Origin of the sequence: Cellvibrio sp. UBA7671 (assembly GCA_002483145.1) — a bacterium.
Classification (GTDB): domain Bacteria; phylum Pseudomonadota; class Gammaproteobacteria; order Pseudomonadales; family Cellvibrionaceae; genus Cellvibrio; species Cellvibrio fibrivorans.
On sequence record DLHJ01000014.1, the window covers coordinates 346,029 to 403,699 of the forward strand.

General features: G+C 46.4%; 44 protein-coding genes (2 of these 44 cut by a window edge). 15 read left to right on the forward strand and 29 right to left on the reverse strand.

Going from position 1 to position 57,671, the window contains the following annotated elements:
* The 3 genes from glgX to B4E62_RS13250 all read left to right on the forward strand — a co-directional run.
* Positions 1–1,520: the 3' portion of a glycogen debranching protein GlgX gene (gene glgX, locus B4E62_RS13240; protein ID WP_331352377.1), read on the forward strand. Its footprint begins 700 nt before the window's first position; only the last 1,520 of its 2,220 coding nucleotides appear in the window; the start codon falls outside the window, past its left edge; its stop codon occupies positions 1,518–1,520.
* Between the two features lie 156 nt (positions 1,521–1,676).
* The gene (locus tag B4E62_RS13245) at positions 1,677–2,048 is read left to right on the forward strand and encodes a DUF883 family protein (protein WP_310070594.1); all 372 of its coding nucleotides are present in this window, start codon (positions 1,677–1,679) and stop codon (positions 2,046–2,048) included.
* 267 nt (positions 2,049–2,315) lie between these two features.
* Positions 2,316–2,738 (forward strand): PRC-barrel domain-containing protein, encoded by a 423-nt coding sequence (locus B4E62_RS13250; RefSeq protein ID WP_310070592.1) that lies wholly within the window; start codon positions 2,316–2,318, stop codon positions 2,736–2,738.
* 66 nt (positions 2,739–2,804) lie between these two features.
* Here B4E62_RS13250 and B4E62_RS13255 read toward each other — a convergent pair whose 3' ends face one another.
* Positions 2,805–3,311: a hypothetical protein gene (locus B4E62_RS13255; protein ID WP_331352378.1), complete on the reverse strand. Its 507-nt coding sequence runs from the start codon at positions 3,309–3,311 to the stop codon at positions 2,805–2,807.
* Positions 3,312–3,817: 506 nt separating this feature from the next.
* Between B4E62_RS13255 and B4E62_RS13260 the strand changes: the two genes are divergently transcribed.
* From B4E62_RS13260 to B4E62_RS13270, 3 genes are read left to right on the forward strand one after another with little or no spacing between them, the layout of a single operon-like run.
* Positions 3,818–7,564, forward strand: coding sequence for a PAS domain S-box protein (locus B4E62_RS13260; protein WP_331352678.1), 3,747 nt, complete (start codon positions 3,818–3,820; stop codon positions 7,562–7,564).
* Positions 7,561–8,403 carry a response regulator gene (locus B4E62_RS13265; protein WP_310070586.1) on the forward strand — a complete coding sequence of 281 codons (843 nt, stop codon included), beginning with the start codon at positions 7,561–7,563 and terminating at the stop codon, positions 8,401–8,403. Before B4E62_RS13260 ends, B4E62_RS13265 begins: the two co-directional genes overlap by 4 nt.
* A 56-nt stretch (positions 8,404–8,459) precedes the next feature.
* Positions 8,460–9,188, forward strand: a complete 729-nt coding sequence (locus B4E62_RS13270) for a Crp/Fnr family transcriptional regulator (protein ID WP_331352379.1) — start codon at positions 8,460–8,462, stop codon at positions 9,186–9,188.
* 81 nt (positions 9,189–9,269) lie between these two features.
* Here B4E62_RS13270 and B4E62_RS13275 read toward each other — a convergent pair whose 3' ends face one another.
* The 4 genes from B4E62_RS13275 to B4E62_RS13290 all read right to left on the reverse strand — a co-directional run bounded on the left by B4E62_RS13275 (position 9,270) and on the right by B4E62_RS13290 (position 12,296).
* Positions 9,270–9,887, reverse strand: a complete 618-nt coding sequence (locus B4E62_RS13275; protein WP_331352380.1) for a dUTP diphosphatase — start codon at positions 9,885–9,887, stop codon at positions 9,270–9,272.
* Between the two features lie 61 nt (positions 9,888–9,948).
* The gene (locus B4E62_RS13280; protein ID WP_331352381.1) at positions 9,949–10,740 is read right to left on the reverse strand and encodes a TatD family hydrolase; all 792 of its coding nucleotides are present in this window, start codon (positions 10,738–10,740) and stop codon (positions 9,949–9,951) included.
* A gap of 106 nt (positions 10,741–10,846) precedes the next feature.
* Complete coding sequence (locus tag B4E62_RS13285) at positions 10,847–11,200, reverse strand: PilZ domain-containing protein (protein ID WP_310070574.1); 354 nt, start codon at positions 11,198–11,200, stop codon at positions 10,847–10,849.
* A 70-nt stretch (positions 11,201–11,270) separates the two neighbouring features.
* Entirely contained in the window at positions 11,271–12,296 is a 1,026-nt protein-coding gene (locus B4E62_RS13290) for a DNA polymerase III subunit delta' (protein WP_331352382.1), read from the reverse strand.
* A gap of 95 nt (positions 12,297–12,391) precedes the next feature.
* Between B4E62_RS13290 and B4E62_RS13295 the strand changes: the two genes are divergently transcribed.
* The gene (locus B4E62_RS13295; protein WP_331352383.1) at positions 12,392–13,030 is read left to right on the forward strand and encodes a pseudouridine synthase; all 639 of its coding nucleotides are present in this window, start codon (positions 12,392–12,394) and stop codon (positions 13,028–13,030) included.
* On the opposite strand, the gene tmk is transcribed toward B4E62_RS13295, so the two are convergent.
* The gene (gene tmk, locus B4E62_RS13300) at positions 13,027–13,650 is read right to left on the reverse strand and encodes a dTMP kinase (protein ID WP_310070565.1); all 624 of its coding nucleotides are present in this window, start codon (positions 13,648–13,650) and stop codon (positions 13,027–13,029) included. The two genes, B4E62_RS13295 and tmk, sit on opposite strands and share 4 nt — an antisense overlap.
* A gap of 121 nt (positions 13,651–13,771) precedes the next feature.
* Here tmk and B4E62_RS13305 point away from each other — a divergent pair, with 121 nt between their 5' ends.
* Both B4E62_RS13305 and B4E62_RS13310 read left to right on the forward strand, forming a co-directional pair.
* Positions 13,772–14,266, forward strand: coding sequence for a peptidylprolyl isomerase (locus tag B4E62_RS13305; protein WP_331352384.1), 495 nt, complete (start codon positions 13,772–13,774; stop codon positions 14,264–14,266).
* A 1-nt stretch (position 14,267) separates the two neighbouring features.
* Positions 14,268–14,990, forward strand: coding sequence for a UDP-2,3-diacylglucosamine diphosphatase (locus B4E62_RS13310; RefSeq protein WP_331352385.1), 723 nt, complete (start codon positions 14,268–14,270; stop codon positions 14,988–14,990).
* A gap of 8 nt (positions 14,991–14,998) precedes the next feature.
* Here the strand turns inward: B4E62_RS13310 and B4E62_RS13315 are convergent, their stop codons facing one another.
* The 5 genes from B4E62_RS13315 to B4E62_RS13335 all read right to left on the reverse strand — a co-directional run bounded on the left by B4E62_RS13315 (position 14,999) and on the right by B4E62_RS13335 (position 20,945).
* On the reverse strand, positions 14,999–15,397 hold the full coding sequence (locus tag B4E62_RS13315; RefSeq protein WP_331352386.1) for a LiaF transmembrane domain-containing protein: 399 nt from the start codon (positions 15,395–15,397) through the stop codon (positions 14,999–15,001).
* A gap of 164 nt (positions 15,398–15,561) precedes the next feature.
* Positions 15,562–18,036, reverse strand: coding sequence for a glycoside hydrolase family 9 protein (locus tag B4E62_RS13320; protein ID WP_331352387.1), 2,475 nt, complete (start codon positions 18,034–18,036; stop codon positions 15,562–15,564).
* A gap of 698 nt (positions 18,037–18,734) precedes the next feature.
* Positions 18,735–19,340 (reverse strand): tRNA-(ms[2]io[6]A)-hydroxylase, encoded by a 606-nt coding sequence (locus B4E62_RS13325; RefSeq protein ID WP_331352388.1) that lies wholly within the window; start codon positions 19,338–19,340, stop codon positions 18,735–18,737.
* Between the two features lie 10 nt (positions 19,341–19,350).
* Complete coding sequence (locus tag B4E62_RS13330; RefSeq protein ID WP_331352389.1) at positions 19,351–19,833, reverse strand: DUF1289 domain-containing protein; 483 nt, start codon at positions 19,831–19,833, stop codon at positions 19,351–19,353.
* Between the two features lie 71 nt (positions 19,834–19,904).
* Positions 19,905–20,945, reverse strand: coding sequence for an SMP-30/gluconolactonase/LRE family protein (locus B4E62_RS13335; RefSeq protein WP_310070547.1), 1,041 nt, complete (start codon positions 20,943–20,945; stop codon positions 19,905–19,907).
* A 333-nt stretch (positions 20,946–21,278) separates the two neighbouring features.
* Between B4E62_RS13335 and acnB the strand changes: the two genes are divergently transcribed.
* A complete protein-coding gene (gene acnB / locus B4E62_RS13340) occupies positions 21,279–23,897 on the forward strand; it encodes a bifunctional aconitate hydratase 2/2-methylisocitrate dehydratase (protein ID WP_310070545.1) in 2,619 nt (872 codons plus the stop codon).
* Positions 23,898–23,987: 90 nt separating this feature from the next.
* Here acnB and B4E62_RS13345 read toward each other — a convergent pair whose 3' ends face one another.
* The 5 genes from B4E62_RS13345 to B4E62_RS13365 form a co-directional block, all read right to left on the reverse strand.
* Entirely contained in the window at positions 23,988–27,518 is a 3,531-nt protein-coding gene (locus tag B4E62_RS13345; protein WP_331352390.1) for a ThuA domain-containing protein, read from the reverse strand.
* A 189-nt stretch (positions 27,519–27,707) separates the two neighbouring features.
* Complete coding sequence (locus B4E62_RS13350) at positions 27,708–29,900, reverse strand: response regulator (protein WP_331352391.1); 2,193 nt, start codon at positions 29,898–29,900, stop codon at positions 27,708–27,710.
* A 48-nt stretch (positions 29,901–29,948) separates the two neighbouring features.
* On the reverse strand, positions 29,949–30,146 hold the full coding sequence (locus tag B4E62_RS13355) for a DUF2788 domain-containing protein (RefSeq protein WP_310070538.1): 198 nt from the start codon (positions 30,144–30,146) through the stop codon (positions 29,949–29,951).
* A 122-nt stretch (positions 30,147–30,268) separates the two neighbouring features.
* Complete coding sequence (locus tag B4E62_RS13360) at positions 30,269–31,228, reverse strand: FAD-binding protein (RefSeq protein ID WP_331352392.1); 960 nt, start codon at positions 31,226–31,228, stop codon at positions 30,269–30,271.
* Positions 31,225–31,974 (reverse strand): electron transfer flavoprotein subunit beta/FixA family protein, encoded by a 750-nt coding sequence (locus tag B4E62_RS13365; RefSeq protein WP_331352393.1) that lies wholly within the window; start codon positions 31,972–31,974, stop codon positions 31,225–31,227. The genes B4E62_RS13360 and B4E62_RS13365 overlap by 4 nt, the downstream gene beginning before the upstream one ends.
* Positions 31,975–32,084: 110 nt before the next feature.
* Here B4E62_RS13365 and B4E62_RS13370 point away from each other — a divergent pair, with 110 nt between their 5' ends.
* The 5 genes from B4E62_RS13370 (at position 32,085) to B4E62_RS13390 (ending at position 36,766) form a co-directional block, all read left to right on the forward strand.
* The gene (locus tag B4E62_RS13370; protein WP_310070531.1) at positions 32,085–32,822 is read left to right on the forward strand and encodes a hypothetical protein; all 738 of its coding nucleotides are present in this window, start codon (positions 32,085–32,087) and stop codon (positions 32,820–32,822) included.
* Between the two features lie 96 nt (positions 32,823–32,918).
* A complete protein-coding gene (locus tag B4E62_RS13375) occupies positions 32,919–33,548 on the forward strand; it encodes a DoxX family protein (RefSeq protein ID WP_331352394.1) in 630 nt (209 codons plus the stop codon).
* A 94-nt stretch (positions 33,549–33,642) separates the two neighbouring features.
* A complete protein-coding gene (locus B4E62_RS13380) occupies positions 33,643–34,269 on the forward strand; it encodes an RNA polymerase sigma factor (protein WP_331352395.1) in 627 nt (208 codons plus the stop codon).
* Positions 34,263–34,502, forward strand: coding sequence for a hypothetical protein (locus B4E62_RS13385; protein WP_331352396.1), 240 nt, complete (start codon positions 34,263–34,265; stop codon positions 34,500–34,502). Before B4E62_RS13380 ends, B4E62_RS13385 begins: the two co-directional genes overlap by 7 nt.
* A 185-nt stretch (positions 34,503–34,687) precedes the next feature.
* Positions 34,688–36,766 carry a 6-hydroxymethylpterin diphosphokinase MptE-like protein gene (locus B4E62_RS13390; RefSeq protein WP_331352397.1) on the forward strand — a complete coding sequence of 693 codons (2,079 nt, stop codon included), beginning with the start codon at positions 34,688–34,690 and terminating at the stop codon, positions 36,764–36,766.
* A 52-nt stretch (positions 36,767–36,818) separates the two neighbouring features.
* Here B4E62_RS13390 and B4E62_RS13395 read toward each other — a convergent pair whose 3' ends face one another.
* The 13 genes from B4E62_RS13395 to flgJ all read right to left on the reverse strand — a co-directional run.
* The gene (locus tag B4E62_RS13395) at positions 36,819–37,976 is read right to left on the reverse strand and encodes a polysaccharide pyruvyl transferase family protein (protein ID WP_310070520.1); all 1,158 of its coding nucleotides are present in this window, start codon (positions 37,974–37,976) and stop codon (positions 36,819–36,821) included.
* A 5-nt stretch (positions 37,977–37,981) separates the two neighbouring features.
* Positions 37,982–39,106: a UDP-N-acetylglucosamine 2-epimerase gene (neuC, locus tag B4E62_RS13400; protein WP_310070517.1), complete on the reverse strand. Its 1,125-nt coding sequence runs from the start codon at positions 39,104–39,106 to the stop codon at positions 37,982–37,984.
* A gap of 3 nt (positions 39,107–39,109) precedes the next feature.
* Positions 39,110–40,180 (reverse strand): N-acetylneuraminate synthase family protein, encoded by a 1,071-nt coding sequence (locus B4E62_RS13405; RefSeq protein ID WP_310070514.1) that lies wholly within the window; start codon positions 40,178–40,180, stop codon positions 39,110–39,112.
* The gene (locus tag B4E62_RS13410; protein WP_331352398.1) at positions 40,170–40,868 is read right to left on the reverse strand and encodes an acylneuraminate cytidylyltransferase family protein; all 699 of its coding nucleotides are present in this window, start codon (positions 40,866–40,868) and stop codon (positions 40,170–40,172) included. Before B4E62_RS13410 ends, B4E62_RS13405 begins: the two co-directional genes overlap by 11 nt.
* Positions 40,869–41,006: 138 nt before the next feature.
* Positions 41,007–43,076 carry a flagellar filament capping protein FliD gene (gene fliD / locus B4E62_RS13415; protein WP_331352399.1) on the reverse strand — a complete coding sequence of 690 codons (2,070 nt, stop codon included), beginning with the start codon at positions 43,074–43,076 and terminating at the stop codon, positions 41,007–41,009.
* A 174-nt stretch (positions 43,077–43,250) separates the two neighbouring features.
* The gene (locus B4E62_RS13420; RefSeq protein ID WP_331352400.1) at positions 43,251–45,908 is read right to left on the reverse strand and encodes a CHASE domain-containing protein; all 2,658 of its coding nucleotides are present in this window, start codon (positions 45,906–45,908) and stop codon (positions 43,251–43,253) included.
* A 119-nt stretch (positions 45,909–46,027) separates the two neighbouring features.
* Positions 46,028–48,148 (reverse strand): flagellin, encoded by a 2,121-nt coding sequence (locus tag B4E62_RS13425; RefSeq protein ID WP_331352401.1) that lies wholly within the window; start codon positions 48,146–48,148, stop codon positions 46,028–46,030.
* Between the two features lie 421 nt (positions 48,149–48,569).
* A complete protein-coding gene (locus B4E62_RS13430) occupies positions 48,570–48,959 on the reverse strand; it encodes a flagellar protein FlaG (RefSeq protein WP_331352402.1) in 390 nt (129 codons plus the stop codon).
* Between the two features lie 67 nt (positions 48,960–49,026).
* Positions 49,027–51,168, reverse strand: a complete 2,142-nt coding sequence (locus B4E62_RS13435) for a flagellin (RefSeq protein WP_310070498.1) — start codon at positions 51,166–51,168, stop codon at positions 49,027–49,029.
* Between the two features lie 215 nt (positions 51,169–51,383).
* Positions 51,384–51,710: a flagellar protein FliT gene (locus tag B4E62_RS13440; protein WP_310070495.1), complete on the reverse strand. Its 327-nt coding sequence runs from the start codon at positions 51,708–51,710 to the stop codon at positions 51,384–51,386.
* A 156-nt stretch (positions 51,711–51,866) separates the two neighbouring features.
* A complete protein-coding gene (gene flgL / locus B4E62_RS13445; RefSeq protein ID WP_310070492.1) occupies positions 51,867–53,753 on the reverse strand; it encodes a flagellar hook-associated protein FlgL in 1,887 nt (628 codons plus the stop codon).
* Between the two features lie 212 nt (positions 53,754–53,965).
* Positions 53,966–56,773 (reverse strand): flagellar hook-associated protein FlgK, encoded by a 2,808-nt coding sequence (gene flgK, locus B4E62_RS13450; protein ID WP_310070489.1) that lies wholly within the window; start codon positions 56,771–56,773, stop codon positions 53,966–53,968.
* Positions 56,774–56,777: 4 nt separating this feature from the next.
* A protein-coding gene (flgJ, locus tag B4E62_RS13455; protein ID WP_310070486.1) for a flagellar assembly peptidoglycan hydrolase FlgJ crosses the window boundary here: on the reverse strand, positions 56,778–57,671 show its 3' portion. It continues 291 nt past the right edge of the window; only the last 894 of its 1,185 coding nucleotides appear in the window; its start codon lies off the right edge, out of view; the stop codon is at positions 56,778–56,780.

The window sequence follows — 57,671 nt, forward strand, 5'->3', positions numbered from 1 at the left end:
AAAAAGGGCTCAAAAATTATTGGGGCTACAACAGCATTGCGTTTTTGGCGCCCCATTGCGAATACCTTGCCACGGGGGAATTGCGCGAGTTCAAAGAGATGGCAGCAGCACTTCACGATGCAGGTCTGGAGCTCATTCTCGATGTGGTTTACAACCATACCGCCGAAGGTAACGAGCGCGGCCCTACGCTGTCCATGCGCGGCATCGACAACCTCACCTACTATCGGCTAATGCCAGATAACAAACGCTATTACATCAATGATTCTGGTACGGGTAATACGCTGGATCTGTCCCACCCCTGCGTCTTACGGTTGGTCACAGATTCGCTGCGCTACTGGACAATTGATATGGGCGTGGATGGTTTCCGCTTTGATTTGGGCACCATTCTGGCGCGCGAAAAAAACGGCTTCAACGAACGCCACGCCTTCCATGTTGGCTGCCGCCAGGATCCAACGTTAAGTCAGCTAAAACTGATTGCCGAACCTTGGGATTGCGGCTTGGGCGGTTATCAGGTGGGTGCATTCCCACCGGGCTGGGTTGAGTGGAATGATCGCTTCCGCGATACGGTGCGCACCTTCTGGCGTGGAGATAAAGGCAAGCTTCCTGAATTGGCCAGCCGAATTACCGCTTCAGGCGACTTATTCAATAAAGGCGGCCGCAAACCTTATTCATCCGTCAACTTTATCACCGCGCACGATGGTTTCAGCCTGCGCGATTTAGTGAGCTACAACTCACCGCACAATGAGGCCAACGCCGATGAAAATGACCGGGGCAACACTAACAGTTTGTCATTCAATCACGGTGCAGAAGGCCCCACGGATGACCCCGACATTCGCGCAATTCGGCTGCGGCAAATACGCAACTACCTCGCCACATTATTGTTGTCGCAAGGTACGCCTATGCTTCGCGCCGGCGATGAAATTGGCCACACTCAACAAGGCAATGACAATACTTATTGCCAGGACAACGAATTGAACTGGTTGAATTGGGATCTCGATGAAGAAGCGCAAGAGCTGCTCGATTTCACGCGACGATTAATCCAGTTGCGTCACGATTACCCGATCCTGCGCCGCAATCGGTTTTTGGTCGGAAACTATAACGAGACTACAGGCGTTAAAGATGTAACCTGGATTACCCCCAACGGTGATGAAATGACCGAGGCTCACTGGGGAAATTTGGATGCATCCTGCCTGGGTGTAATCATCGACGGGCGTGCACAAGTGTCGGGAATTCAACGCCCGGGGCACGATGCCACATTATTATTAATATTAAATGCGCATGATTTTCCCGTTAATTTCACTCTGCCAGAAGTCGTGAAAGGAATAGGCTGGAATTGTTTGCTCGATACCAACTTAACCGCTGCGAGGTCAGCAGAAATTTTCGACTTTAGTTACACATTCGTAGTAACGCAACGATCGCTATTACTATTTGAACTTCACTCCGAAAACACCAGTGCAATAAATCCAGAAGAAATTTCAACGCTAATAGAGGCTTTACCCATACTCACATCAGAGAAATAGCGAAAATTAAAAAAGGTTTTATAGATAAGTTAGATGTCACACAGACCAAAAACCGGGCTCTATTTAAGATTAAATGGATGGTTGGCAATAGGTGAATAATCCAACCAATTGCCAATAAATATATTTCATTAACCCTTAACGTAGAAGGTAGTTGCCATGTCAATACTATCCCATACCGCCAAAAAAGAAGTAGGCATTAGTAAAGATAAAATTCACGAAGCATCGACAGATATCACCAACGAATTTAAAAGTTTTGTTAGTGATATTGAAAGCCTCGTCAAAGAAACTGCGTCGCTAACTGGCGACGATTTGGCGCAGGCCAAAATCAAAATTAATCAACGCATCAATGCAGCCAAACATCGCTTTAGTCATGCTGGCGACACGGTGCTAACACAAGCGCGGAAAACCGCCGTTCGCACCAATGAGTATGTCCATGAAAAACCTTGGGCTATTATTGGAACCAGCGCACTTGTGAGTTTTGTTTTAGGCATGTTACTTGGCCATCGCGATGAAAGCTCAGCCAAATAACCATTCGAGAGGGGCAATCTTGCCCCTCGTTTTCTTGCCGCTTCGCTATGCTTTTTGCACAACCTCCCTTCCCCTTAATTTTCCTGCAATCTATTTATATCGATAAATCCATCTTCATTGTTTTAATTTCTGATTTTATTTACCTCTGTTAACTCTCGTACAGACCATCAAAAGCTGCTTGGTTATAGTGCGCATAAGATGAAAGGAATTAACTGCGATCCTTTTATTTTAATGATTTTACCCCTGTTAATAATTAGGAGATCAAAAATGAACTACGAAACTCGCGACACTTATGGCATCTATAAAGCAGATCATCACAATGATGGCCCGGGACCACGACTCATGGGAGCAGACACGCTAATAGGTAATGATGTTTGCAATCTCCAAAATGAAGACATTGGTGATATCAAGGAAATTATGCTCGACGTTGCCACCGGCAATATCGAATATGCCGTATTGTCTTTTGGCTCATTTCTCGGTATGGGCGAAAAACTTTTTGCAGTGCCTTGGACTGCTCTTAAACTCGATACTGAAAACAAACGCTTTCTACTTGATGTAGATAAAGATCGACTGAAAAATGCACCGGGATTTGATAAAGACAGCTGGCCAGATTTGGCTGACAAAACCCTGGCAAATGACCTTCATTCCTATTATGGAACCAAGCCTTACACCAGTCGTCTGCGCAATTAATTGCGCGCAAGCATCTGCCCTCGCAATACCGAGGGCGTTGTTTTTGCGGACTAATCGCAGCTGAACTTACTTTGCTTCAGTGTAATCGCCTACTGCATCCTTGAAAATTTTCCCGGCAGTCTCTGTCTCTTCAATCGACAAAGTTTCAACTACCACCACCAGACTTCCACTAACTATTGCATCGTGAACCAATTCGGACAAAGGTTTTACTTTTTCCGCAGCACCCACACTTGCTCCCACCAATCCACCAATACTCGCTCCCCAACCCAACATAACCAACGGACCGATTAATGGGCTGGCAACAAATAACGTCACATTTGCAGCAACCATTGCCGCAGTCAATAAAGCACCCACTCCTGTTCCTACAGCCGTTCCGATAGCACCATCAACAACAATGTCTTTTAAAACCCCTTCGCTACTGTCAGTAGCCGTGTGAGTAGGAGGCATGGAATCTTTGTCAAAAAGGTGGATGCGCACCAATGGCAAACCAGCAACTACCAGTTCTGATACCACCTTTTCCGCTTGATCGCGGTGCGCAAAAAAACCGGACACATAGTGATGATAAGTTTCCATTATCTTTCCCCTTTGATGAGAACCAAAAATGGCGGTTAATACATCATGGTACTCACCCACAAATGGACCCTCTGTGCGTTTACGTACTTATTAATAAATTATTTTCCAGAGCTATTTATTAAAAATTTGTTTAACTAACAATGTAACAGCCGCTGAAATAATGTGACCTGGATTCAAAACCAGCGAATATCTTCATACGAACTTTCCCAAAAAGGTGGATATGTTAGCTATCCAACAGACCGACACACGCAATAATCGGATTATCCGGCGGTTACAGGCATATCATCACAGCCGGATGGCTCTTCCAGAGCAACGTATAGCAACAACTATTACCCCCCCCCTTCAGCACAATGAGTCTATGACCGTGTAGTAGAGTAGATTTTATGAAAGCAAAAGTTACCCGCAAGAATATATTTTTACTCAGTACGCCTACGATTATTGTGGTGATTATTGCAGCCACATTATTTTGGTTTTTTGACCGGATGAAAGCAGCGGACAGGCTTCGCATGCAAACAACACTCGCTATAAATAGCGCCCAAAAGATTTTATCGCTACTTGTAGACTCTGAAATCGGAACTCGTGGATACATTTTGACCTATGACACTAAATTTCTGCAGCCCTATTTTGATACACGGGATAATATAAAAAAGGAAATAATGCGCTTGCGGAGTGCATCAAGCAGCACTGAAAGCATGGAACAAGTTGATAAGCTAACACCTATTATTGACGAGCAACTCGAATTTCTTTCAACCACTATTGCAGACACAGGCCAAATAGAATCAGGCGACCTGCTTCTCAGGTTTACCAATGGTGAAGGCACAGAGCTAATGAATAATCTCCGTGCCGTACTAAAAGAATATCAAGAGATTCAGAATAAGCTGCTTCAGCAATACAGAAGCGACCACCGCAAATATATGGGATATCTATTTGGATTTATCGTACTCGTCAGTGTTTTTATGTTGTTATTTGCCCAGGCATTTGCCTATGGAATTTATCGCAATATTCACCAGCGCTTAATGGATCTGGTCCATCTCGAAACAAAACGCTCCCTCGACAAACAAGAGGCAATGAATCAGCAACTGAATCTTGCTTATATCACCGTGCAAGATAGCGAAAGAAAACTGGAGGTGACACTCAATTCAATCGCGGACGCAGTAATAGCTACCGATTGCAATGCATCGGTAACCTTGATGAACCACGTGGCTGAACAGCTAACGGCATCCACAATTGAAATGGCGGCTGGCAAATCAATTTGCGAATTTTTCCATCTCGTCAACAAAGAAACCCGTGAATCTGTACTAAATCCGGTATTGGAAACTCTGCTGCACGGCGTTGCCCAGGGTGCAAGCAATAACATACTCATTTTGCCCGATGGTACCGAATATAATATCTCCCATAGTTGTGCACCGATTCGCGACCGCGATGGCCAGGTTATCGGTGCCGTATTAGTATTTCGTAATATCACTGCAGAAAACGCCGCGCAACAAGCCCTCCTTGACAGTACTGAACGGATCAAAACAATATTGGATACGGTGAGTGATGGCATAGTGACCTTTAATGCACGCACCCAGGTAATAGAAAGCGTTAATACCGCAACCGAGAAAATGTTTGGCTATAAAGCTGCTGAATTGGTTGGCCAAAAAATTAGCATCATTGTCCCCGAGTTAGATGGGACACCAGGTGCACTGGATTATTACAAAACATCGCTGGAAGAGCGCAGTAAAGGCATAGTTCGCGAAGTTATAGGGCAGCAAAAGGATGGACAATTCCTACCCATGGAAATTGCTGTCAATGAAATGCGTTTGGGCGGCCAACGCTATCTAGCCTGCGTATTGCGCAACATCACTGCACGTAAGCATGCTGAAGCCTTAATGCTCGAATCCGAATACCGCTACCGCAGCTTGTTTGAAACGATTGATGAAGGCTTCTGTGTTGCAGAAATTATTTACAAAAATGATCAACCCGTAGATCAGTTTTTTCTCGAAATCAATCCTTCTTTTGAAAAACACAGCAGCTTTAAAAATGCACAGGGTCGATATGTCAGTGAATTTATCCCCGATTTAGGCGCTGATCTATTTGCTGTTTATGATCAGGTGCTACAAACGGGTGAGCCAATCCGTTTCGAATACCAGGTTCCATCGCTCCAGCGTTGGTTTGATATATATACCTGCCGCTTGGGTAAACAAGGTAGCAAGAAGGTCGCTATTTTATTTACCGATGTCACACAACGAAAATTATCAGAACAGGCGTTACGCGAAAGTGATGAACGCGTTCGCTTGGCCACTGAGGCAACTGGCGTAGGCATTTGGGAATTGAATCTTGTCGATAATCGTATGCGTTGGGATAAGCAAATGTTCCGCATCTACGGTGTACAACCGACTCCCGATGGTATTGTAACGCGCGACCTCTGGCCACAACACTTGTTGCCTAATGACAGGATTGAACAAGAAGGCTGGGACAATGCTATTCACCTGCAAAAAGGAAGCACCCGGGAGTTTCGCATCAAACAAAGCGGCACTAATGCTATTCGACATATCCGCTCTGTTGAAACCTTGCGCACCGATTCGCAAGGCAAAGTAGAATCCATTGTCGGCACTAACCTCGATATCACCGAAATCAAACGCACTGAAGAAACATTGCGCGAAAGCGAGCGTCATTTGCGCGCCGTGATCAATGCACTACCTGTTGCTATTTACGCAACCGATGCCGAAGGCAGGTTAACGCACTTTAACCAAACCGCCGTGGAATTTTCCGGCTGCGAACCCGAATTGGGTAATGACAAATGGTGCAAGGGTTTACGGTTATTCCACCCCGACGGCTCCGCCATGCCTTATGAAGAATGCCCAATGGCAATTGCACTTAGAGAGGGGCGAGCTCTATTCGGTGTAGAAGCAATGGCCGAACGGCCAGACAAATCACGCGTCAACTTTGTCGCCCACCCTACCCCTCTGCGCGATACTGCTGGCAAGATTATCGGCGGCATCAATATGCTGATTGATATAAGCGAACGAAAACGGCTGGATCAGGTGCTGCTGGAAAATAATCTTGAACTGAATAAAGCCAAAAATCTTGCGGAAAAAGCCAACCGGGCAAAATCCGATTTTCTTTCCAACATGAGCCATGAACTGCGCACACCATTGAATGCCATTTTAGGATTTGCACAATTAATTGATGCCAGTAATCCACCACCAACCCCGTCCCAAAAACGTAGCGTGCTACAAATACTGCAGGCGGGATGGTATCTACTGGATTTGATTAATGAAATTCTTGATCTTACGCTCATCGAGTCCGGTCGCCTTCCGCTATCCATGGAAATGGTTTCGCTTCCCGGCCTTATGCGGGAGTGCAAAGCCATGGTTGAACCGCAAGCACTTAACCGTAATATCGCGCTGAATTTCCCTGAATTTGATTCAGCATTTGTAGTAACCGCTGACAACACCCGATTAAAACAAGTGCTCATAAACCTCCTTTCCAATGCCATTAAATATAACCGCCCAAACGGCAAGGTAACCGTGACCTGCAAGGAATATCGACCGGGACGCGTGAAAATCAGTGTCGAAGATACCGGCGAGGGTTTATCACCCGAACAGCTTTCACAATTGTTTCAGCCGTTTAATCGCCTCGGGAAAGAAAATAGCAACGAGGAAGGTACAGGTATAGGGCTGGTGATGACCAAGCGCCTTATTAAACTGATGGGAGGAAAAATTTCCGTTGAAAGTAAAGTGGGGAAAGGCACCATCTTCAGTGTCGAACTGTTAATGGGAACAGAAAACCCTATGGTGATTGCTAACAGCGAAATCCCTCAAACGCCTAAGCTTCACCCCATAAAGAATGGCGCAACAAAATATACTCTCCTTTATGTAGAAGATAATCCAGCCAACTTAACCTTAGTGGAAGACATAATGGAATCGCGAACAGATTTTCTTCTGCTCACCGCACGCGATGGATTTGCAGGAGTCGAACAGGCGCGCTTGGCTCAGCCCGATTTAATATTAATGGATATTAATTTGCCTGGCATGAATGGTACGGAAGCGTTAAAAATTCTCTCTAAGGATCCTTTAACCAAGCATATTCCAGTGATTGCACTTAGCGCCAACGCAATTCCCCATGACATTGAAAAAGGCCTTGCGGCAGGCTTTTTTCGCTACCTCACCAAGCCTATTCGAATTAATGAATTTACGAGCACACTTGATGCAGCGCTTGAGCTAACAGAAAAAAGAACAACCCAATTGAAAAAAGAGGAAAGAGCATGAAGCTAACAGAGCAAGACATTCTTAATGCCAGCATTCTGATTGTTGATGACCAACAAGCTAATGTTGCCCTTCTGGAAACCTTATTGAGTGAAGCAGGTTATACCAATGTCAGCGCTACGATGAATCCACTAGAAGTAGGATCACTCTACCGAAAACACCATTACGATTTAATCTTGCTTGATCTGCAAATGCCTGAGATGGACGGATTCCAAGTAATGGAATGTCTTAAAGCCAATATGCAAAACGATTATTTACCCGTGATTGTATTAACTGCACAACCTGGCCACAAATTGCGGGCATTACAATGCGGAGCAAAAGACTTTATCAGTAAACCCATTGATGTAGTTGAAGTTAAAACACGCATTCACAATATGCTGGAAGTACGCTTGCTATACAAAAAACTAGAAAACTACAACAAATTACTGGAAGAAACCGTACAGGAACGCACAGCAGAATTGCGTGAAAGCGAAGCGCGTTTTCGCAGTCTGACCGAACTGGCATCAGATTGGTATTGGGAGCAGGATGAAAATGGAAAGTTTACGAGAGTGTCAGGCCCCGTATTGGAGATGTTGGGACTTCAGGTAGATTCTTTTACTGACAACAACACGCTAACCAGCGCGAACAACAGTAACGAAGCATCAGGTTGGGATGAAAACGAACGCAAAGAGCTTCAAGACATTATCGCCGCACGCCAACCTTTTATTGATTTTTCTTTCAGCCGTACAACCCCTTCCGGAAATAGAAACTTTTACCGCGTAAGCGGCACGCCCATTTTTGATCACTCAAGCCGTTTTATTGGTTATCGCGGGATCGGAATTCAATGCAAAGAAATGCCGTAATGCCAATGAGTTATTTCAATTTAAACGCCGCTTCATTTAACGAGAAAGGAATGCCTATGCCTAAAAATATTGCCGTAGAAAATCAAACCCCGGAAAAAAATTATATTCTTGCGAAGCTAGGCCGCACTGAAACTGATCGGCTAATAAAACATCTCGAACCAGTGAACTTAAAATTGGGGGATGTAATTTATGGACCAAACCAACACATTAGCCATGCCTATTTCCCGACGACAAGTATCATTTCATTACAATACATAATGGACACGGGAGCCTGCGCCGAGGCCGCTGAAGTTGGCAATGAAGGAATGTTGGGATTGCCAATCCTCTTAGGCGGTAGTGTCACACCCAATACTGCAATAGTTCAAACTGCCGGGCACGCTTACCGGCTGGATCAACACATATTAAAAGCAGAATTTAATTCCGCTGGAATAATGCAGCGGCTCTTGCTGCGATATACCCAAGCAGTGATGACACAGATGTTCCAGACCGCCGCGTGTAATCGCCACCACACCATTGAACAACAGCTGTGCCGCTGGCTGCTCTTAACCGTTGATCGCATTCCATCAGGAGAATTATTAATGACGCAGGAGTTAGTGGCGAATATGCTCGGCGTGCGCCGCGAAAGTATTACGGAAGCCGCAAAAGGCCTGCAAGATGCCGGTTGTATACGTTATCGGCGTGGTCACATATCCGTATTGGACCGGCCAAAATTGGAGCGCTGTGTGTGCGAATGCTATTCAGTAGTTAAAGAAGAATTTATTCGGCTGATGTCCAGTATTAACTAACAAGTGAGGCCATATCCCTATCTCCCACTCCCAGCCCCTCAACTGCTCATTCCACTCTTAATCACTCCCCTGCAAGATCAATCACATCGAATAACGCTTCACCAGGGCCGCATACAATTCGTCTTTAAATTCCGGTCTGGTTGTATCAAGGCTTTGCACAGCCTCAACCAAATGCTCGTTATCTTCGCGACCATCGTGCCAATGCTTGCGGTAACTGCCGTCTTTATAACCGTGATCCTGACGGAAGAAATTCAGTACATTCTTACCAACATAACCGCGATAGAGTTGCTCAAAACTCATATCGATACCCGCCATTAAACGCGCAAACAAGCCAAGATGGAATTGGCGGTCACCCAGGGTTGCAGCAGCAAATTTTTCCAAGTCCAGACGGAAGTCTTGTTCATCTGTAGCAATCACTAATTCATTTTGGATTTTCGCAATAATTTCTTCGAGCGACGCACCTGATTGTAATTGGATACTTAAACCAAAGTGCCAGATATCGATTAATTCGAGTGCAACCTGTTCGGTGTCGGGTGATTGCTTTTTCCACCATTTCCAACCGTAATGATCCAGCAACTCAGCACATTCAACCCAGATGGCGCGATACCATTCATAACCTTGTTGTTTCCAATTAGCGTTGACTTTGGTGTTCATCGCATCCTGTAATTCGAGCATAATTTTGATTTGTTGGGCGTTCATTGTAGGACCTTACTTGTAGGGGTTAGATTTTTTTTGGGCGCAGCAAGCAGCGCCCCTACATTTAGATTGGGAGATATTGTTTTGCTTTGCTGAATAAACGATAAAAATTTTCCGTCGTATTTTCAGCAAGTTCTTCTAGAGGAATCCCGCGCACATCCGCAACAAACTGAGCAACTTCGCGCACGTACTTTGGTTCGTTAGGTTTACCACGATAAGGAATTGGGGCGAGGTAAGGAGAATCCGTTTCTACCAACAAACGATCTATCGGCATATTGCGCACCACATCGCGGATTTGTTCGGCGGTTTTAAACGTGACGATACCAGAAATCGAAATGTAGTAATTCAAATCCAGCGCAGCTTTCGCCATATCCCAGTCTTCAGTAAAACAATGCAATACGCCGCTGTGCTCGAGGCTGCCGTGCTCCTTTATCAACGCGAGCGTGTCGGCTTTGGCTTCACGGGTATGCACAACCACGGGCAAGCCAATTTGTTTACCCACGTTTAAATGCAGTGCAAAACTTTCGTGTTGGATATCTTTGCTTTCAGTTTCGTAGTGATAGTCCAAGCCCGTTTCACCCAGCGCAACCACCTTGGGTTGCGATGCCCAATTGATTAATTGCTCTGCGGTTGCAGCGCCCTCTTTCACATCGCACGGATGAACCCCTACAGAGGCAACCACACGGGGATGGGCTTGCGCAATATCAATCACTGTTTGGATATTTTCCAAACTAATACCGATGCACAACATTTGCTGGATACCACGCTCATGGGCAGCGGCAATGGCAGCGCTCAAGTCGCCGTCGTAGGGATCGAGCTTGATTCGATCGAGGTGGCAATGGGAGTCGATTAACATGGGCACATCCAATAACAAGAGCAAAAATAAAAAGCAGAAACAACAAAGCCAGGCATAACCTGGCTTCACGGAAACTCAGTGGGGCGATTTTACACGTTATAAGATACTACATGGTATGTGTGGGCTTATCAGAACTGAGCATGCCAGCCAGATAGGTTTCTATTTTGTTGATCGCGGTGTTGTCCTGATCGCTAAACTGTACACCTATCCCCGCCGCGCGATTGCCCTGGGCTCCCTTCGGGGTTACCCAAACCACTTTTCCCGCCACCGGGATTTTTTCCGGCTCGTCCATCAGGCTCAACAACATAAATACTTCATCGCCCAACTTGTAGCTTTTATTGGTAGGAATAAACATGCCGCCATTTTTTACAAAGGGCATATAGGCTGCATAGAGAACAGCTTTGTCTTTAATCGTTAGAGAAAGTATGCCATTACGGGCACCACCGCCAATCGGTTGCATAACAGATCCTGAATTGTTGTTTTGTCAGATCACAGGCTTAATAAGGCCGAAACACTAATAGATTAGCTCACTAGTGTCCAGACGCCATTGCGCGATTCGTGCTCGCGCGCAACAAAGCGCCCCAATCGAGCAATAATTCCTCTAATAACAATTGCTTATTGGGATTTGACCCGCTCAACAATTGCTTTTTGGAGAGCAGGATTTTTTCAATATAGCGATGCAGCAACGGCAAGTTAAGGTTACTCAAGCGCTCGCGCCATTCAACCGGCGCCTGCTCCATTTGCGCATCTTCACCGCCCACTCGCCAGCGCGCGATGCTGTGCAACAAGCCGAGAAACCATTCCATAAAGCCATGCACATCGCCGCTGTGCCACTGAGCGGCCAACTCAATCGCCGATATTTGCCCGAGACTCAAGCGCACAAATTGCTGTAGCACTTGCTCGCGCTGCTCCAGTGCATCACCCTGCAACAACGCCAATGCAGTGAGCGGTGCCCCGCGCGCAGCAACCAATAAGGTATCTGCCTTAGCATTACTTCCCGCTAGCAACGGCGACAACCAATGCAATACTTGTTCAGCGCGCGGCATCGGAAACTTGCGTAGTTGGCAGCGACTGCGAATGGTGGGTAGCACCGAACTTGGGCTGTGAGTGACAAGCACCAGCAACGTATTAGCCGCAGGTTCTTCAAGCGATTTCAACAGCGCATTAGCAGAGTTGCCGTTCATGGCCTCAGCCGGTTCGATAATCACCACTTTGTAACCGCCCTGCTGCGCGGTTTTACTGAGCGATTCCGTCAGCTCTCGCACCTGATCCACTTTGATCGCCTTGCCCTCTTCTTCGGGCTCCAGCCATACCAGATCAGGATGGGTTTGTGATTTATTCAATTCGCAACCGCGGCACTTGCCGCAAGGGGTTCCTTCAATCGGCGCCTGGCACAACAACAACTGCGCCAGTGCATCAGCCAAGTGGCGCTTACCGATTCCCTTAGGACCAGCAATCATCATGGCGTGAGGTAATTTTTTAGCGGCCATCTGCTGCAGCAACTGCTGCCACTCGCTGAGCTGCCAAGGATATGGATGGATGGGAAAGTCGCTCATGAACTACTCGATTAGATCGCACTGAATAAAAGATTGGGCAAGCTTAGCAAATTTGCGATAATCCGCGCCCGCTTAATTCAGCTTCAGGCTTACCGATGACCGATTCCCAGCTCGACATTTTGTACCTCGACGAGGATTTACTCATCGCCAATAAACCCGCCGGCCTGCTCTGCGTACCGGGTAAAGGCCCGGATAAACAGGATTGCCTGTCCAATCGAGCACTGAAATTTAACCCCAACGCCCGAATTGTTCATCGCCTTGACCAAGGTACATCCGGCATTGTGATGTTCCCGCTCAATTATCTGACACTGAAAAATCTCACCCATATGTTTGAATCCCGCGCGATCCACAAGCGTTACGTCGCCGTGGTAGATGGATTAGTGGCGGACGATGAAGGTGAAATCAAACTGCCACTCATTTGCGACTGGCCCAATCGCCCGCTGCAGAAAGTATGCTTTGAAAGCGGCAAAGCGGCGCATACACGCTATCGGGTACTGGAAAGGGATTTGGAAAAGAAGGTAACCCGCGTTTTACTTGAGCCGGTAAGCGGCCGCACCCATCAACTGCGCGTCCATATGCTGAGCCTTGGCCACCCCATGCTGGGTGATGGACTCTACGCGCCGGAGAATGTACTCGCAAAAGCCCCGCGCCTATTACTGCATGCACAGGAACTCTGGTTAAATCACCCGATTACCGGCGTTGAAGTGCGCGTACAAGCAACACCGGATTTTTAACCGATCAGACTCGTCAACACCTGATCTATTTCAATCTGAACCTCGTCGAGCGTTTTGCCTGCATCAACCAACGCATAACGATTGGGCGCTGACTCTGCACGCTGGCGATAAGCCGCTCGCACGCGCTCAAAGAACACCACCGCCTCGCTTTCAAAGCGATCCAACTCACCGCGTTGGCGCGCACGGTTCAACCCCAGTTCGACATCAATATCGAGGATCAAGGTCAGATCCGGGCGCAAATCGCCCTGCACCAGTTGCTCGAGCTGCTCGATAATGGCTTTACTCAAGCCGCGCCCACCGCCCTGATACGCAAAGGTCGCATCGGTAAAACGATCACTTAACACCCAGGCACCTCGCGCGAGGGCCGGTTTTATCACCTGCGCCAAATGTTGCGCACGCGCGGCAAACACCAACAGCAGCTCAGCAGTTTCATCGAATGGCTCTTCACGCTTGCTAAGCAAAAGGCTGCGGATCTCCTCCGCCAGAGGCGTACCGCCTGGCTCCCGGGTGATTATCACCTCAATGCCGCGCCCGCGCAGCCAATCGGCCACAAAAGCCAAATTTGTGCTTTTTCCGACACCCTCGGTGCCTTCAATCGTCAGAAATTTACCGCGCTGCATAGATCTCTCTAATATTCTCTGCTGTTAAATTTAACTATTTACGCATTCCTTCCCCTTGGGGGAGCGCGTATCATACCGGCTTTTTCCAGCACCACCCTCTAAATCTCAAGGGAGATTCACCATGATTACATTACATACTAACTACGGCGATATCGTTATTGAATTGGATTTTGATAAAGCGCCCAAGACCGCTGCCAACTTCAAACAATATGTTGAAGAAGGTTTTTATAACGGCACTATTTTTCACCGCGTAATCGATGGCTTTATGGTGCAAGGCGGTGGTTTTACGGAAGACTTCCAACAAAAAGAAACCCGTGAAATGATTCAAAACGAAGCCGATAACGGTTTGCAAAACCTGACTGGCACCTTGGCTATGGCGCGCACCAATGATCCACACAGCGCGACTGCACAGTTTTTTATCAACGTAAAAGACAACAGCTTTCTGAATCACTCCGGCAAAAATGCATCAGGCTGGGGCTACTGTGTATTTGGCAAAGTCGTTGATGGTATGGACGTAGTCAACAAAATCAAAGGTGTCAAAACCGGCAGCAAAGGTTTCCATCAAGATGTACCAAAAGAAGCCGTGATTATTCAAAGCGCCACCATTGCAGAATAATATGCACACGCTGTTTATTTCGGATTTACATCTTCACGAATCACGCCCGCAAGTTACGCGGGCGTTTTTTCAATTTTTGCACACCCAAGCCGTTCACGCCGAAGCGCTCTATATTCTCGGCGATTTTTTTGATGCCTGGATTGGAGATGATGACAACTCAGAACTGGCGCAGGATGTTGCCAATGGATTGCACAAGCTACGTGAGCTAGGTGTTGCAATTTATTTTATGCATGGCAACCGCGATTTTTTATTGGGTGCGACCTATGCTAAAAAAGCCGGAATGGAATTAATCCCCGACGGAATAACTATCGATTTATATGGCACGCCTACATTATTAATGCACGGCGATAGCTTGTGCACTGACGATGTCGAGTACCAACAATTTCGTGCAATGGTGCGCAGCCCGCAATGGCAACAACAAATCCTTGCGCAGCCAATTGCAGCACGCCGCGCTCTTGCCGCACAAATGCGTGCAAAAAGCCAAAGTATGAACAGCCTAAAAGCAGACGATATTATGGATGTATCGCCCGCCGAAGTTTTAGCACAAATGGAAGGTGCGGGAGTAACACGCATGATTCATGGCCACACCCATCGCCCTGCACGTCATCAGCTGGTTATCGCTGGAAAACCAGCTGAACGCATTGTACTTGGCGATTGGCATGAGGCAGGCTGGTGCATCAAAGCGGATCAAAACAGTATTGAATTAATCGACTGGAAAATTTAACTCATTACTTAATCACGGTTGCGACTCGTCATCATATAAAGCCCACCAATAATCACAAAAATCGGCCACCAGGTCCCAAATGAAAGATCGAGCAAAAACATCATGGCAATAAAAATAATCGCCCCCGCTGACACCAATGAATTGGCAACAGCGGCACCGAAACCCTCTTTGCGATAAAAACTGAACGCTTGCTGCAATGGCCCGATAGCCGCCAACAAAATAAAAAACGCCCACCAATTGTGAAAATCCAAAAAGAACAACTCAAAGCCAAGATTGCGCGCCAACAATAAGCCGCCGATTACAACAATCGCCAAACCTAGCGGCCAATTGCTAGACGCAGGCTTAGTGCCTTTGATCGGGGCCGGGGTTGGATGCGGGGATAAATTATTATCGTCAGGGCTAGACATAACAAACTCCATATTGGTTAGGGTGCCTTTTTAGACATCATAAACCAGAAATTGGGTTCACACATCCCGCACTTAATTGCGGACGTCCGCAGAAATGATTACCGCCAAGTAAAAAGCCCCACCAGTAGGTGAGGCTTTCCCGGATAGAACAACCAACAATCCAACTATTCTTTCAAAACATCTTCCGCTGCATTCACCAAAAAGATGTAACTCGCCGCAAGGTTAACCACGTATTCGTTCTCCCCCCAGAAGAACGGCCAGTCTTCGTGATTTTCTGGATAGTCCGGCTTTAACACCAAAATACCGGGAACAATACCGCCAGAGATAAACGAGAAGTCAGCGCGGTTCATTCCATATGCCACTTCTTTGGAGCGGGTTCCTACGTTTGATACCAACGACAAATTGTGCGCAGGGTGAGTTCCATAAAGGAAATTCAAACCTTGCAACACAGACTCACGACTCACCAATTCAGGAAACGCTTTGTGAATATAATAGTTGTTGGTTGCGTGGCGAATCACCCAACCACTGCCCGCCCAACCGCCTTCGGTGATGGGAACACCAAAAGGATTTTTTGCTTGAGTCGCAGCAAGTTCAGTTTGATAAATTTGCGCTTTACTTTTTAGTTGCTGTTTGAAATCTGCATCCATATACGGGATAGCGCGAATAAACCAGGAAGCATTGCCACCAAAGTCCACTTCAGTTGCCAGTTTTTTAACCGCTTGTGCATACTTTGCTTCACCAGTAGTGATCAACAACTCAGTCGCCGCTTTGAGTTGTTCATGCTCAAGTTTTCCACCAGTTGTGTTGCCATGCTTGAACGAATCCGGCTTCGCTTTTGCGGCCTCTTCCGCCCACACTTTTTTTGCGGTTGCCAAACATTCTTTAGCAAGTTCATCATTGAATCCGGTTAATGCCCTACTAGCCGCAGCAAGCGCAGCAGCAGAACCGTAATTCAATGACGAGGACTTGCTGGTAAATGCCCAGCGGTCATCAAATTTGCCACTTTTAAAACCATCAGTTTCCATTTCACCCATTTTTTTATCGTAAATTAAATTATCCGTCTTAGTGATTCCATCTCCCAAATGGTGATACTGATCAATATGCGCCTCTACAATACCGGGAATTGCATGGCCCACAGCGCGATGCTGCGCAATTAACGCAAGCGTTCCGTGTTCGATTTGTTGCAACACGTCGGGCTTGCCATCTGCCGTGTGCAGATCAACAAATTTGCGCGCGTAGTCCACGCTGGTTGTATCACGTTTCAAACTAAAGGTTTCCCACGCAGTCACCAAAGTATTCACCACATCGTATTGGGTCTGCGTACGGATGTCGTAATCACCTGCGTCATACCAGCCGCCGATATTTAAACCGGGAATATGTTCGCCCGGTTTATAAGGTGTATCAGTTGTCGGCCCCTGCGCATACAAATCAAAATGTTCGATATTTACTGGCGCTTGCAAAGCATCATCAAGATGGGATGCACCATGCCAAATACGATAGGATTCGTTGATCGTCATATGATCCATTTGCACCGGCAAATACATATCCAGCGTTGGATGCCATGCGGCTTGGTAAACCGCTTTATCAATGCGGAAACTGTGGGTCTCCTGATCACCATAAGTGATTGTATACAATCCCGGCGTTTGAATTTTACTGAAATCAAATTGGCGATATTCGTAGCGCAAATATTTGCCCCAGCTTTCGGGTTTTTCACTCAATACTGTTTTACGGGTGCCATCGGCATTAATTTTTATCAAGCTCGCCTTCTGGATTTTTTTATCGCGCGCATCCAACTCAATGACGGCGATTTTTTTCTGCGCTGGGTGATAGCCCACCTGCGAATGCGCAATCATAGGTTTGCGAATCCAGTTTTTTACCGTCGCCGCATCGATTTGCCACTCAATTACCGCGCCGGTTTTATTCGCCGGAATTTTGCTGCGCACCACAAACCAGCCGTTTTGCGCCTTGCCACGACCATCATAAAGTTCGAGCGGTGCGCTCGCAGAACGAATGCTCACACGACGCTCGTTATCTTCCGGAGCAAATACCAAATGCTGCCCTTGCGCGAGCGCAATGGGATCAGCTTTACCATTAATTTCTTTTAGACCTGTGGGATAAACCGGAAAGCCGCCAGCAGTGTCATCCATCAAAAACGACTTATGGAAATAAGCCGCAGGCAAAAACTCCAAATTAAAACCGGCTTTGCCTTCAAGGGATTTTGGTAGCGGTTTTGGCAAGTTAACTGTTAAACGCACGCCTGCCGCGTTTTTAGTAACTTTGATGGAGAAATCAAACTGCTCATCCGGATAATGCAGAAATGCCTCGATCGATTGATCTTCGCGATTCACTTTGCGCTCTTTGAACATGGGCGTCATATCCCACTGCTCCGGCGTCGCATTCAAACGCACATCACCGTTAGTAACCGTGCGCTCACCGTGATGAATTAATTCCACCCCACTGGTTTTGGAATCGCTAAAAAGCCCGTCATACCAATTGCTAAACACCAGCACATTCAAGCCGGGCTTTTCGAAATAATCTTTATCGTTAAGGGTGAGATCGTCTTTTGCCTGGGCAGGCAAGGCGAGAGAAACAAACAAAACAGCGAGCAAACCCCGCCATTGACCGAGTTGATATGCCATGTACATCTCCAGGTTATTATTAGTGCAGACTTATAGTCTAGATGAACATAACATACTGGTATACGAGATTTACACTTAATAACGGAGGTTTACGCTGAATAGAAAACCGACGGACTAGCAGCGAAGAACGAACTTCAATATGAAAACACGAACTAACAACTTTCTTTCCATGCCCGCCTTAGCTCTTCCATTAACTTAACCGACGCGTCGGACGAGGAGATCATCTTCATGCCATGCACTCTTACACACTTTTTATAAATATGAAGAGGAAAAAAATTCTTCCTTTTAATACGAATTCGAGACAGACCTTCTCTCCAACTGGTATCTATTTCCCTAATTTGGCTCCAAGGCACTTGATGTGTAACCAATCCTGGCAGCCAAGTATTGGGCACACAAACACCTTCTGAGGTTATCTGAATAAATAACAATTTCCGACTTGCAAAAAAATGCCAAATTAAATATGCCATCGCCGAGGACGAAATTAACCGGGCATTAACGCTGTTGGAAAAACTATCCCAGTTAAACACAGTGCCCAACCACATATAACCGACCAATGTGAGCAATATTAACTTATCCATAAACGTTGAGCGGTAAAGAAATTTAGTTTTATGCTCCATCGACAATATTTTAACCTCACGCTAAGAATCCGATTTCATGCCACCAATGAAGAGCAGCGATGGAGGGAATTCAATCCGTAATTAATTCAAAACTCCTGAATGAAACCGAAACTCCTCATCCGTTCCCTCAATCAACATTTTTTCCAACGCGAGAAATTCCTGCACTCGCGCAGAAATATCCGCTCCATCAGCCGCGCGTTTGGCAAGGGTTAAATAGTCTTCGTAATGACGGGATTCAGATTTCAGCAATGAGAGATAAAAAGTTTGCAGCTCTTGATCCAGGTGCGGTGCGACTTTGGCGAAGCGTTCGCACGAGCGGGCTTCGATGATGGCTCCGCAGATGAGTGTATCTATATAGCGACCGGGTTCTGAAGTACGAACCAGTTTGCGCAATTCGCCCGCGTAACGGCCGGGAGTGATTTGATCGTAGCTCACGCCCCTCGCCTTCATAATAGCCATCACCTGTTCGTAGTGACGAAGCTCTTCGCGGGCAAGGCGGGACATTTTGTTCATCATGTCAAAATCGCCCACGTAGCGAAACATTAAATTAATTGCAGTGGACGCCGCTTTTTTTTCGCAGTTTGCGTGATCGAGTAATAACAGGGCTTGATTGTCCAAGGCGTTTTTTACCCAGGCATCGGGAGTTTCGCAGTGAAGGAATTGCTGGATTTTGGTGAGAGCATTCATAAAGTAAAAACTATTTGTGTTGTTCGAAGGTTTCAGCTGTGACAAAACAGGGCGATATGTAGCGTTCGTAATGGGCGCAGGAGAGTGCGTAAAAATCCTTGTCGATATTATCGCGAATCACGGTTAATGGTGTGCCGACCCATTTCATTTGTAATGCAAGACCGTATTGAGATAAATCCTGAATCTGGCTGGCGCCTGCGCGCAATAAATCGAATACCCAGCAATAGGGATTTTGCTCGGGCTTGAATTGGATTTGCTGGTGTTTAATTTGCGTGAGCAATAACTTTTCGTCATTGACTTGAATCATGTTCTGCACAATTTGTGCGAGAAACGCTTCCAGCCGCTGCGCAATTAGCAAACGCTGCTCATGGGTGTAACTATTCCAATCGATAACTTCGTGGCCAAAACGTTTGCAGCCACGGCAGACACTGTCGCCAATGCCGGTGGAGCAAATTCCCACACAGGGAGTTTTTACGGGTTTTAATACAAGCATAATAATCGCGTTATAAGCGAACCGGTTTAACAACCGGCTCGCAGGTGTATAAAAATAAAAAACGAAGAAAATTAATAGGCTGAACCAGTAATATTTAATTCAATTTTCCACAATGAACCTGCGCCAGTCAGGTACAGGGTTTTCCCTTCCACCCCACCAAATGCCGCATTGGTGAGATTGGCATCGGTAGATGCTTGCGCAATTTGCTCACCCGCTGGGGTGTATACACGCAATTGACGTGCGATGTGTTCAGTCAAATAAATATTGCCCTTACAATCAATCGCCATGCCATCGGGAATCGTTAATCCAGTTACCAAATCTTTTCCTGTTTGTGGAACACCATCTACGATTGGATAAGCGCGCAGTAAACCTTGTTCACCACCGCCGTTTACGTAAAGCACATCTTCTGCGGGTGATAAAGCGATACCGTTTGGATTGCTAATGGTGTCATCAACCAAGGTCACTGTGCCATCAACTGCTACACGGTAAACACCGGTTTTTTCCTGGCCGCCTGGCGCAGCATCGCGCTGGAAAGCAGGGTCGGTAAAATAAATAGTGCCGTCTTTAGCGATGGCAATGTCATTCGGCGAATTAAATACGTTGCCGTTGAATTGTTCGACTACTGAACTGCGCTCGCCCGTTGCAGGATTAAAGCGCGAGAGACTTTTGTATTTGTGTGTTCCCGCAACTAACAGACCGTTGCTGTCTACTGCGAGGCCATTGCTGCCCGAATCTTCAATTGCAGTCGTCACTGCGCCACTCGCATCCAACTTTTGAATACGCGATGAAAATCCGTTGGTGAAAACAAAATCAGAAAAATACAGTGAATCTTTAATCCAAACCGGGCCTTCAAATAAACCAGGTTCTGTGCGAGTGGTATTCGCCGCTTCGATGCGTACCGGGGTCAACTCACCGGCGGGCGCTGTGCCATCGCAGGCTGCAACTGCAGGAGCAGCAACAGATATTTCTGCCGCAGCGGATGACACTACCGCATCACTCGCTACCGGAGCATCAGCTGGTTTTTTATCGCAACCCGCCAAGGTGGCGAGCAAACCAACCATCAGGCTGGAAATTAACAGGTTTTTTTGTGCCGCTTTCTTTGTCGCTATCATAGTGTCCTCATTTTTATTGGCAGGAGCCATTTTTATCGTTGCCATAGGTCATGTTGGGGTCATCAAACAAGCTCGCCACCTTATCACAATCGACTTTAAATACCGATTCCCACTGAGCGAGACACATGCCTGTAAACCGGTATGAGTTGCTTTGGGCGCATTAACAGGTTGCGCGGCTTGAGGTATACTTCCCGCCCGATTTACCGCTCTCACGAGCTTTTTTAAGGGCGCTGTTTTTTTGAGCGCACTTAGTCATCCATGAAGGCCATGGATAGTCTCCGGAAGCAGAGATCCTGCCGAGGGAGTAACCCCTACACTAATGAGGATAAAACCGTGCTTGAAGCCTATCGTAAACAGGTCGCAGAACGCGCCGCAGAAGGTATTCCACCAAAACCATTAAACGCCGAACAAGTTGCTGGATTGGTTGAACTGTTAAAAAATCCCCCCGCTGGTGAAGCTGAAGTATTACTGGATTTGATCACCAACCGCGTTCCGCCCGGCGTTGATGAAGCCGCCTATGTTAAAGCCGCTTTCCTAAGCGCGATTTTGAAAGACCAAGCTTCCTCCCCCCTGATCGATAAGCCTCTCGCGATAAAACTGCTCGGCATGATGCTCGGTGGTTACAACATCGAAACTCTGGTTAGCCTGCTTGACGATGCCACTTTGGCACCCCTGGCTGCGAAAGAGCTCAAGCACACCCTGTTGATGTTTGATGCATTCCACGATGTGGAAGAAAAAGTAAAAGCGGGCAACCCGCATGCGAAAGAACTGATGCAATCCTGGGCTGACGCCGAATGGTTCACCAGCAAGCCTAAAGTTCCCGAGAGCACCAAGCTCACCGTTTTCAAAGTCACCGGCGAAACCAATACCGATGATCTGTCACCAGCACCTGATGCCTGGTCACGCCCTGATATCCCTCTGCACTCACTGGCCATGTTCAAAATGGCACGCGATGGAATCACCCCTGATGAGCCAGGCAAAATTGGCCCGATCAAACAAATCGAAGCACTGAAAACCAAGGGTTATCCACTGGTATTCGTGGGTGATGTTGTGGGCACCGGTTCTTCACGTAAGTCAGCAACCAACTCTGTACTCTGGTTTATCGGTGAAGATATTCCGGGCGTACCTAACAAGCGTACCGGCGGTGTGTGTATCGGCAGCAAAGTCGCGCCGATTTTCTACAACACCATGGAAGATGCTGGCGCACTGGTGTTTGAAGCACCGGTTGATAACCTGAACATGGGTGATGTAATTGAGATTCGCCCTTACGAGGGGAAAATCCTCAACGCCACTACCGGCGCTGTGCTGTCTGAATTCAGCCTCAAATCAGACGTATTGTTGGACGAAGTTCAAGCTGGCGGTCGTATCCCATTGATCATCGGCCGTGGCCTGACCACCAAAGCGCGTGCATCATTGGGCTTGCCTGCAAGCACTTTGTTCCGCCTGCCAGAAGCACCGGCTGATAGCGGCAAGGGTTATACACTCGCACAGAAAATGGTAGGAAAAGCCTGCGGCGTTAAAGGTATTCGCCCAGGCACTTACTGCGAGCCCTACATGACTACCGTAGGTTCACAGGACACTACTGGCCCTATGACCCGCGACGAGTTGAAAGACCTGGCGTGCCTTGGTTTCTCGGCCGACCTCACCATGCAGTCCTTCTGCCACACTGCTGCGTATCCAAAGCCAGTGGATATCGAAACCCAACATACCCTGCCCGATTTTATTATGACTCGCGGCGGTGTTTCCCTGCGTCCGGGCGACGGCATCATCCACAGCTGGTTGAACCGTATGTTGCTGCCTGACACCGTAGGTACTGGTGGCGATTCACACACCCGTTTCCCAATCGGCATTTCCTTCCCGGCCGGTTCTGGCTTGGTAGCCTTTGCTGCGGCGACTGGCGTTATGCCACTCGATATGCCGGAGTCTGTTCTGGTGCGCTTCAAAGGCGAATTGCAACCAGGCATCACCTTGCGTGATCTGGTAAACGCGATTCCGCTTTACGCAATCAAAGCCGGTTTGCTGACAGTTGAGAAAAAGGGTAAGAAGAATATTTTCTCTGGCCGCATTCTTGAAGTTGAAGGTTTGCCTGACTTGAAAGTAGAGCAAGCGTTTGAAATCTCTGACGCATCGGCTGAGCGTTCAGCAGCTGGTTGTACTATCAAGTTGGACAAAGCGCCCATCATTGAATACATGACTTCCAACATCACCATGCTGCGCTGGATGATCGAACAAGGTTACGGCGATATCCGCACCCTTGAGCGCCGCGCACAGAAGATGGAAGCCTGGATTGCCAACCCTGAACTGATGGAAGCCGATAAAGATGCAGAATACGCGGCCGTTATCGACATCGATCTGGCCGATATCAAAGAACCAATCCTCGCCTGCCCTAACGACCCGGATGATGTGAAAGTATTGTCTGAAGTTCAAGGCGCGAAGATTGATGAAGTGTTTATCGGTTCGTGCATGACCAACATCGGTCACTTCCGCGCTGCAGGTAAATTGCTTGCCTCAACCAAAGACGAGTTAACGACCCGTCTGTGGATTGCCCCGCCCACCAAAATGGACGAGCATCAGTTGATGGAAGAAGGCTACTACAGCATCTATGGCGTTAAAGGTGCCCGCACCGAAATGCCAGGCTGCTCACTGTGCATGGGTAACCAAGCGCGTGTAGCTCCAAAATCCACCGTGGTATCTACCTCTACCCGTAACTTCCCCAACCGTTTGGGTGAAGGCGCTAACGTGTATTTGGCTTCTGCTGAATTGGCGGCTATCGCTGCGGTACTCGGCAAGCTGCCAACACCAGAGGAATACCAAAGCTACGCGAGCAAAATCAACAGCATGTCTTCCGAGATTTATCGCTACCTCAACTTCAACGAAATTGAGAGCTACCAAAACTCGGCTAACGAAGGCAAGCGTATTGCTGCGGTAGAGATCCAAACTGTTGCTGTGTAAGGCCGGGGAAAAATAAGACGCAAGTCTTAAACGAAAAAAACCCGCTTTTTAGCGGGTTTTTTTCATCTGCAATATATTCGCAAACCGGTTTTATTTCTCGAAACTGATGTCATGCAACCGCACTTCTGCTGCAGTCTTCTGTTCAGGTTTTATGTTGATATACAACTCGGTGAAGCCGCTGGTTTCTTTTAAGGGAATACTATTGCGCCCATAGGTTTTTAGCTTGGAAGGTGAAATGGTACCTGAAGCCAGCACATCACCTTCGGCATTGCCGCGGCGAATTTCGAATAGCCATGTAGTCGGCTCTTTAAAAAACAACGCTCCTATTTTTACGGATTTCACCGCGGTCAAATCATAGCGGCCAAACGCGAACCCAGAGACTTCTTCACTAGCGGGAACCATAATTGACTTAACATTATAGAATGTATCTTGCTTGGCTTCTTTGGTAGCAGAAGTTGGTACATACACACTATAAAAATCCAACCGCGCCGGAATAAGTTTGATTTGTTTACTTACCTCAATTGACGAGAAATTATTTGCACCCTTGTCCTTGTACTTTGCAGTAAAAATATAAGCCTCACCACTTAAGGTGTAGGGTTTATCTGCTTTTAAAGATGCCGAATTTTTTTGATGAGATTTAAGATCAAAGGTGCCTGCCAATGCCAAACCTTTAGGCGAATGATCTTCCGCAAGCGATAACACATAAGTGGCCAGTGCGGTGCGTTCAGCTTCGCTCAAACCGGAGAACGCCGGCATATTCATTTCACCCCACACACCTGCGCCGCCATTGCCAAGTTTATTCACCAGATACGCGATTGCTTTGGAATCTTTTTGATATTTTTTAGCAACATCGCGGAATGCCGGGCCAACCATTTTTTCATCCAGCTTATGGCAACCCAAACAATTGTTCGCATCAACCAACGCTTTACCTTGATCAATTAAATTAACGGCTTGATGCCCAAGTGCGGATTTTTTCTCCGGTTCTACATAAGTAAAAGTAACCAGTGGATTACCATTTTCTACCTCACCGACAGCACCATCCTCTTTATCATTAACAGAGAACGCATAATTAAACTGTTTGGTGTCAGGCCAGAAAAACGATTGGTTTTCTGTATTAGAGAAACCAATCACTGGCGGCTCGTTACCAATTTCAAGTGGCGCAGTGAACAATGACTTTGCCCCCTGTGCATCGGTTACTGCCAATTCCAGATTGTATTTTCCCGGTTTATCCAACGCCAAATTCAATTCAACGGCATCACCTAAAGCACGTTCAGGACAGGCTGCATCGGCACAGTGCAACTTCCATGCATAAGTAATTTTGTCGCCATCCAAATCCACAGATTTATTCGCTGATGCATTAATGGTTGCCGGGACGCCAAATTGGGTTTTCTCTAACGTAATTTCCGCAACAGGTGGACGGTTACCGGCACCCACATATTCAATCCGAGCAAGGCGCGCATCCGGATTGCCAGTAAACCAAGACATACCATATTCAAGTACATACAAAGTACCATCGGGTGCAAAGCGTGCATCAATCGGCAATGCGTAATTAATTTGTGGGGCAAAAGGCTCAATTTTTTGAATGCGCCCTTGCTCATCAAAACTCACCACTTTTACCCAAGCGCGCATAAAATCGAGGATAAATAATTTATTGTCGTAATACGCAGGATAACGGTTTACCGATTCAGGATAATCACCAGAGCGATAAACATCGGCGACCAAGGCCGTGCGCCCGCCCGTACCCATTTCAGGAAACACATCGGATGTTCCGTAGGGATAAGCAATAAACGCTGGCTGCGCGGGTGGTAATTGTTTTGCACCCGTATTGTTAGGTGAATAATTAATTGGATTGTTTACATCGACCAGATCACCGGATTTTTTCGTTACGTAATCATATTGGTTATAAGGTTTGTTTTGCCCGATAACCAACGGCCAACCGAAATTACCTGGCGCCGTCACGCGATTAATTTCATCGTAACCGCGCGAGCCTTTTTCATCGGAATCATTGCTTGCATCGGGGCCTATATCACCGTAAAACAACGTGTTGTTACGTTTATCAAAGGTGATGCTGTAAGGGTTGCGCGCGCCCATAACATAAATTTCCGGGCGACCTTGAGTAGCATCAGTGAATAAGTTTCCGGCAGGAATATCATAACCACCTTCTGCTTTAGGTTTTATGCGTAACACTTTCCCGCGCAAGTCGTTGGTATTACCGGCACCACGCAACCCATCGTTCTTTTTCATGCCCGTGCGAAAATCGAGCGGTGCATAACCATCCTGATCGTGCGGATTGGTATTGTCGCCGGTAGAAAAAAACAATTCGCCGTTGTTGCCAAATTGCAAATCACCGCCGGTGTGGCAGCAGTTATTATCGATCGGGTACTGCAGGACTTTTTGTTCGGTTGTGGCATCGACTTGGTTGTTGCGCCACAAAAAATGTGACAAACGCTGCGCAACATTCCCGGCCTCATCCTTCACCGTGAATGCCGCATAGATGCGCTGGTTTTTATCAAAATCAGGATCAACCGCCACACCAACCAAACCCCACTCCTGAAACTTATCGTAACCAACCACCAACTTGCCCGCATCGCTGATTTGGCCGGTTTTATAATCAACGCGCTGGAAGGCGCCAGGGCGCAATGCAATTAACGCATCGCCATTAGGGAAAAATGCCAGCTTCACTGGCTCATCTAATTTTTCGACCAAGGTCTTTTTAATAAAGCGATTATTTTCCGGTCTGGATTTCGTGTAATCCAAACGCGGCTTAAAGCCAGGGCGATGATTCAAACCTACCGCATAAGTCATACCGCCAAGCAAGTGCTGCAACAGGTTCGGATCAGAAAATGATTCACTGGTGTGCCCCATACCCGTGTAAAACGCGCGGCCGCCATCATAATCGTGATACCAGGAAATGGGGTGATCATGGCCATGCCCGCCACCTTGGTATGTTGACTCATCAACCTTGGCAACCACGTTGATAAATTCATACATATCGCGATAGTTGTACCACTCATCTGCCACACTGATTGCATCCGGCAAGGCCTCAGTCGACAAATGCTTTTTATCGACAAAATTCACTGTTGCTTGTTGCACATTACTTGGGGTATTGGGATGATCCTTAAAAACAGCACCCACTAAATTGCGATACCAAAACCATTCACCCTCCCATTCGGTATCTGCAGCAGCGTGGATGCCTACAAAACCACCACCCGCTTGAATGTAGCGCTCCATTGCCAATTCCTGATTTTCATCAAGCACATTGAGCGTAGTATTTAAAAATACGATTGCATTGAATTGGCTCAGTTCGGCATCGGTAAACACTGCCGAGTCTTCTGTCGCCACCACCGAAAATTGTTGCTCTTTAGCCAATTTTTCAAATGCGGCTATGCCAGCGGAAATTGAATCATGGCGCCAACCAGCCGTCTTGCTAAACACCAAAATACGTGCGCCGCTAATGCTCTGCACCTGGCTTGCCGACGTAGTGGGTAGTGCAGTATTTGGCTGCCCTTCAGGTGCTGCTGTATCTGATGTCCCTTGCCCGCAACTGGCAAGTAAGAGAAGAAAAGTTAATCCGAGTAGCTGTTGAGTTTTAACAAGGGTGTACTGGCCGAGTATACGCATGACCGAACCTTTTTTTAGATGTATTTTTAGTAGTGGTGATAACTAGTGAACAAGTAAAACCATAGGACTGGTATAACAAAAACGCACATCCCTGAAAATGAAAATGCCGCTGATAATATCAGCGGCATTTTGTTTTAGCCTGCAGGTTTACGCTTATAAACGCTTCTTATCCTACAAGTGTCAACTTACTTACACGCGGGAGTTTTCCAGCCAGCGCTGCAAGCGGCTTTCCAGATCATCGTAACGGATTGGCTTACTAATATGGTCATCCATTCCTGCAGCTAAGACTTCTTGATCAGAGTCGGATTGTGCTGCGGTTACTGCCACAATCGGCAAATGCCGGAGACTGTTGTTAGCACGTTCATATGTGCGGATTTTTTGAGTGGCAATTATGCTCTCCTGCTCTTTCATGTCGTAATCCATTAACACCAGATCAAAGCGCTCTTTTTCAACTATCTCAACCGCTTCTGAACCGTTATGCGCTATTTGTACATAGCACCCCAGCTTTTTGAGCATAGCGCTAATCACCATTTGATCTACACGATGGTCTTCAACCAGAAGCACGCGCGGCATCACCACCAATCCCAGTGTGTCCCGCTCTTGGGGTTTACGTTCGTCATCGATACTCAGGTTCAATAATTTTTGCACCGCAACGTCGTGTAAACGTCTGCGCATAATCGGTTTTTCAATCACACAGATTTGTGGGTGGCTGCGCAAATGCAACTTCATTTCCGGGCTATCGCTCTGCAATATACTCATCGCGATAATTTGTTTTACATCGGCGATATCGGGGTGGGCGGCAATTTCGCGCGATAGGGCCAAACCATTCATATTATTGAGTTTAGTAAAAATCAACACCAAATCGAAGGGCGTGTTGTTCGCAGCTTGTTCACGCAGTTTTGCAATTGTTTGCTCCTGCCCCGACACAATGGTGGTACTCATACCCCAGGCATTAATTTCGTCGGCCAGTGCATTGGCATTGCTATCCGGCAAGTCAACCAACAACGCGCGCTTACCGCGCAATTTCTGCTCCGAGCCAAAACGGCGGTCTTCATGTGATACCACCTGCAGTGTGACATTAATAAAAATGCGATTGCCGCGATTTTTATTTTCACGCAAATGAATACTGCCACCCATACATTCTGCCAAGCCTTTACAAATCGACAGGCCTATGCCTTTTTGGTTGCTCTCATGGGCTTCAGGATCATTTTCTCCCGCAACATTTTTTTCGCTATCGCTGATGATCACTTGCAATTCACCAAGATCATCCTGCTCTTGATGGAATCGCGCTTCGATAAACACATGCTCAATCCGGCTGGCTTTGAGAGTGTGGTTAAGCAAGGTCGCCAGAATTTGGTTCAAGCGCGCCACATCCCCTTTTACACGCAGGGGCATATTCGGATCAAAACTGTAATAGAGTTCAATGCCTTGCTGATGTGCATCGAGCGTAAAATCCTGCACAAATTTTTCCAGCACACGGCGCAAGTCAAATTCAACTTCATCGAGCACCAGCGTTTTCGTGGTGATCTTGGAGAAATCAACCACGTTATTTACCAAATCGATTTGTCGGCCAGTCGCTTTGTTCGCAGTAGTGAGCAATTCACGGTGATGCTCGGAAAGTTGACTGTCGTCGATCAATGAAAGCGTGCTCATCACATCGCTAATTGACGAGCGAATCTCCTGCCCAAGGTTTACCAAAAACTCATTTTTTAATTCAATCTGCGCTTGCGAGGTACGCTTTTCATTTTCCAAACCTTGCGCGCGTTCACGCAGAGAATAATGTGCTTCCAGCCGCTCCCAGTAAGCAAGCGAGGTAACCTTTCCCTGATGGCTGAGCATCACGTAAAACACCAACATAATGCAGCCATATAAGGCGCCTTCCGCAGTGCCGAGCATAATGGCGGTGATAGCAGCGGGCACCTGCCCTATTGCTAAATACAAACTCAGAAAATGGCGATAAGGTGCAAAAACGTTGGCGACACTGGAGTAAAAAACAACGGAATAAAGCCACATCACCAAAGTTTCATCGCGCATCCCCTGCACCCAGGTAAGCGTAACCAAAATCACACTCCACCAGGCAGCGCCAAGGCAAGAGGCAAAAAAGTATTGGTTGCGCCAGCGCGTAGGAGCGCGGGCGTAAAGCGTATCGAAACGAAATAAATAATAACTGCGCACCAGTGTCACCAGCAGTAGCCCGGTCACCAGCACTATCGCCAGATTGTGTTCTTTTTCCTGAAAGTCGCCGAACGCAAGACAGAGAACAAAGACAATAAAATTGAGGATTAGACCGCGCCGGCTGTATTTAGCAACGCGCGCATCGGTTTCGCGCATGATGGCACGGTCTTTTTGAACCTTGGTGACGGGGACAAAAAAATGGAACATGGTTAACCCACATTGATAATGATTGGAATCGGCGCTAACCCAGCAAGGCTAGCTGAGTACGTGTACAAATACTTCTTTAATCACAAATACCATAATCGCAAAACCCAATACACCAAACAGGATGAAGGTACCAAACCGGCCCGCTTTGGATTTTTTGGCGAGATCCCACACAATAAAAAACATAAAGATAATCAGCCCGCCGCCACAAATGTACATAGCCCAGGTTTCAAATTGTTCGAGATTCATGGTCGATTAAGCCTGATAAACGCGTGAAGAGGATGAATGGGGCGGCATTGTAGCGAAAAAAACAAAAAGCCGCTGTATTAGCGGCTTTAGGGTTGAGGTTAAGCGTATTTGTTACAGCACTTTTACAAAAGCGCGATCAACTCGGGCACCGCATCAAATAGATCAGCAACCAAACCATAATCTGCCGCTTGAAAGATAGGGGCATCCGGGTCTTTGTTGATCGCCACTACTACCCGCGAATCGCGCATGCCCGCCAAATGTTGCACTGCGCCTGAAAGCCCTATCGCGATATACAGCTCCGGTGCCACCACTTTTCCGGTCTGGCCCACCTGCATATCGTTGGGGGCAAAACCCGCGTCTACTGCTGCGCGGGATGCACCAACTGCAGCACCTAGCTTGTCGGCCAGGCGGTAGAGCAGCTGAAAGTTCTCACCGGCTTGCAACCCACGCCCGCCCGACACCACCACACGCGCTGAGGCAAGTTCAGGCCGCTCGGCCTGTACCTGTTGTTGCTCAATAAAACGGCTCATGTTTTGCGCCGGAGGCGGTGTCATGGGCACTATAGCCGCACTGCTTTCTCCCAAAGTAACATCAGCAAAAGCACTCGCACGCACACTCAAGAGTTTCGTCAGCTGCCCGGTACGCACGCGGGCAAGCGCGCTTCCCGCATAAATGGGCCGAGAGAATTCGCAGTCTGAATGTATGGCAACCACATCAGTAACCGGCTGGATATCCATCAATGCCGCCACTCGTGGCAACAGGTTTTTACCGAAGGTAGTCGCACCCACACAGAAATACGTGTAGCCACCGGAGAGTTCAGCCAACCAGGGGGCAAGTGTTTCAGGCAACTGATGCTCACCGCTTTCGCCATCGGCAAGCAACACCTGGCGAACACCCGGAATACGCGCGGCCATACCAGCAACCGCAGCGCAATCCTTACCGACCACCAATAGATCCACCTCAAGATCAACAAAATGACGCAGGCGCTCAATGGCGCCCATCACTTTGAGATTGATCAAGCTGAAACCACTAGTATCCTGCTCCACCAGCACCAATGCGCTTACATTATTCGATGACCTCATAGCACCTTGGCCTCCTGCCGCAGTTTATCCACCAGTTCCGCAACACTGCTCAACATGACGCCTTGCTGGCGCAGCTTGGGCGCTTCGAGCGCAAGAGTTTGAAGACGTGGTTGCAGGTCCAACCCCAGATCTGCCAAGGGGATTACTGCGAGCGGCTTCTGGCGCGCCTTCATAATGTTGGGCATGGTTGGGTAGCGCGGCTGGTTGAGACGCAAGTCGGTGGTGATCACCGCGGGAAGTCTCAGCGCAAGAGTTTGTAAGCCACCATCCAATTCACGCGTTACCCAAACCTCATCGCCTTTGCATTCAATACGGGAGGCAAAGGTACCCTGTGGAAAGCCACAGAGCGCTGCCAGCATCTGTCCGGTTTGGTTGTGGTCACCATCGATGGACTGTTTACCCAGCAACACTAGTTGAGGCTGCTCTTGCTGCACCAGCACATGTAGCACTTTGGCAATGGCGAGCGGTTCAAGGGGGGAATCAGTACTGATATGAAGCGCCCGGTCTGCACCCAGTGCGAGCGCACTGCGCAATTGCTCCTGCACTGCCTGTGTACCGATGCTCACCACCACAATTTCGGTGGCCACTTGTTGCTCTTTCAGGCGAATGGCAGCTTCAACGGCAATTTCGCAAAAGGGATTCATCGACATTTTGGCATTGGTGATATCCATACCACTGCCATCAGTTAAAGGGCGCACGCGGACACCGGGGTCCACTACGCGCTTGATTGCCACTAAAATTTTCAAGGCGCTTTCCTTGTGATTAACGAGTTAAACAATTTGTATTGTACGGCGCAAATCACATTGCGTACACTGCCCGACGGCAACATTAACCCTGGCTGTTTATCGGATTTTTTATGCGCACTACCAAATTCATCTCTATCGCGTTTATGTGTATTTTTCTGTCCGCTTGCGTTTCATCGCTGCTTATCGGAAACCAACTGCAAAGCAAATTGATGTGGTCATTTTTAAAACCCTTGGTGGGCTTTGACCCCAACGAAGTTGACCTGTTTGAAACGCCCATGGTGAAAGACCGCATGACTGCACTGTTAGGTGATAAATACGAACCCACCATGAAACTTCTGCGTACCGCGCAAACTATCCAACAGGAAGGTGCCCTATTCTATGTCGCTTCGCGCTACGCACCGCCGAAAGTGCAAGAAATTACCGATAAAGCTGCCATGGTATGGAATGCCGACACCAACCAAATGGCAGTAATGTTAATTAAGGATGGCACGCCGGAAATTATTTCCGAGCAAATCGAAGGCGCCAAACAAGCCATCACCCCGGTACTCCCCAAAGAATTACAAAGTGCTTACGACAAAGCTCAGGCAGCCAAAAAATCCCTGGAAGAAAAACAAAAAGCACTGCTGGATGTACAAAAGATAGTAGAGAATCCCGTTGAAGCTGTAACCGACAATATCACTAAAAAAATCGATGAAGCGGCAAATAACTCAGTTGAAAAAGTCAAAACACAAACCACGGAGAATCTTCAGCAAGCACTGCCTGTTGCGCCAAAGGTAGACCAGGAGCAGCTGGAATTTGATGAAGCCTTGAAAAAAGAAGCCGAAGCACTGGAGAAAAAAGCGCAGTAAGCCCATGCCAATCGATACCCGGGCCCCACCGGAATATTTGTAACAAACTCGCCACTCAGGCATCTATAAGTTTATTAATACTTATGGATGCCTTCTATGCTTAACTTTACCTCACTTTTCCGCCTGCGCAACAATCTAATAAACCATAGCGCCAATCTCGCTAGCCTCGCATTACGCCTATATCTCGCACCCATTTTTTGGATGGCGGGCATGAGCAAACTAAACGCCTTTGATAGCACCGTCGAGTGGTTCGGCAATTCCGATTGGGGCCTAGGCCTGCCCTTTCCATTTTTAATGACGGTGCTTGCAACAGCGGCCGAACTTATTGGCGCCGTGTTGCTAGTGCTGGGCTTGTTCACCCGCTTGATCAGCATTCCACTGATGATCACCATGCTCATTGCAATCCTCGGTGTTCATTGGGATAACGGCTGGCAAGCCATTGCCGATGCCAATGCGCCTTTTGCCAATGAGCAAGTGTTAGCGGCGCACGAAAAGTTGGAGCGCGCTCGCGATATTTTACAAACACACGGCAATTATGAATGGCTCACCGCCAGCGGAAAATTTGTGATTCTTAATAACGGTATTGAATTCGCAGCAACTTATTTCATTATGTTACTGGCATTGGCAGGTTTGGGCGGAGGGAGATATCACAGCCTGGATTATTGGTTAAACCTTTATCTTGGCCGCCAATATCCTTTGTTAAAAAACGTTTCGTTAAATAGATAATCCGGTGTGCAAAGTGATTATGGTGAGTGTTAAGCTGGTGCCCATTGCGCAAACTGCGATGCGCAATTCGCCTCAGCCCACAATGAGCAACCGGATGACCACAACCACCTCAACCGATGAAAGCGAACTGATTGCACAACTGATTCACGGCGACGACCAGGCATTCCGCCACGTAATTGCACTGTATCATTCGCTCATGTTGAATATTGCCCGCGCCATCGCCGGCGATATCTTTGCTGACGATATAGTGCAAGAGGCCTGGGTTTCAGTGTATAAAAATATCGCCAATTTTGAACGGCGCTCATCGTTAAAAACCTGGCTGCTTACCATCGTGAGCAACCAGGCAAAAGCGCGTTTACGCAAAGAATCGCGGCAAGTATCACTGGAACAATTGGATGGTGAAGCTACAGGAAGCTATCTTGACGGCGCCAATTTCAAAGCAGATGGCCACTGGCAGCAGTCAATACCGCAATGGAATATTGAATCACCCGATGCGCTTTTAGAAGAGCAACAATTACAACACTGTATTAACCGCACGCTAAATCTCTTGCCACCCGCACAAAAAGCGGCGTTTATTTTGCGCGATATTGAACAACAATCGTTTGAGGATATTTGCAGTATCCTCGCCGTCAGCGCAGCTAATGTAAGAGTGCTGGTACACCGCGCCCGCCTCACGCTCATGCAGGTAATTGACCGCTATCAGGAGACTGGCTCATGCTAAGTTGCAAACAAGTCGCCACAATCGCCAGCGATTATCTTGACAAGAGCACACCGCTTAAATGGCAGATTCGTTTACATTTATTGATGTGTGCCAATTGCCGCCGTTTTGTCCGTCACATGAAAATCACCCGCGAGCTAAGCAAACAAATGGTGCTCAATAAAACAGCGGATGATGTGGATACTATTTGGAATAAGGTGCAACAACGGATAAAGCAAGATTCACAATCTGACTAAATGCTCAATGGCCGGCTTTTGCACAGCATCACCGCCCCCCCAGCATGCTCACCGAAAGCGCTCAAGCCAAAAACGCGTGCACTACTGCAAATCACATCTATACTTCTGGCATAAAACCTGCTGAATCAACCTATTACATTCACACTGTCAATGCATTGACGGCCAATTTAGGGGGCAAACCCACAATGGACCAACTGCAACAACTCATTCGCCAGGCGGAATTACAGCAAAAAAATTTGGAACTGGATTTACTATTCCGCAAAAACATGGACTTCTTTGAAAAGGCCGAGCCAAATATTTTTAATAAATATCACAATTACACACCTACAGAATTACAATTAATTTTTAATAACGAAGGCTATATCAACCTCTACAACATGGGCGAGAATACGCACGCGGTATATAGCAAAGACCCCTACGAGTTTTGCAAAGAGTATGTAGAAAAATATCAGGAGATGCCGACTTTTTACCGTGTTACTGCGCGCACTACGAAAGCCATAGATCCTGAAAATGATGCACATATCCACAACATGAATCCACTCATCGAATTCATGAATAGCAAAGAGGAGAAACAAACAAGCTTTTTACCTTTAGAAGCAAAAACCCAATTTATGCTGGTACATGGCATTGGTATTGGCTACCACATACCGATGATATTAGAGAAAACTGATGTGCAGCACATGTGCATTATTGAGCCTCACGAAGACAATTTTTATGCATCGCTGCACACCATCGATTGGCGAGCCATCTATGATTATTTTGATCGTGAATATAGTACATTCAATCTGATACTTGGCAAAACAGCCAACGATAGCTTTCATCTCATTCGCCAATATTTGAATCAAATAGGTCTGTTCAACTCAGCAAAACCCTATGTATTTGATCATTTAAGCAGCCCGGAGATGAGAGAATCAACCACTGTGTTTTTCGAAAAACTCCCAACAATGCTGGGAGCAATGGGATATTTTGATGATGAACAAGTGAGCCTTTCACATACCGTGGCAAATTATTCTGAACAAAGAAATATCCTACGTGACCACGTACAACTCAATCATCAAACAATTAACCGCCCCGTATTTGTTGTTGCCAATGGCCCGTCACTCGATCACTGTGTTGATTTTTTACGCACACACCAACATGAAGTCATTATTTTTTCATGCGGCACTGCCTTGGGCTCACTGCGCAAGGCAGGAATAAAACCCGACTTTCACATTGAAATGGAGCGCACTCGCCCAGTCGTTGAGTGGATTGAAACGTCTACCACACCAGAATACCGTGAGGATATTATTTGTCTCGGGCTTAACACCGTTCACCCAGACACCTACGCACTGTTCAATACCACAGGCATGGGAATGAAAAGTAACGATCTGGGAACGCATTTTATTTGCCAATACATTGGCGACAATGAATTCGTCGTGAACTTTGCACTATGCAATCCCACAGTTGGAAACACTGGAGTTGCTTACGCAGCGGCACTTGGCTTTAAAAATATTTACTTGGTTGGCCTGGATCTCGGCTTTGCAAGCGATGGAACCCATCACTCATCCTTAAGCAAACACTATGATGTTAAAGATGAGCATCAGGAAAGCCTCAATCTGTACAAAGCTGAGACTGCTGGCAACAAAAAATTTCCCGGCAACTTTGGCGGCGAAGTTATATCAACACCCGTTTACGCACACTCACGCATCAGTATTGAAACCCTACTCAAGCAGTATCCACACATCAATTGTTATAACACTAGCAATGGCGTTTACATTCGCGGCACCACACCAATGCCTATTACCGACATCACAATTGAACCAAGCGAACCTATCGACAAAAAACTATTCAGCCACAATTTATACGAGAAATATTTCAACATTAAAGGATTAAGAAAAATTGAATCAATGGAAAAAATCGCAGAATATTTTAGACCTGCAATTGATTTTTGTGATGAGATGGAAAAATTGTTTTCCTACAAAGCTAAAAGCCGCGCAGACGCATTTAAAATGTTAGCCAAACAACATAAACGCGCCCTGCAAGTTGGCCTAAATAGCAAAACACAATACGCCTACTCCATCATGAAAGGCAGCGTTCACTCATTTGACTTTGTATTAGCCAAGTGCCTTTATAATGGAAAAAGCCAGGAAGAAGGGGTTGAGATATTCAATAAAGGAGTGGAACATTATCGACAATTTCTTGCTCAGGCAAAACAAAAAATTAAATCCAGCCTACTGAAAAAAGATGCAAGATCACGCAATTTGTCGCAAAAGCTAAAGCATTAAAAATACGCAGTTAGTAAAAAAACCGGGCTTGTTCTTCTTATGCAAGCCCGGGTTACGGTAACAAATCTTTAACCTTGAAAAAAAATTCTGCTGACAACCTATTGAACCCCTTGGAAATTTCATTGTTTTTTGACACCACATCACCGGGGCTTCTAACGACAGCTGTTATTACTTTTGTAAGATCATTCACAAAGCTGTCGCGGTTAGCATAAACTGCCCTTTCAAGCAGCCCTATTTCTTCATAAAGATCCCAAAGTTTTGGATAACTGATCAACGGAATAGCAGGGATATTCATCGCAATAGAACAGACATTGGTATGAAAGCGCATCCCCATGACCAACTCACAACGCTGGTACAATGAAAAGATATGATCACATGCACGCCAGCCACAAGCGAAGGGGGCAACGATTATCCGGTCACGACATAGACGGTCATCCAGATAGGTCATAAATTCACCAATGGACAACACATCGCGAAAAATATGCGGAAATAAAATAATTCGCAAATCAGGATTAGCGGCAAGCGAAGACTCTAAAAAGCGAGCATATTGCGTTAAAAATTCTTTCCAGGTAATACCGCCATCGACTCCTGCAGGAAAACGTAATGCCTCCATGTCAGAGGCAATATTAACCCCCCAAAAGCGCCCTTCCGGTAAATAAGAAGCAGACTCTGATTTACCTTTATAAAAAAAGCCACCATCGGGAACAATATCGACACCAGCCCACAAATCACTTCGATCCGGATAAGCAAGCTTGAGATTTTTTAGCGAACCATCATTGCGAAATGAAATAAGAACATTAGGCTGACGAATACATTGCGCAAGAAAACTGGAAAATTTAGCAAGATTTGCTGGCGTGCAACCTTTGTGAATATCAAAACCCACGCCATAAAACATTATTGGTGTAGCGATGGATTGTAAGTGCTCATTAGTAATATTGATGGTAGTTGCAGTGGCAGATTCATCCAACCAAGGCTCAAAGAAGTTGCCACCACCAACAATCACTAAATCATGCTCATTAGCCAGCGCAACAAAGTGTTCATCAAATGCCCAACGATGCTCGCCCGTATAAATACGATAACAATATCTGATTTCCAGTTCGGTGTATGTTGGCTTAACATCTAACACTGATTCAAGGCGTGAGCGCATTCCTGAGTGATTGGCATTATCGCCAATATTGCCTGTAAAACTTGCAACATGAAGTACTTTCATTAAATTCACATATCCACAAATGTTTTTTGCTTATTGATTTCCCATAATTGTTCACTTTGCAAGATAGCAAAGAATTTTTTACTGCTGTCACCCTCACCAAAATGTTGAATTGGCTCCCTGGGCAAGCTCTCAACAGAAGCAATTGCATTTTTGATAGCAGCAAACTCAGAAAAACAATTAATCACACTGGGTAGATTGGCACGATTGGCTTGGCGTGTACCTATATTAATTGCAGGCACCCCATAGTAAGGAGCCTCCATTAATGCAGAGCTGGAGTTACCAATAATAAACTCCGCATTTTTCAGTAATGTCAGAAAATAATCAAAACGCATTGAGGGGTATACTTTAAAACTTAAAGTATTATTTTCAATACGGCCATATTCATTGATAATTCGCTCACTACCGCTGTCGTTATTGGGATAAATGACAACATAGTTTTTTTCCGAATCAACAACTGCATTGACCAATTCGTGAATTTGCCGCTCTACATCGTGCACTTCCGTGGTGACGGGGTGGTATAGAAGAATAGAATATTTTTCGAAAGGAATACCGTACCAATTTTTGACTTCATCCAGACTAGGTAAATCGGGAGAAAATAAAGAATCCACATCAGGAGATCCTATAGGGTAAATATTTTTATCGATCTCCCCTAATTGTATTAGCCGCTGCTTGGCACGCTCATTAGTCACAAAATGCAAATGTGACAATTTGCTCACGGAATGACGGATTAAATCATCAATGGTACCGGAGACCTCACCCCCCTCAATATGCGCGACCAATATATTATTAAGGCTTCCAACAATAGCACCGGCCAATGCCTCTACTCTATCGCCATGAACAACCAGCATATCCGGCTGGATTTCTTTAACATAGTCAGATAAGCCAGCAATAGTTTTGGCTAAAACAGAATCCATGGTATCGCTGTAATTTTGATTGATGTACTGATAAATATTTTTATAGCCACGCCGCTCAATTTCCCGACAGGTATAACCATATTTACGTAGCATGTGCATGCCGGTTACAAATATATGGGCTTCAAACTCTGTGGAATTTTGAAGAATATCAAGCAAAGAACGAATTTTACCGAAGTCTGCACGGGTGCCCGAGAGGAATACAATATTTTTTCGCACGTATTAAATGACTCCTTTGACAGGTATAAACCCCTCAATTTGACGATATGCAAGCAACTGATCCGCTTCTATATCTTCCGCTGCCACTTTACCGATCACATCATCATAAAATTCGGCAAGGATTTCTCCAGTGCCTGGGCGTTTGACCCACAGATTATCTTCCGTAAATTTCTCACCTTTTTTCACTGGCTTGATGGTAACGACTGTGGCATATGCAAAATTAATGGTCGGCTGCTCTTCTTTAACAATACCTTTTCGACCACCGCGCATTTTGTGTAATAACGCAGAACCTTTTATTAGCTCACTCATCGCTTGAGGATCCATTGAACACACAATGTCAGGACCTTCGCGCGTCATCGAATCAGTGAAGTGTCGCTCCAGTAAATCTGCTCCTAAGGCGACAGCACCAAGACATGCATAATTTCCCAATGTGTGATCAGACAAACCAACAACGGCATCTGGGAATTCCTGTTGCAGTTCACGCACCGCCTCCAAACGCACCAGCTCCGGCGGCGTGGGATAAATATTGGTACAGTGCATTAGCGCATAGGGAATTTTGTATTCTCTAAAAATCGCTACCGCTTTGCGAATACTCTCGATGGTGTTCATACCAGTACTGAGAATAATCGGCTTCCCTTTTTTAGCAATGTGTTTGATTAGCGGATAATTGTTGCATTCACCCGAACCGATTTTATAAGCCTGAACATTCATCCGTTCAAGACGTTCAACGGCTGCACGCGAAAATGGCGTACTAATGAAGATTGCGCCTTTAGCTTGTACATATTCTTGCAGTGCAATTTCATCTGCTTCATTAAGCGCGCACTCTTCCATAATGTTATAAATCGGCTTGTCTGCATTACCAGGCTTTATACGTTTTGCTTCGCCAGCCATCTCGTCTTCAACAATATGGGTTTGGTGCTTAATGACTTCTGCACCCGCGGCAACGGCAGCATCTACCATTTGTTTGGCGACAACCAGAGAACCATTGTGATTGATGCCGATTTCGGCAATCACTAATGGCGGATAATCTGGCCCCACTAAACGGCCACCAATATTTACAACATTATTTTTCATTCTGTACTACCCTCTCACGCAAACGCTGCTCTGCAATAACCAAATCCGCTGGAGTATCAATATCAAGACTGTCGAGATTCGACATAAGATACGGAATGATATGAGTGCGTGGAATTTTTTCTTCACGCATAAAATCATCCACTTTAAAAATATAAATTGCCCCATTGGGCATGTAGAGCGATGGCAGATCCTGGCGACGAGTATACGATGTATGCTCTCCAGCTAAGGGGTGCAAAAACTCACTGCCGCCCACATAGGCTTTCATATATTTATTACTGATTTCATAGACGCTAATCAGACTATGACAGGTGGGAAAATCACGAAACTCTGCCAAGGCTTCGCGGATGTACGCTGCCGTGCGCAGAGGCGATGTAGGCTGCAATAGCACAATAATATCTTTGCCTGCCGGCTTTATTCGGTGAATAAATTCGGCAATCACAGGATCGGTTGGAGACTCGTCGCGAGCGAGATGAGGGTCGCGCTTGAGACGCTCTGCGCCATAGTAATGAGCTACCGATAAAATCTGATCATCATCTGAAGAAACATAAGTGGTATCAATCACTCCGGCTTCCTGGGCAGCCTGCAGTGTATAAGCCAACAGCGGCTGATCGAGTAATGGGGCAATATTTTTTTGCGGAATGCCTTTTGATCCTCCGCGTGCAGGAACGAGCGCGAATACGTTTGGCATAGGAGTGTCCAACTTTTGACGTTTGCAATAGTAATTAGTTATATAGCAAAGGATCTGCCAAAGGTCACGGAATCGATCAAGATTAATTTGATAATGCGAATAGTTAACCCATCCTAAAGACTCTAGACGGGTTAACCATTAGCCACTTTTAGCAGTAAAGGGGAGACGATCCAAAATGCCGTCTAAAAAGTCACCAGTTGAATTTAGGCCGCGCACAATAGACTCCATTGCCTGGAACTGTGCCATTAATCGCGCACGATAGGCTTCACTGCGACGGTTCAGTGTTTCCTCATCATCCTTAACGTTATCAATATCTTTATTGATATTTGCTTCACGCTCTTTGATCAAGCCGGAGGTTTTAAGGTAGTCATTGATCATTGTGGTCATAGTGCCGGCAAACCCGCGGGAGAAGGTAATACTGCCGGAGGTAGTGCCTGGCTGCACTGTCATACTCAAACCTTCCGCCTTAGTGTTTAACGCAGGCAGCAACACATTGCCATAACCGAACGCCACTTCACCATTCACCGTTCCGCCTACGTTAGTACCTGTGGTACCAGCTCCAACGCTAATACCCAAATCAGCCATATCGGCACCAATAGTAGAAAACTCCACTTTGCTAGTTGAGCCATAAGAATCGGATGTGAATACCAACTTGCCTGCATCAAAACTGACTGCAAGAGTAGATTTAACAGCTTTGAGATTCGTATCCAAATTGATAAGACTTTGTAACTCAGTGGCCAGTTCTGCACCGGATGTATAGATTTTTCCAGCCGGAAGAGTGATGGTTGCCGTTTCAATATCATTCAGCTTGAGTTTAAAACTGTAATCTTTACCCGTGGTATCCAACGGAAAAGTCGCAACCATTGCACCTGCGGTCAGCTTACCCTTACTAGGTTGCTGGGTAATAACAACGTCGTACGTGCCAGGCTGACTTTTCGCGGAGTATTTAGTTACTTCAATCCCTGAAACGGATGCAGAGGTTTTAGGTACAAACAAATCCCTGACCAAAGCAAAATTATTGTCGATAGCCGCGCGAAAACCTGTATTACCTTCACTCTCGGTAATTTTCAGGGAACCATCCAATTCTGTGCGAATCCCCAAATTGGATAAACTGGTAAAACCACCACTTAATCCGGGAACCGATGCAGACAAAATATTGCGCAGCCCTTTCATCATGCTGGAAGCCAAAGGGTCCCGGTGCAGACTGCCATAACCTTTCGCCTCAGTATCAAAACCCACCAGTTTTTCTACTTCGGTTTTAAATGTATTGTAGGCAGTCACGAAATCACGGATGGTCTGTTCCGCAATAGATTTATCTTCGTTGATGGTGACGCTAACGGTTTCAGTAAGTGAGCTGGCAAATAGATCAAACTCCAGCCCCTCTACCACATCTTTGATTTGGTTGGATTCGCGGCTCACCAACAAACCATTCACTCTCACTTTCGCATCCAGGCCTTCCTGTAATTGCGTCAGGTTGCGAGTAGTTTCGTTAAAGTTAAAACTGGCAAGGCCAAGGGCTCCTGCATCTTCTGCAGCAGTAATTTCAATTTCATTTTTAGCGCCTGATTTGGAGGCTAATAATAATTTGAAAGAACCGCCATCACTCACAATACTGGCAGAGACGCCGATATTGGCCTTGTTTATGGCATCACGTAAACCGGTTAAAGAATTGTTGGTATCGTCAATAGTAATAGTGGCGCCGGTCTTAGTCGAATCTACTTCAAAATCATTTACTGCTGCATTCCATTCACCCAAACGGATTGTCAAAGTACCTTTTCCGATGGGGGCTGTCATGGAGGAGAAAGTGCCTGAGCTGAGCGATTGCGCCTGGGCAACCTGTTCCACTTTTAATTGGTAGCTTCCGGCGACTGCTTTGGCATCCAACTTGGTAATACCCAGCAACGTAGTCTCGGGGATCGAAAGGGCTTTCGCATTAAAGGTGTCTGCACTGCCCAGAGCTGCTGCGGCAGTTTCAAGTTTGGATAAGGAGCTACGCAGCAAGCCAAAATCAGAAATCTGGGTTTCAAGCAGGGTCTTTTTGGTGGTCAAGCGCTCAGCCTGCACCATTTTACTGGCTTCAGTTAGTTGGTCGGCCAATTTGTTGGTATCAATACCCGACCCGGTTCCCAATGCACTAATAATGCTGGAACCCGTCGAACCATTGTTGCTCGTTGTACTTGATGTACCACTCACCATTAATACCCCCACGCCATAAATTACCGCTGGCTATCTTAAATTACATAAGGTTAGCGGCAACCCATGGATAAACTTTAGCCGGTTTTGCCGCTTTTTTAGAGAAAACATTCTACTAATATAAGCTGAGCATAAACTGCGCCAATCTATTGATTTTGTTATTAATAATTAGCCTAACAAGACGGCCTGTTACTTCGCTATTGGCAGTGTGAAATAGAATCGGCTTCCTTTGCCTAGCGTCGATTGGTAATCAATTTTACCCCCCATACGCTCGATAATAGATTTGGTGATACTCAACCCAAGGCCAGTGCCGTCGCGGCGGCGAGTATCAGACGAATCGACCTGCGCAAAGCGCTGAAAAATACGCTGGCGGAAATCGTCGGCAATGCCCTGCCCTTCATCGATAACTGACACCGTTAGTTCCTGCCCATCCACTGTTAGCTGCACGCGCACCACACCATCCAAGTACGAAAATTTGACGGCATTGGAAAGCAAATTAGCCATCACTTGCAGAAAACGATCTGTATCTATATTCGCTGCACATTGCATGGCGGCATCGTCGGTGGCATTCAATTGGAGGCTTACACCATAACGTTCGGCGTAGCCTTGATTGTGTTCAATAGACTGCTGTACGAGCGGATAAATAACACTGCGTTTTATATTTAGCACCAGATTGCCGAACTCCAGCTTATCCACATCCAAAATATCATTAACCAAACGCGCCAGACGTTCGGCATTATTGCTGGCAATGACGAGCAAATCCCGGATCTTGTCTGTCATCTCCCCCAAGCTGCCACTCAAGACTATTCCAAGCGCACCTTTAATGGAGGTAAGTGGTGTACGCAGCTCATGGCTCACCGTAGAAATAAATTCACTTTTCAAACGATCCACTTTTCGCTTGGCGGTAGCATCATGAATGATGAACGTGAAAAATTTTCGCTCTTGAATAGCAACCGGACTAATACTCAATTCAATTTCCAGGTCGCCACCATCGCTACAGCGCCCAAGTGTTTCTCGCATATACGACGTTGTGACGTCATCACCTTGCACGTTAAAACTATGTCGTAATACCGGCACCAAATCGGCGATATGTAAAGCGGAAAATTGCAGCAATGGGTATTTAAATAACTGCGCTGCCGCAGGATTGGCCTTTTGGATAAGCCCTTGTTCATCGACCACCAGAATGGACTCCACCGCATTTTCCAAAATAGCAGCCAATTCTTTAGTGCGTTGTTCAACCAGATTACTGATGTGCTGCGTACGCCCACTAATAAGCAGTAAAAAGCCACCGAGCAAACTGCAGAACAGTAAGCCGCCCGCCAGCACAAACCAGGATTGCAAACTGACATGTTCAGTTAAAAATTTTTCTGTTGGGCTAATGTTGATCAGCAATCGTCTGCCGCCTACCAAAATCTCCTGATTGAACACTAAATCTCGCGCATAGGCAGGCATATCGAATTCACCTGCACGATAAAATACTTGCGGTTTCTCCGGCTCGGTAACATCGATAATATGGAGTTGATAATCACCCGATGAAAAAGGTGTGAGCACCGAATAAATTAAATCATTCGTGCGCACTATCGCTGTAGCATAACCAATGAGTGACTCACGTCGTTCAAGTGTGGTACTCGTTGAGCTAGTACGTTCATACACGGGGTAATACACCACAACACCCGGCGACATGAATTCATCCTGCAATAATTGCAAGGGCTGCGTCATCGCAAAATGGCCGCTATCCCGAGCGCGAATTAATGCTTCGTCGCGCACAGGATCAGATGCAACATTAAACCCGAGGATCACAGCATTTTTTTGCCAAGGCTCTACATAGGTAATGGAGGTATATTCCGGACGCTCAGGCGCGATAATAAAAGCACCGCTTGAGTCTTTTTCTTTGATAGAAAAATTTGCAGAGAGCTCAGTGCGCATAGTGGATTCATAGTCAGCACGATCCGAATGACGCACCCGCTGGTTCCAGGAAAATCCGGAAACGCCATGCTTCTCAATAACTACCTGATCGACATAATGGGAAAACTCGGCGCGTGTTACATGCTCAGACGCAACAAACAAACCGCGCAAAGTTGCCAGGGTATAGACCACTGAAGACAAACCAGTATCAACAGCCCCCGAAACCAAACGCGCCTGCTGTTCAAATTGGTCGTTAAGTTTTTTTTGTTCGTTGTTGCTGGACATAATAAATACCGCAACCACAACCAGACTACTTACAACCAACGGGACACCTACAGTAAGACGGCGGCCGCGCCAAAAATGTCGTGGTTCCGCAAACAACACACACACCAAGGGCGTGGCAATTAACACACCTATTGCATCGCCAATCCACCAGGTCCACCAGCTGTACAGCATGTGCTCCGCTGGAATAAGTCCGTTTCCATACAGGGTGAACACACCGATACTTGCACTCAAGCTCGTCGCCACTGGCCCGCCCAGCGCGAAAAATGCAAAGATTTTTCGCTCATCCGTCAAACTATTGGGGAAGCCGACATAGCGGCGAATCAACAATGTCCCCGCCAGACTTGCCACCGTACTGCCGCAGGCGATTTCCGCTGCAATCAACACAACTGGCAGAGATATTGAGCTTGCGGGACTGATGGAAATATTCAGCAGTGTCGACCCAAGGAAAACGCCGATTGCCATGGGAAAACCCCAGATCAACACCGCTCCCAAGGCAATTCCCATTGGCAAAAACAGACCCGATACAAATCCGGGAGGAATCGCTAGCAACAGTGATAGACGCCCGGCGGCAACGTACGCCAACGCAAGTAATAAAATGCGCAGCACAATCACTGTTGCTGGCGAGCGCAAAACTTTGGTGTGTAAACCCATAACCATTCAGCAAACCTGACTTTAAATTTACTTAAGCCTAGTCGACAGAAGCTCATATCAGGTCAAAAAGAATAAAAAAAAACCGCAGCAAGCTGCGGTTTTTCAACGCAATCGACGAATCATATTTAGCGAAGCAACTGCAACACCTGCTCTGGCCGCGCGTTCGACTGTGCCAACATCGCTTGCGCTGCTTGTTGCAAGACTTGCGCACGGCTAAGCGCTGCAGTTTCTGCCGCGAAGTCCGCATCCACAATACGCGAGCGCGATGCGGATGTTTTTTCCGAGACGTTCGCCAGATTAGACATGGTGAAGTCCAACCGGTTGTTGATTGCACCCAATTGCGAACGGGTGTCGTTGATTGTTGTCAGTGCCTTGTCGATAACACCAATGGCTTTTTGGGCTTTCGCTGCAGTATCGATACTGATAGAAGCGATTGCTGTACCAAATGAACCACCGCCGACAGAGTTGGCCTCCAGAAAACCAATTTCATCAGCAGTCGCATTATTACCAAGCTCCACACTGATGGGATTACCATTAGCGTTAGTTAACTTTATGCCTGCCTCAACCACAAACCCTGCTGCGGCAGAACCATCAACCGCGATAGCAAGACCCGAGGCCATAAACTTCTCAAACGTAGCACCTGCAAAACCCTCTGCTGTTACACCAAAGGCACTATCAATAGTGGCAGTTGTAAAGCGAATCGCGCCCTGATCCGTTTCAAGTACGATTCTGTTACCTAACAAAGACGCGGTCACACCAGTGGTATTACTCGCAGCATTGAAGGTATCCACTAATTGTTGTGCGGTAGTGACAGCCGACAAATTAACACTAACGCCGTTAAGGATAATACTGTCAGCAGAGCCTGCGAATGCGGTCTCAATACTCATACCACTCGTATCAATAGTCACTGTTGAAAAGGCATTTGCAGTAACACCTGTTTCTTCAGTTGCTTTATTAATTGCGTCTATTTTGCCAATCAGACTGTCGGTGTTTTTATTGCTGATTACGACACCATTGATAGTGACATCACCCACTCCCCACGCTACCTCTGCAGCGGCGGTAGAAATGCTTGCCCCTTCAATAACGCCACCCACCTGATTTTCACGGAAGCCTAAATTGTGTAAGTCAGCAAGTACTCCAGTATTACCGCGGCTGATCTTGATCGGGCGATCATCTTCCGAGGTCAACACAATTTGCCCACGTTGGCTCAGGCCATCACCTACTGCTGCATCCATGCCCAAAGCAGCTTGCAAATCAAGACCTGTACCGCCGTCAGACACAGTAATGGTGGCGCCAGTGTTATTACTGAGTGTGAGGACACCGCTATCGTTGACAGTTGCCTGCACTTCTCCACCAGTAATGCGAATAATGGTTTCTACCAACTCATCCATACTGGTCGTGTTTTCACGAATTTGGTAAACCTGCGTGGCACCATTCAATGCTGACACAGTAATGTTCAAGCCTTCACCGGCGTCATTATCAATTACGCCATTACCAAGTTGTGATGCTTGCAACTGCGTCATTGCGGATGCAGTTATACCGCTCACCCGTTCATTGATTGAAGCCAGGAATTCTGCAAGTGTATTCGTCTCTGCAGTGGCAGCCGAATCAAACTCACCAATAGACTGGCCATTAATTAAAATGTCCCCGTCTCTGATATCGGTCGGCGCAGTACCGGAAGCAAACATGGACAACGCGAACTCAGCACCCAATACATCCACACTGACGGAACCCATTCCCAATGTTTTGGCATCCATCGCCTGCACTTTTAACTCGATGGTCTGGTTTGCATCAGAACCCACTTGCAGCTGAACTTTACCCAGGGAACCGTCCAGCAGTTTCTGGCCGTTGAATGATGTGCTTTTGGCGATGCGATCCATCTCCAAAATAAGTTGTTGTACTTCCGCATCCAGTGTTTTGCGGTCGGCATCTGAATAGATACCGTTTGCAGATTGGATAGAAAGTTCGCGCATACGCTGCAGGATATTGGTAGTTTCCTGCAATGCCCCTTCAGCTGTCTGAATCAAGGACACACCATCATTTGCGTTACGGATTGCCTGATCCAGACCACGAATTTGCGAGGTCATACGGTTAGAGATCGCTAGACCAGCAGCATCGTCTTTGGCGGAGTTGATACGTTGGCCAGAAGACAAGCGTTCGGTCGCCCGATCGAGCGCATTTCCTGAGTTCATCAATTGACGCTGTGAATTCAAGGAAGCGACATTGGTGTTAATGACTAAAGGCATAATAAATCTCCTAATGATTGTTCCTGTTCACAGTTGCGTTTGCTGTGACAAGCCGACTGATGAAGCCCAGTGACATCGGTAATCAGATTCCGGGGTCGGTGAGAACTTCGTGGCAAGACTTGTAAGAAATTTATTACCAACAGGATTTCTATACGGGTCGCCTAAACCCGATTTTGCACAGACCGTGCCAATACATTTTTACAGAGAGAGTTCAGCCCACCAAAAGGTGTGCAATTGCGAAAGATAAAAGCAGGAAGGGAACAAAAAAATTGATTGAAAATTTATGAAAAAAAAACCATTTTTTAAAAAAATAGATGTGTGAAAACGAAAAAAAAGGGCAGCTTTCGCTGCCCTATTTTTTATTAAACAAACCACAAACCACTTTCATAAAAACATCATAACTAACTATTTTTAAAGGGTTTTATGCTTGCGCACTAAACAGTTGCCCAGGTTCGTCCGGACTGTGTTGTTGCGCCAAGCGCAGAAAAGTTTCATCAGGAATTTGACGAATAACTTCTTGCGTTGTGCGATCCAACACCTTGACTACTGTCTCACCAGAGCTTGGGTCATAAGTGAAATTCAGATCACGTTGTGTTGATTGAATATATTCATTCATTTGCGCAACAGCAGCCTGAATTTTCTCCTGGATCGCCTTGGAATTGACGGCTTCTGGTGGTTGAGATATTGCCGCATCAGCGGCAAGCGGCAAATCGTTGCCGGTTTTTTGACCTTTTGCACTGCCCGCCTGTGGCGAAACCGGCACAGGCATAACCGGTACCGGGGTCGCAGCGACTTTAGTGAATTCATTCATACATTAGTCCTCACCAGGGTTACCCCCAAACGCTTGGATTAACAAGCGTTTGGGGGAACTAGTCAACTTATCTCAACAGAGACAGTACTTGTTGTGGACGAGCGTTGGATTGAGCCAACATTGCCGATGCCGCTTGTTGCAATACTTGTGAACGGCTCAGGCTTGCAGTTTCTGCCGCGAAGTCAGCATCAGTAATACGTGACCGCGCAGTCGCTGTTTTCTCTGAGATATTCGCCAGGTTAGATACGGTAAAGTCCAAACGGTTGTTGACCGCACCGAGGTTTGAACGTGTATCGTTGATGGTAGTCAACGCGTTATCAATTACCTTGATGGCTTTCTGTGCATTTGCTTGGGTATCAATACTGATTGATGCAATCGCAGAACCGAACGCGCCACCAGCGGTATTGTTTGCTTCAAGGATACCTATTTCACCCGCGCTGGCATTAACACCCAACTCAAAGCTAATAGGGTTACCGCTTGAACTGGTCAACTTGATACCGGCTTCAACGATCGTAGCTGCGGCAGTACCGCCCATCGCTGTAGCAGCGGTAGTTACTGTACCCAGTGTACCGGCCATAAATTCAACCAAATCCACACCGGCAAAACCATCCGCAGTACCATTGAACACTGAAGCAGTTCCCGCATTGAAAGCGATAGCACCTTGATCACTCTTCAGGATTATGGTGTTGCCGTTAAGATTGGCAGTTACGCCGGTATTATTGGCATTGTCGTTCAGCTCAGTAACCAACTCCGCCAGAGACGAAACAGCAGTCAAATCAATTTCAACACCATTAATGCTCAGCGTGTTGTTGGTACCGGCGAAAGTAGTGTTGGTAATTGACACACCATTGAAGTCCAGTGTCGCAGAGGCAAATGCATTAGCCGTTACGCCCGTTTCAGTGGTTGACTTATTAATCGCATTAATTTTGCCGATCAAACTGTCAGTATCTTTATTGGAGATAGTTACACCGTTAACTTTTACATCACCTACACCCCATGCCAAATCAGCACCAAGGGTACCAGCAGCAATACCAGCGCCTTCGATCACACCACCTTTGGTGGATTCACGGAAGCCGAGGTTGCTCAGGTCTTCCAAAGTACCAGTGCTGCCGCGAGTGATAGTAATTGGTTTGTCGGTATCAGAAGTTAACACCACACGGCCACGTTGTGACAATCCATCACCCACACCGGTTTCCATACCCAACGCATCGCCCAAATCCAAACCGCCTGCGGCCGCAACAGTGATTGTGCTACCAGTATTGTTGCTCAGTACCAGGCGTCCATCGTCACCCACTGATGCATTCACCGCACCGCCAGTAACGCGATTGATGGCTTCGGTAAGCTCAGCCATAGAGGTGGTATTTTCGCGCAATTGATAAGTCTGGGTACCACCATTTACTTCGGTAACCGTAATATTCAAACCTTCGCCAGCATCGTTATCGATGATGCCGTTACCATTTGATGAAGCTTGTAGTTCAGTTAAGGCAGAGGCTGTCACACCGGTAATACGCTCATTAATATTGGCAACCAAGTCAGACAAGGTATTGGCATCACCTGATGCGCCAGTATCGAATGTACCAATTGATTGACCGTTAATTAAAACATCGCCGTCTTCGATATCTGCACCGAGTGAAGCGGCAAATACTGTGGCAGCCAGATTGATTTCATCGCCCAACAAGTCCACTGCAGTAGAACCCATACCCAGGGTTTTGGCATCCATCGCTTGTACCTTAAAGCTGATGGTTTGGTTGGCGTCGGAGCCTACTTGCAGGTCAACCTTACCTAAGGAACCATCCAACAGGTTTTGACCGTTGAATGAAGTGGTTTTAGCGATACGGTCCAATTCTGATACGAGTTGTTGAACCTCGGCATTCAGTGTTTGGCGGTCGCCAGCGGTGTAGATACCGTTCGCTGACTGCACGGACAGTTCACGCATACGTTGCAGGATGTTGGTTGATTCGGACAGCGCACCTTCCGCTGTTTGAATCATAGACACACCGTCGTTGGCATTACGGATTGCTTGGTCAAGACCGCGCACCTGAGAAGTCATGCGGTTTGAAATCGCAAGACCTGCTGCGTCGTCTTTTGCAGAGTTAATGCGCGCACCGGATGACAAACGCTCAGTTGCGCGATCAAGCGCATTGCCTGAACTCATCAACTGACGCTGAGCATTCAGAGAGGCGACGTTTGTGTTAATTACTAAAGCCATGATGAATCTCCTGGATTAATGTCTGTTCGCAGTCTGGCTGCTATAACAAGTCGGTTGATGAAGTCTGAGGACAACGGACTAATCAGCACTTCTAAACAGGTTATCGACACATACGGGAGTAGCTTTAGAATTTTTTTATGGCAGGAACCAACTATTTACACTGAGAATTACTAAATTTTATTGCAAAGGGTTATAAAGAAAAAAGAATCGTCAATTTATCGACCATAAGCATCTATCGCTCTTGCTGCACGAGAATTTTGACGCAATTCCGACGCGGTATTTTCACGATTAGCCTCAGCTAATGAAGCGAGCGCTTTATTTATTGCTTGAATTTCCTGAATCAAGCTTGCCGCTTTGGCTTCGAGGTCAGCTTGGGCAAGGGATTGCAGGTACTCTTGATCGTTAAGGGATAACAACCCTTGCTGGCGTTGTTGAACCAGAGTTTCAAAGGACTCCCAGTCACCCGCTTGGGCAAGGGATAAAAGTGCTTGGGATTGGCTGAGCGCACGGGTCAGGGGGTCTAGCAGGGAATCGATATCCATAAGCCGCTCTTCATAAAGGGACAACAGCAGACTAACTCTATAGAACAAGATTAGCAAAAAATAATTGGCCTGCGCACAAATTAACACTTACAGGCTATTACAACAGGCCAAATATTTATTCTCAGCTAACGCGTTTACCACTATAGGCATCTACTACTATAAATAGGTGAAGAGGGACAACTGACTTACTTTTGCAAAACTTTGATGAGATGCATTTAAAATTAGTGTCTGCATGGACAGTTGAATACTAGCCTCGCTCACATCCACACTTTCAAGACTGGCCAATACAGTTTTACTCGATAATGTAATATCCAGATTCAAGTCTTTTGCGCTTTCAAGCGTATTTAACCTTGCCCCGACCTCCCCTTGTACGGCAACCAAATTAGTCACTGTATTTTCAAGATTTGTCAGGGTTTTAGCGATCAGCTTTGCGAGCTCAGCCTTACTTACTGAAGTGTCTTGTACATTTCTCATGGCATCACTAAAGCGCGATAAGGTAGTCAATAAACCTTGTTTATCGGTAGATTCAACAAAAAAACTATCTCCAGGCTCCACCAACAGGCCACGTGTCGATGATGTGCCGATGCCTTGCGTATTTAAGCCCGTTACATCATCTAAAAAAGTGTTACCCCCTTTTATAGTGACCTTCGCATTAGACCCGGAAATAATACCCTGATCAGTCACCGTTAAACCCAAACGCATCAATTGCGCGGCATTGGCAGGATCATTAAATGCATTAGCCAGATCCGTTGCATTGGTAATGTTTTGATTAAACGTAATAAATTCAGTTTTCCCATTCACCTCCAACTGAAATGTTAAGGGAGTAACACTAAAATCGTGCGCAGCGGTAAACGCAAACGGTAAATTGACCGAACTGGTTCCACTCCCCTGTGTTGCAAAACCCAATGCAGTATCCGTATCTGCACTACCGTTACTGATTGTGATATTCAAGCCTGTCGGAGAATGAAACCCCGTAGCATCAACAGTAATACCTAAATTAGCTAATTTATCGGCATTACTATTCGGGGCGCCCACAGCACTGTTAAATGCTGCAGCCAAATCTGTCGCGTTAGTGACGTTTTGATCCAACAGCAAGGTTTCCGTTTTGCCTCCCACAGAAATGGAAATAGTGGTGGGAGTTAAAGAGAAGTCGAAAGCACCTATTGCACCAAAATCCAGATCTGCTGCAATTGCAGCCTCCCCAGGATAAGGATTACCCAATACTTGAAAACGCGCACCCGCCACCTCTATATCCACCCCGGCAATATAAGGTTGATCAACTAATAACTGTTTACCATTCGATTTTTGTGTAACGGTATAATTGATAGCAGCAGCTGTTTTGGTAAATGACACCACCAAATCATCAGGATACAAAGCATCAAATTCTGCCTGATCAAAGACCTGCCCAACGGTAATAATCGCTGGAGGATTGGATTTATTGGAGGCACTGGCTGAAGTATTAAATGTATTATGGCCGCTGGGGATATCAACAAATGCTTTTTTACCTGAATCACTCACAGCGACACTCACGGATGCAGACGCCTGCAAGCGTAATTGCCCCTCATCACCCAAATAATGAAAATTGCCTCCGCCATCGCCCACAAAAGGTTGGGTACCACTTTGATAACCGGCAAAAATATATTGACCGGAAGCATTGCGCGTATTTTGTAAATTCATCAACTCACTGAGGCGTGTATCCACTTCTGCCGCCAGTGCATCGTAGTTAGATGAAGTCATCACTGCAGTGTTACCGGCAGATACGGCCATCTCGCGCATACGATGCACGAGGTCCACAATACTTTGGAGATTGGTCTCTTCCAGATTCAAACTGTTTTCTGCCACATCAATGTTTTTTTTGTACTGTTCCGTACGCGCCAATTCCATATTCAATTGTAAAATGGTAGCTGCTGCAACAGGATCATCTGCAGGCGACAACACACGTTTACCCGTTGCAATTTGCTCCTGGGTTTTGGTGATAGCAGCTTGCGCCTGACCAATACCCAGATTGGCAATATTATAAATTTGTGTGGTAGATACACGCATAATGCATTCCTCAATAGCGGCAAAAAAGCGGCAAGGAATTGCCAATATTTTGCTGATATGAAACTCAACGCACAAACTGTTCCAACTTTTACAGAAAAGATGACGGGACAGGAAATAGCCACAGAGGAATTAAACAAGAAATGACAGAGTCTCAGTCACTGACAAGACTCTGATAAGGTCATGCTGTAAGGAGAAATTAACAGCGTGAATTATTACAAAGAACTCAACAAGGTATCAAACAATTCCCGAGCAACGGATATCACTTGCGCATTAGCTTGATAAAGTTGTTGGAATTTAATCAAATCCGCTGCTTCTTCATCCAAATTCACGCCGGAAATACCCTCGCGCATAGTTTGTGTTTGTTCTAGCAAGCTTTTACTAGCTTCAGTATTAATTTTTGAAAGGCTACTTTTCGTTCCCACCTCCTCAACCAATTTTGAGTAGCCATCAGCAAAGCTTAGGGTGCCGTCCTGCAGCGTCTTGATTGAGTCAAGAGCGGTCATCGCTAATGCATTACGGTTATCATTTTTTCCGTTGCTATTGAAACCTATTGTAAATGTATCCCCTGCTTTGGGTTGGCCATTGATTGCAACCTGATACCCGAGAAAAGACGAAGACGCAAAATCGGACAAACTACTATCACCAAACAATGGGCTATTAGTTGGTGATGTTTGCAGACTAATGCCATTAGCCATAGTGATATCAACACGGCCACCCACCGTTACAGTGCTTTGCTCCACGGTTCCCACTGTTAAGGGATCATCTTGCCCGGTTAAACGCACATTGGGATTTCCAGTACCATCATTGACATCAATGGAATTGATTCCCGCATTTGACGCAGATAAACGAATATCCAAATTAACGCCTGACGACGCTACCAAACGCAATTCCGGCATACCAGTAATTGGATGGTTGGTACTTTGTGCACGAATACCCAACGCTTTTAGATTTTCATTGGAATTAATTCGCTCCGCAATATAATCGTTAAATTCCGCTTCACTTACGTTTGGATTGGGGACATCGGAAGCAAAGGCATTGTTAGCGAAATTGTATTCCAGCAAATTTTCACCATTAACGGAAAGCTGTAATGGTGGTGCATAAGTAGTGTTATCAAAATTAATATCAGTAATGGTTGCAGTAGTAAACGCGTTGGCAGAAACACCCGATAGAGCACTAATCCTCGCAGCGGTTTGCGCAGCCGAAGCCCCAGGGGAGGTAGTAATGGTTTTGTTGGTAATTGCACCGGTTTGTGGGTCGCGAATAGTGAATCGCAATTGCTCAGCCAAATAACCATTCGATTGCGGCAAACTGGCCGCTGTCATAGGCCCGGGTAAATCGGGCGGCTCAGTTGCTGTTTGTGCAATGCGCCCTGCCGGTAAACCAAGCCGATCACCACTACCGGTAACACGTGCCTCACCGATATCGGTAGTAAAAATATTATTGCTTGCACCGGGAATAAACGTTTGGTCGCGCATGGCGGGAACCAAATCTTTTGGATTTGCCGGATCAGAATTATCCAAAACGTCGTAGGTCGTTTCAGAAGTAAAACGAATAATGATTGGTGGAGACAAAGTGCCAGGAGTACTGAATGCAGGCAAACGATTGCCATCAATATCGACCAGACTTAATACTTCACCCGCATTGATCAAACCACTACCCGAGTTGCTAGTATTGCCAGCCGTACGGATTGGAGCTGCAAAAGCCAAATCTTCTGGTCGTTTTATTTCCGCATGTATATCTCTGGAACCTTGTTTGGTTGGCTGGAGTGTAAACGTATCACCACCCTGAAAAGAGCCGCTGGTTAAATTTACCGTAATGCCATCGAATGAAACAGTGGCGGGATAAGCTCCAGTCAAAGTGCCCTGCTCCACCACATTTTTATCTGACAAACGGGTAATTACATAATTGCTGGTGTTAGGGACTATCTCAAAACGATAATCGCTGGTGGTCATCTGACTAATATCGTCAATGGTGACGGAAATATTGCGATCATACGGCTGCGCATTTTGTCCATGCACAACGCGATTAGCTGCTGATACAGGATCATTGATATCGCCAAATAATTTTTGACCGTAATCGCCATCCAGATCGATACCTTGTTGCTGCTGGGTATTGAATTGATCAGCAATTGCCAGCGCAATGCGCCCCAGTTCATTCATTGAGGGGTAAAGAACCTGCTCACGAAAACTCAACAATCCACCAACCTGACCACCGGAAATTTGCGCAGTCACATCAGCACTAGATGCATTGCTCTTTAGTTGGATTTTTCCGTCATTGCTGACACTGAATGAACTGACTTGAGTACCAACCACCAGTGGCTGGCCATTACCTATAAATATATTGACATCACCATCATCTTGTTTAATGACTTGTAGCGATACCAGCTCGGACAACTTACGCAATGCCTCATCGCGTTTATCCATCAAGTCATTGGGCTGATTACCATCACCAGATGCGCGTTTATCCGCAATTGCCTGATTTAATGATGCAATTGACTGCGCAAGCGAGCTCATTTGCGATGTAACAGTATCTATTTCACGATTCACACTCTTCTCAACATCATCCATGCGCTGATACAAATTATTAAAACGAATACTTAAACTTTCCACCTCGGTCACAATGAGTTGGCGGCCAGGTGTAGACGAAGGATCATTTGCGCCGTTTTGCATAGACGCAAAAAAAGTTTGCAGCGCCCCTGTTAACCCGGTACTCACATCAGCAAACAATTTATCCAGTTTACCAATATTGGAGTTATATTTATCGAGCTGATTAAAAGTCGATGTATCCTGGCGTAATTGTGCCGTTACAAATTCATTGACTATTCGTTCAATCGATACCGTAGTAACACCAGAACCGATAAACCCCGCACTACCGATATTTTGTTCCGGGCGAGTAGCATAGTTAACTTCCTGCCGCGTATAGCCCGCGGTATTGGCATTGGAAATATTATGCCCAGCGGTTCGCAGCGCATTCTGGCTAGCTTGCAACCCAGAAATGGCATTGGAGAGAATTCCAGACATAGGACTACTCCACTAATTTTCGGCCAGCAATGGCCGCGGTAGACAGTAAAGTTTGCGCCGACTGAGCCAGTTCATTAATCGTACGAATGGCATCACTATTTAGCAAACCTTTAATTTTTTTCGCGTAACCAGGATCAGTTGCATAACCTGCAGATTGTAAAGCGTCTGCATAAGCTGACGAGTTTTTACCTGCACTCAGCGCTTGTTGGTAGCGCGGATTGTTCTTCATAAGATTGACGTAATCAGAAAAGCTTTCTGCGTAATTGGTGTATTTACGAAAATCTGACTTTTCATTTGTTGCTACACCATTGCGATACTCAAGAGTAGTGACATTAACTTTATCGCCCTGCCAACCCGTATTCGCTTTGATATTAAACAAGTTAAAACTATTTCCGCCTTGTTTGTCATGAATAACATGTTTTCCCCAACCCGTTTCCAACGCCACTTGGGCGATCAATACATCCGGATTAATATTCAATTCTGCAGCAGCTTTTTCTGCATGGGGTTTAAGCAACATGACAAAATTTTCCTGAGTGTTGCTTATACTGGCTTTTTGACCGGCGCGAATGTTAGAAGGTTGAACCTTATTCAGTAAAGCCGGCACAGCTACATAGTTGACAGAGGATATTGCAGATAGCTCATCACTCTTGGCATTTTCACCACCTAATAATGATTGCAATTGGGAGTTATCACTCATGCGCATAAAATCATTGATCCACTCATCCAGAGTGTCCGCATTTTCAACTTCATTAGACTGTGTAGCTATCGGTGATGTTGTTTGATGCTCAACGGGTTCAGGCAAAAGCCCGGTGTCATTACCGAAACGGGTCTGAGCGTCTTCGGGTTTCATTCCACCGCCATAATTTTTCAGCATTTGCTGGTAAAAATGATCTGCCAG

Excerpts from the sequence above, each read along its gene's own strand:
- B4E62_RS13245 (WP_310070594.1), top strand. The coding sequence starts at position 1,677 with ATGTCAATACTATCCCATACCGCCAAAAAAGAAGTAGGCATTAGTAAA.
- B4E62_RS13250 (WP_310070592.1), top strand. The coding sequence starts at position 2,316 with ATGAACTACGAAACTCGCGACACTTATGGCATCTATAAAGCAGATCAT.
- B4E62_RS13255 (WP_331352378.1), bottom strand. The coding sequence starts at position 3,311 with ATGGAAACTTATCATCACTATGTGTCCGGTTTTTTTGCGCACCGCGAT.
- B4E62_RS13260 (WP_331352678.1), top strand. The coding sequence starts at position 3,818 with ATGCAAACAACACTCGCTATAAATAGCGCCCAAAAGATTTTATCGCTA.
- B4E62_RS13265 (WP_310070586.1), top strand. The coding sequence starts at position 7,561 with ATGAAGCTAACAGAGCAAGACATTCTTAATGCCAGCATTCTGATTGTT.
- B4E62_RS13270 (WP_331352379.1), top strand. The coding sequence starts at position 8,460 with ATGCCTAAAAATATTGCCGTAGAAAATCAAACCCCGGAAAAAAATTAT.
- B4E62_RS13275 (WP_331352380.1), bottom strand. The coding sequence starts at position 9,887 with ATGAACGCCCAACAAATCAAAATTATGCTCGAATTACAGGATGCGATG.
- B4E62_RS13280 (WP_331352381.1), bottom strand. The coding sequence starts at position 10,740 with ATGTTAATCGACTCCCATTGCCACCTCGATCGAATCAAGCTCGATCCC.
- B4E62_RS13285 (WP_310070574.1), bottom strand. The coding sequence starts at position 11,200 with ATGCAACCGATTGGCGGTGGTGCCCGTAATGGCATACTTTCTCTAACG.
- B4E62_RS13290 (WP_331352382.1), bottom strand. The coding sequence starts at position 12,296 with ATGAGCGACTTTCCCATCCATCCATATCCTTGGCAGCTCAGCGAGTGG.
- B4E62_RS13295 (WP_331352383.1), top strand. The coding sequence starts at position 12,392 with ATGACCGATTCCCAGCTCGACATTTTGTACCTCGACGAGGATTTACTC.
- tmk (WP_310070565.1), bottom strand. The coding sequence starts at position 13,650 with ATGCAGCGCGGTAAATTTCTGACGATTGAAGGCACCGAGGGTGTCGGA.
- B4E62_RS13305 (WP_331352384.1), top strand. The coding sequence starts at position 13,772 with ATGATTACATTACATACTAACTACGGCGATATCGTTATTGAATTGGAT.
- B4E62_RS13310 (WP_331352385.1), top strand. The coding sequence starts at position 14,268 with ATGCACACGCTGTTTATTTCGGATTTACATCTTCACGAATCACGCCCG.
- B4E62_RS13315 (WP_331352386.1), bottom strand. The coding sequence starts at position 15,397 with ATGTCTAGCCCTGACGATAATAATTTATCCCCGCATCCAACCCCGGCC.
- B4E62_RS13320 (WP_331352387.1), bottom strand. The coding sequence starts at position 18,036 with ATGGCATATCAACTCGGTCAATGGCGGGGTTTGCTCGCTGTTTTGTTT.
- B4E62_RS13325 (WP_331352388.1), bottom strand. The coding sequence starts at position 19,340 with ATGAATGCTCTCACCAAAATCCAGCAATTCCTTCACTGCGAAACTCCC.
- B4E62_RS13330 (WP_331352389.1), bottom strand. The coding sequence starts at position 19,833 with ATGCTTGTATTAAAACCCGTAAAAACTCCCTGTGTGGGAATTTGCTCC.
- B4E62_RS13335 (WP_310070547.1), bottom strand. The coding sequence starts at position 20,945 with ATGATAGCGACAAAGAAAGCGGCACAAAAAAACCTGTTAATTTCCAGC.
- B4E62_RS13345 (WP_331352390.1), bottom strand. The coding sequence starts at position 27,518 with ATGCGTATACTCGGCCAGTACACCCTTGTTAAAACTCAACAGCTACTC.
- B4E62_RS13350 (WP_331352391.1), bottom strand. The coding sequence starts at position 29,900 with ATGTTCCATTTTTTTGTCCCCGTCACCAAGGTTCAAAAAGACCGTGCC.
- B4E62_RS13355 (WP_310070538.1), bottom strand. The coding sequence starts at position 30,146 with ATGAATCTCGAACAATTTGAAACCTGGGCTATGTACATTTGTGGCGGC.
- B4E62_RS13360 (WP_331352392.1), bottom strand. The coding sequence starts at position 31,228 with ATGAGGTCATCGAATAATGTAAGCGCATTGGTGCTGGTGGAGCAGGAT.
- B4E62_RS13370 (WP_310070531.1), top strand. The coding sequence starts at position 32,085 with ATGCGCACTACCAAATTCATCTCTATCGCGTTTATGTGTATTTTTCTG.
- B4E62_RS13375 (WP_331352394.1), top strand. The coding sequence starts at position 32,919 with ATGCTTAACTTTACCTCACTTTTCCGCCTGCGCAACAATCTAATAAAC.
- B4E62_RS13380 (WP_331352395.1), top strand. The coding sequence starts at position 33,643 with ATGACCACAACCACCTCAACCGATGAAAGCGAACTGATTGCACAACTG.
- B4E62_RS13385 (WP_331352396.1), top strand. The coding sequence starts at position 34,263 with ATGCTAAGTTGCAAACAAGTCGCCACAATCGCCAGCGATTATCTTGAC.
- B4E62_RS13390 (WP_331352397.1), top strand. The coding sequence starts at position 34,688 with ATGGACCAACTGCAACAACTCATTCGCCAGGCGGAATTACAGCAAAAA.
- B4E62_RS13395 (WP_310070520.1), bottom strand. The coding sequence starts at position 37,976 with ATGAAAGTACTTCATGTTGCAAGTTTTACAGGCAATATTGGCGATAAT.
- B4E62_RS13405 (WP_310070514.1), bottom strand. The coding sequence starts at position 40,180 with ATGAAAAATAATGTTGTAAATATTGGTGGCCGTTTAGTGGGGCCAGAT.
- B4E62_RS13410 (WP_331352398.1), bottom strand. The coding sequence starts at position 40,868 with ATGCCAAACGTATTCGCGCTCGTTCCTGCACGCGGAGGATCAAAAGGC.
- B4E62_RS13420 (WP_331352400.1), bottom strand. The coding sequence starts at position 45,908 with ATGGTTATGGGTTTACACACCAAAGTTTTGCGCTCGCCAGCAACAGTG.
- B4E62_RS13425 (WP_331352401.1), bottom strand. The coding sequence starts at position 48,148 with ATGCCTTTAGTCATTAACACCAATGTCGCTTCCTTGAATTCACAGCGT.
- B4E62_RS13430 (WP_331352402.1), bottom strand. The coding sequence starts at position 48,959 with ATGAATGAATTCACTAAAGTCGCTGCGACCCCGGTACCGGTTATGCCT.
- B4E62_RS13435 (WP_310070498.1), bottom strand. The coding sequence starts at position 51,168 with ATGGCTTTAGTAATTAACACAAACGTCGCCTCTCTGAATGCTCAGCGT.
- B4E62_RS13440 (WP_310070495.1), bottom strand. The coding sequence starts at position 51,710 with ATGGATATCGATTCCCTGCTAGACCCCCTGACCCGTGCGCTCAGCCAA.
- flgL (WP_310070492.1), bottom strand. The coding sequence starts at position 53,753 with ATGCGTGTATCTACCACACAAATTTATAATATTGCCAATCTGGGTATT.
- flgK (WP_310070489.1), bottom strand. The coding sequence starts at position 56,773 with ATGTCTGGAATTCTCTCCAATGCCATTTCTGGGTTGCAAGCTAGCCAG.